The 57,671-nt window shown below is 59.3% G+C and carries 48 protein-coding genes and 1 riboswitch (1 of these 49 only partly in view); of the genes, 18 read left to right on the top strand and 30 right to left on the bottom strand.

Annotated features, from left to right (window positions below; genetic code table 11):
* Positions 1–162: 162 nt before the first annotated feature.
* Together CKV89_RS02690 and CKV89_RS02685 are read right to left on the bottom strand one after the other, a co-directional pair.
* On the bottom strand, positions 163–1,563 hold the full coding sequence (locus tag CKV89_RS02690) for a lytic transglycosylase domain-containing protein (RefSeq protein WP_051277617.1): 1,401 nt from the start codon (positions 1,561–1,563) through the stop codon (positions 163–165).
* Positions 1,564–1,876: 313 nt separating this feature from the next.
* Positions 1,877–5,011 carry a glycine--tRNA ligase gene (locus CKV89_RS02685; protein ID WP_324603351.1) on the bottom strand — a complete coding sequence of 1,045 codons (3,135 nt, stop codon included), beginning with the start codon at positions 5,009–5,011 and terminating at the stop codon, positions 1,877–1,879.
* A gap of 104 nt (positions 5,012–5,115) precedes the next feature.
* Here CKV89_RS02685 and CKV89_RS02680 point away from each other — a divergent pair, with 104 nt between their 5' ends.
* On the top strand, positions 5,116–6,081 hold the full coding sequence (locus CKV89_RS02680; protein ID WP_034401325.1) for an NAD(P)-dependent oxidoreductase: 966 nt from the start codon (positions 5,116–5,118) through the stop codon (positions 6,079–6,081).
* Between the two features lie 207 nt (positions 6,082–6,288).
* Complete coding sequence (gene def / locus CKV89_RS02675) at positions 6,289–6,939, top strand: peptide deformylase (protein WP_231935429.1); 651 nt, start codon at positions 6,289–6,291, stop codon at positions 6,937–6,939.
* Positions 6,940–7,078: 139 nt separating this feature from the next.
* On the opposite strand, the gene CKV89_RS02670 is transcribed toward def, so the two are convergent.
* The 3 genes from CKV89_RS02670 to CKV89_RS02660 form a co-directional block, all read right to left on the bottom strand.
* Positions 7,079–7,501: a diadenosine tetraphosphate hydrolase gene (locus CKV89_RS02670; protein WP_231935428.1), complete on the bottom strand. Its 423-nt coding sequence runs from the start codon at positions 7,499–7,501 to the stop codon at positions 7,079–7,081.
* 138 nt (positions 7,502–7,639) lie between these two features.
* Positions 7,640–8,554 carry a polysaccharide deacetylase family protein gene (locus CKV89_RS02665; RefSeq protein ID WP_051277616.1) on the bottom strand — a complete coding sequence of 305 codons (915 nt, stop codon included), beginning with the start codon at positions 8,552–8,554 and terminating at the stop codon, positions 7,640–7,642.
* Between the two features lie 102 nt (positions 8,555–8,656).
* Complete coding sequence (locus CKV89_RS02660; protein WP_154657670.1) at positions 8,657–9,880, bottom strand: MATE family efflux transporter; 1,224 nt, start codon at positions 9,878–9,880, stop codon at positions 8,657–8,659.
* Positions 9,881–10,260: 380 nt separating this feature from the next.
* Here CKV89_RS02660 and map point away from each other — a divergent pair, with 380 nt between their 5' ends.
* From map to CKV89_RS02630, 6 genes are all read left to right on the top strand, one after another.
* Positions 10,261–11,040 carry a type I methionyl aminopeptidase gene (map, locus tag CKV89_RS02655; protein WP_028327496.1) on the top strand — a complete coding sequence of 260 codons (780 nt, stop codon included), beginning with the start codon at positions 10,261–10,263 and terminating at the stop codon, positions 11,038–11,040.
* Between the two features lie 281 nt (positions 11,041–11,321).
* Positions 11,322–11,708, top strand: a complete 387-nt coding sequence (locus tag CKV89_RS02650; protein ID WP_028327495.1) for a hypothetical protein — start codon at positions 11,322–11,324, stop codon at positions 11,706–11,708.
* Positions 11,708–12,118, top strand: a complete 411-nt coding sequence (locus tag CKV89_RS02645; RefSeq protein ID WP_028327494.1) for a hypothetical protein — start codon at positions 11,708–11,710, stop codon at positions 12,116–12,118. Before CKV89_RS02650 ends, CKV89_RS02645 begins: the two co-directional genes overlap by 1 nt.
* 51 nt (positions 12,119–12,169) lie before the next feature.
* Positions 12,170–13,564, top strand: coding sequence for a UTP--glucose-1-phosphate uridylyltransferase (locus CKV89_RS02640; RefSeq protein WP_231935427.1), 1,395 nt, complete (start codon positions 12,170–12,172; stop codon positions 13,562–13,564).
* Positions 13,561–14,235 carry a SanA/YdcF family protein gene (locus CKV89_RS02635; RefSeq protein WP_051277615.1) on the top strand — a complete coding sequence of 225 codons (675 nt, stop codon included), beginning with the start codon at positions 13,561–13,563 and terminating at the stop codon, positions 14,233–14,235. The genes CKV89_RS02640 and CKV89_RS02635 overlap by 4 nt, the downstream gene beginning before the upstream one ends.
* A 67-nt stretch (positions 14,236–14,302) precedes the next feature.
* On the top strand, positions 14,303–14,923 hold the full coding sequence (locus tag CKV89_RS02630; protein WP_034401363.1) for a class I SAM-dependent methyltransferase: 621 nt from the start codon (positions 14,303–14,305) through the stop codon (positions 14,921–14,923).
* A gap of 34 nt (positions 14,924–14,957) precedes the next feature.
* Here CKV89_RS02630 and CKV89_RS02625 read toward each other — a convergent pair whose 3' ends face one another.
* Positions 14,958–15,248 (bottom strand): PspC domain-containing protein, encoded by a 291-nt coding sequence (locus tag CKV89_RS02625; protein ID WP_051277614.1) that lies wholly within the window; start codon positions 15,246–15,248, stop codon positions 14,958–14,960.
* A 427-nt stretch (positions 15,249–15,675) separates the two neighbouring features.
* Here CKV89_RS02625 and CKV89_RS02620 point away from each other — a divergent pair, with 427 nt between their 5' ends.
* Together CKV89_RS02620 and CKV89_RS02615 are read left to right on the top strand one after the other, a co-directional pair.
* Positions 15,676–16,656: a hypothetical protein gene (locus CKV89_RS02620; RefSeq protein ID WP_028327491.1), complete on the top strand. Its 981-nt coding sequence runs from the start codon at positions 15,676–15,678 to the stop codon at positions 16,654–16,656.
* Between the two features lie 423 nt (positions 16,657–17,079).
* Positions 17,080–18,276, top strand: a complete 1,197-nt coding sequence (locus tag CKV89_RS02615; protein ID WP_028327490.1) for a TerC family protein — start codon at positions 17,080–17,082, stop codon at positions 18,274–18,276.
* A gap of 94 nt (positions 18,277–18,370) precedes the next feature.
* Here the strand turns inward: CKV89_RS02615 and CKV89_RS02610 are convergent, their stop codons facing one another.
* Positions 18,371–19,459, bottom strand: a complete 1,089-nt coding sequence (locus CKV89_RS02610) for a hemolysin family protein (protein ID WP_051277613.1) — start codon at positions 19,457–19,459, stop codon at positions 18,371–18,373.
* On the bottom strand, positions 19,456–20,886 hold the full coding sequence (locus CKV89_RS02605) for a hemolysin family protein (RefSeq protein ID WP_051277612.1): 1,431 nt from the start codon (positions 20,884–20,886) through the stop codon (positions 19,456–19,458). Before CKV89_RS02605 ends, CKV89_RS02610 begins: the two co-directional genes overlap by 4 nt.
* 287 nt (positions 20,887–21,173) lie before the next feature.
* On the opposite strand from CKV89_RS02605, the gene CKV89_RS02600 reads away from it, so the two are divergent.
* Positions 21,174–22,277: a glycoside hydrolase family 26 protein gene (locus tag CKV89_RS02600; RefSeq protein ID WP_154657669.1), complete on the top strand. Its 1,104-nt coding sequence runs from the start codon at positions 21,174–21,176 to the stop codon at positions 22,275–22,277.
* Between the two features lie 88 nt (positions 22,278–22,365).
* Here CKV89_RS02600 and metB read toward each other — a convergent pair whose 3' ends face one another.
* From metB to CKV89_RS12595, 9 genes are all read right to left on the bottom strand, one after another.
* Positions 22,366–23,550 (bottom strand): cystathionine gamma-synthase, encoded by a 1,185-nt coding sequence (gene metB / locus CKV89_RS02595; RefSeq protein WP_231935426.1) that lies wholly within the window; start codon positions 23,548–23,550, stop codon positions 22,366–22,368.
* 52 nt (positions 23,551–23,602) lie between these two features.
* Positions 23,603–23,717, bottom strand: a riboswitch (SAM riboswitch).
* A gap of 35 nt (positions 23,718–23,752) precedes the next feature.
* Positions 23,753–24,100, bottom strand: coding sequence for a hypothetical protein (locus CKV89_RS02590; RefSeq protein ID WP_028327488.1), 348 nt, complete (start codon positions 24,098–24,100; stop codon positions 23,753–23,755).
* A 221-nt stretch (positions 24,101–24,321) separates the two neighbouring features.
* Entirely contained in the window at positions 24,322–26,055 is a 1,734-nt protein-coding gene (gene argS / locus CKV89_RS02585) for an arginine--tRNA ligase (RefSeq protein WP_028327487.1), read from the bottom strand.
* A gap of 48 nt (positions 26,056–26,103) precedes the next feature.
* A complete protein-coding gene (locus tag CKV89_RS02580) occupies positions 26,104–26,727 on the bottom strand; it encodes an L-threonylcarbamoyladenylate synthase (protein ID WP_028327486.1) in 624 nt (207 codons plus the stop codon).
* 62 nt (positions 26,728–26,789) lie between these two features.
* Entirely contained in the window at positions 26,790–28,265 is a 1,476-nt protein-coding gene (locus tag CKV89_RS02575) for a glucose-6-phosphate dehydrogenase (protein WP_084441182.1), read from the bottom strand.
* Positions 28,266–28,452: 187 nt separating this feature from the next.
* Complete coding sequence (locus CKV89_RS02570) at positions 28,453–30,096, bottom strand: amidohydrolase (RefSeq protein WP_028327484.1); 1,644 nt, start codon at positions 30,094–30,096, stop codon at positions 28,453–28,455.
* A 116-nt stretch (positions 30,097–30,212) separates the two neighbouring features.
* Positions 30,213–31,748 carry a plasmid pRiA4b ORF-3 family protein gene (locus CKV89_RS02565; protein ID WP_154657668.1) on the bottom strand — a complete coding sequence of 512 codons (1,536 nt, stop codon included), beginning with the start codon at positions 31,746–31,748 and terminating at the stop codon, positions 30,213–30,215.
* 172 nt (positions 31,749–31,920) lie between these two features.
* Positions 31,921–32,184 (bottom strand): GlsB/YeaQ/YmgE family stress response membrane protein, encoded by a 264-nt coding sequence (locus CKV89_RS02560; protein ID WP_028327482.1) that lies wholly within the window; start codon positions 32,182–32,184, stop codon positions 31,921–31,923.
* Positions 32,185–32,401: 217 nt separating this feature from the next.
* The gene (locus CKV89_RS12595) at positions 32,402–32,935 is read right to left on the bottom strand and encodes a hypothetical protein (protein WP_324603350.1); all 534 of its coding nucleotides are present in this window, start codon (positions 32,933–32,935) and stop codon (positions 32,402–32,404) included.
* Between CKV89_RS12595 and aroD the strand changes: the two genes are divergently transcribed.
* Positions 32,934–33,743, top strand: a complete 810-nt coding sequence (gene aroD, locus CKV89_RS02550) for a type I 3-dehydroquinate dehydratase (RefSeq protein WP_051277610.1) — start codon at positions 32,934–32,936, stop codon at positions 33,741–33,743. The two genes, CKV89_RS12595 and aroD, sit on opposite strands and share 2 nt — an antisense overlap.
* Here aroD and CKV89_RS02545 read toward each other — a convergent pair whose 3' ends face one another.
* Complete coding sequence (locus CKV89_RS02545; protein ID WP_051277609.1) at positions 33,744–34,256, bottom strand: MarR family winged helix-turn-helix transcriptional regulator; 513 nt, start codon at positions 34,254–34,256, stop codon at positions 33,744–33,746.
* Between the two features lie 525 nt (positions 34,257–34,781).
* On the opposite strand from CKV89_RS02545, the gene CKV89_RS02540 reads away from it, so the two are divergent.
* Positions 34,782–35,966, top strand: coding sequence for a glycerophosphoryl diester phosphodiesterase membrane domain-containing protein (locus tag CKV89_RS02540; protein ID WP_028327480.1), 1,185 nt, complete (start codon positions 34,782–34,784; stop codon positions 35,964–35,966).
* A gap of 53 nt (positions 35,967–36,019) precedes the next feature.
* On the opposite strand, the gene cobA is transcribed toward CKV89_RS02540, so the two are convergent.
* From cobA to CKV89_RS11655, 5 genes are all read right to left on the bottom strand, one after another.
* The gene (gene cobA / locus CKV89_RS02535) at positions 36,020–37,015 is read right to left on the bottom strand and encodes a uroporphyrinogen-III C-methyltransferase (RefSeq protein WP_157728073.1); all 996 of its coding nucleotides are present in this window, start codon (positions 37,013–37,015) and stop codon (positions 36,020–36,022) included.
* Between the two features lie 152 nt (positions 37,016–37,167).
* Positions 37,168–39,921 (bottom strand): alpha-amylase family glycosyl hydrolase, encoded by a 2,754-nt coding sequence (locus CKV89_RS02530; protein ID WP_051277608.1) that lies wholly within the window; start codon positions 39,919–39,921, stop codon positions 37,168–37,170.
* A 232-nt stretch (positions 39,922–40,153) separates the two neighbouring features.
* Positions 40,154–40,609, bottom strand: coding sequence for a GatB/YqeY domain-containing protein (locus CKV89_RS02525; protein WP_034401324.1), 456 nt, complete (start codon positions 40,607–40,609; stop codon positions 40,154–40,156).
* A gap of 32 nt (positions 40,610–40,641) precedes the next feature.
* The gene (locus CKV89_RS02520) at positions 40,642–41,616 is read right to left on the bottom strand and encodes an alpha/beta fold hydrolase (RefSeq protein ID WP_157728072.1); all 975 of its coding nucleotides are present in this window, start codon (positions 41,614–41,616) and stop codon (positions 40,642–40,644) included.
* A gap of 40 nt (positions 41,617–41,656) precedes the next feature.
* Positions 41,657–42,634, bottom strand: a complete 978-nt coding sequence (locus CKV89_RS11655) for an endonuclease/exonuclease/phosphatase family protein (protein ID WP_154657667.1) — start codon at positions 42,632–42,634, stop codon at positions 41,657–41,659.
* Between the two features lie 212 nt (positions 42,635–42,846).
* On the opposite strand from CKV89_RS11655, the gene CKV89_RS02500 reads away from it, so the two are divergent.
* Positions 42,847–43,941, top strand: a complete 1,095-nt coding sequence (locus CKV89_RS02500; RefSeq protein ID WP_028327472.1) for a hypothetical protein — start codon at positions 42,847–42,849, stop codon at positions 43,939–43,941.
* Between the two features lie 74 nt (positions 43,942–44,015).
* On the opposite strand, the gene CKV89_RS02495 is transcribed toward CKV89_RS02500, so the two are convergent.
* Positions 44,016–44,468, bottom strand: coding sequence for a pyrimidine dimer DNA glycosylase/endonuclease V (locus tag CKV89_RS02495; protein WP_084441175.1), 453 nt, complete (start codon positions 44,466–44,468; stop codon positions 44,016–44,018).
* A gap of 166 nt (positions 44,469–44,634) precedes the next feature.
* Between CKV89_RS02495 and CKV89_RS02490 the strand changes: the two genes are divergently transcribed.
* A complete protein-coding gene (locus tag CKV89_RS02490; RefSeq protein ID WP_157728071.1) occupies positions 44,635–45,597 on the top strand; it encodes a CPBP family intramembrane glutamic endopeptidase in 963 nt (320 codons plus the stop codon).
* A gap of 155 nt (positions 45,598–45,752) precedes the next feature.
* Here CKV89_RS02490 and CKV89_RS02485 read toward each other — a convergent pair whose 3' ends face one another.
* Complete coding sequence (locus tag CKV89_RS02485; RefSeq protein WP_084441172.1) at positions 45,753–47,441, bottom strand: alpha/beta hydrolase; 1,689 nt, start codon at positions 47,439–47,441, stop codon at positions 45,753–45,755.
* A 213-nt stretch (positions 47,442–47,654) separates the two neighbouring features.
* On the opposite strand from CKV89_RS02485, the gene CKV89_RS02480 reads away from it, so the two are divergent.
* Positions 47,655–47,840, top strand: coding sequence for a hypothetical protein (locus CKV89_RS02480; protein ID WP_028327469.1), 186 nt, complete (start codon positions 47,655–47,657; stop codon positions 47,838–47,840).
* Between the two features lie 68 nt (positions 47,841–47,908).
* Here the strand turns inward: CKV89_RS02480 and CKV89_RS02475 are convergent, their stop codons facing one another.
* From CKV89_RS02475 to CKV89_RS02465, 3 genes are all read right to left on the bottom strand, one after another.
* Positions 47,909–48,622 (bottom strand): DUF4352 domain-containing protein, encoded by a 714-nt coding sequence (locus CKV89_RS02475; protein ID WP_157728070.1) that lies wholly within the window; start codon positions 48,620–48,622, stop codon positions 47,909–47,911.
* Between the two features lie 177 nt (positions 48,623–48,799).
* The gene (gene lysX / locus CKV89_RS02470; RefSeq protein ID WP_084441242.1) at positions 48,800–52,210 is read right to left on the bottom strand and encodes a bifunctional lysylphosphatidylglycerol synthetase/lysine--tRNA ligase LysX; all 3,411 of its coding nucleotides are present in this window, start codon (positions 52,208–52,210) and stop codon (positions 48,800–48,802) included.
* A gap of 8 nt (positions 52,211–52,218) precedes the next feature.
* Positions 52,219–53,376: an alpha/beta hydrolase gene (locus CKV89_RS02465; protein WP_028327467.1), complete on the bottom strand. Its 1,158-nt coding sequence runs from the start codon at positions 53,374–53,376 to the stop codon at positions 52,219–52,221.
* A 679-nt stretch (positions 53,377–54,055) separates the two neighbouring features.
* On the opposite strand from CKV89_RS02465, the gene CKV89_RS02460 reads away from it, so the two are divergent.
* Positions 54,056–54,976: an alpha/beta fold hydrolase gene (locus CKV89_RS02460; RefSeq protein ID WP_084441168.1), complete on the top strand. Its 921-nt coding sequence runs from the start codon at positions 54,056–54,058 to the stop codon at positions 54,974–54,976.
* A gap of 73 nt (positions 54,977–55,049) precedes the next feature.
* Here CKV89_RS02460 and CKV89_RS02455 read toward each other — a convergent pair whose 3' ends face one another.
* A complete protein-coding gene (locus CKV89_RS02455) occupies positions 55,050–55,484 on the bottom strand; it encodes a DUF6918 family protein (RefSeq protein WP_034401354.1) in 435 nt (144 codons plus the stop codon).
* Between the two features lie 180 nt (positions 55,485–55,664).
* Here CKV89_RS02455 and CKV89_RS02450 point away from each other — a divergent pair, with 180 nt between their 5' ends.
* Positions 55,665–57,038 carry a YihY/virulence factor BrkB family protein gene (locus CKV89_RS02450; RefSeq protein WP_084441240.1) on the top strand — a complete coding sequence of 458 codons (1,374 nt, stop codon included), beginning with the start codon at positions 55,665–55,667 and terminating at the stop codon, positions 57,036–57,038.
* A gap of 37 nt (positions 57,039–57,075) precedes the next feature.
* On the opposite strand, the gene CKV89_RS02445 is transcribed toward CKV89_RS02450, so the two are convergent.
* Positions 57,076–57,671, bottom strand: partial view of a GNAT family N-acetyltransferase gene (locus tag CKV89_RS02445; RefSeq protein ID WP_034401322.1) — the 3' portion only. It continues 4 nt past the right edge of the window; the window shows 596 of its 600 coding nt (coding positions 5–600); its start codon lies off the right edge, out of view; it ends in the stop codon at positions 57,076–57,078.

Below are 57,671 nucleotides of genomic sequence, written 5' to 3'. Positions count from 1 at the left end.
TACCTGCAGGTGGCGGTTTGACGGAACCCTGGCCCCAGTTCGCTTGTGCGCTGGGCAAGTCAATATCGAGATTGACGGCGTGTCTTCTCGGATATTGGAATGCGCGGTGAAGGCAGCGTCGCTGCTACAAGCGTTTCTGAGGCATCCCTGAGCCTATTCAGGTCACCTTGAGGAGGGTGAGGCTGTGGGGGTTGGGAAGGGAAGTTGATCCTTCTCACAGACAGGCAGTTTCGCGTAGTCAGGTTCTGCCCAGTCGATGGTGGGTTCCCCGGGGCCAGGGGTCCACGTCGGGCTGGCAGTGGGGTTGAGACGGCAGGTTGGCAGGGGTGTGGTGGGGGTGCTGGGCGTGGTGGTGGAGGTGGGGTTGGGGCTAGTTGGTGTGGTGGAAGTGGGGGCTGGTTGGGTAGGCCTCGCCGTGGTGGGCGCGGGCGTGGTAGGTGTTGGCTTGGGCCGTGTTGTGGCTGGCGGGCGCGGTGTGGTGGGTGTGGCGGTAGGTGTGGTGGGCTTCTTGGTAGGTGTGGTGGGCTTGCTGGTGGCAGTGGGTTTGGTGCTCGTGGGAGAAGCGGTGGGGGCAGGGCGAGTTGCTGGAGCGGTGGTGCCTGCGGTTTTGCTTGGTACTGCGTGGACTTCACGCGGTGGCGTGACTGGGGCGCGGCCATCTCGATAGGCCATGGCTCCGGCGATGACGTCTTGAACGTATTGGCTTGAGTTGTTGTAGCGCAGGATGGCTTTGGCGAGGTCGGTGCTGTTGGTCATTTTTCCGCCGCCACCGCATAGGTACAGGGCAGCGCTGGCAGCAGCGTCGTCAACTTGGGAGGGGTTTGCGGTTCCGTCTGCGTTGCCATCTGTGCCGGCACCTGCGTTCCAGGTGCCGGGGATGAATTGCATGGGGCCAACTGCTCGATCGAAGAGTGTGTCGCCGTCGAGGGCACCGTGGTCGGTGTCGTTGATGCGGGCGATTCCTGGGGTTTGGCCGTCTAAGCGTGGGCCGAGAATTCGGGTTCGGGTGACTCCGTTGGCGTCGACGTCGCCGTTGGATGCGTGTCCGGATTCAACACGGCCGATTCCGGCGAGGAGCCACCAGGGCATTTTGCAGGAGGGTGCGCGTTTAGCGGCCAGGGCTTCGCCCCGTTTGTAGGCCAGGACCATGCGTGCGGGGATGGTGCCGTTCACGGGGGCAGCGGTGACTTTGCTTGCTGGGGGCACGGCTGCGGCGGAGGCGGTCTTCATCGCAGCTTGGACGAGTTGTGCTGCTTCTACGGGGGTGAGGGGACGCCCGCTGGGGGTGGTGGCCTGTGAGGTGGAGATGGCCGGGGTTGTGGCTGTCGGTGGCGTGGTGGTGGCTGCTCCGACGCTGAGCACACCAGTGGTGACGATGCCAGCTGCGGCGAGTCCTGCTACTACTCCGCTGATGTGCCCGCGGGTGAGTTTGATGATTTTGGTGTTGGGTGTGGCTGGGGTGCTGGTTTCGTTGGGGTTGTGATTGCTGGTGGTTTTGGCGTGATGTGCATCCGCGGCACGGTTCTCGTGGTTTTTCCGGTTACGTGCGAATCCGCCCAACATCAGCTGTGTCAGCCCCTCACGACTTGTCCCTGGTGGTTTTCACCATTCAACGGGGTGAGGGCGTTTGAGTCCCGCATTGTCGTATCCAACTCGCCTATAAATTGCGAGGTGTCTTTTCAAGTTGTGATGTCTGTGGCGGCTCTATGTGGTTGGCGTGGGCAAATGCAGTTTCATAGCGCGAGCTGTGTGGGTGGTGGGTTGTATTTAAGACCGGTGGCACTCGAGGGCTTGTTGAAGAAGTTTTCTTAAGAAAAAGGGTGGGGCATCCATGGACTCCATGGATGCCCCACCCTTTTTCTGGTTTATTTGCTGGTTATCCGCGTTGGGTGAGAGCGATGTCTACGGCTTTCCAGTCGATGCCTTCGGGAGCGAGGTCAAGAACGCTGGCGAGCAGTCCTAGGCGGGCTGCTTTCACTGCTGGGTCCTGGGCCATGACGAGGATGTCATCAAAGAATGTCGCCGCTGTTGTGACGAGCGTTCCTGCAGAGTGCACGAAATCCGTCAGCGAGGAGCTGGCGGGGCAGTGTCCGGCGCTCTGGAGGGATTGGACCTCGTTCGCGAGGGCTTTTTCAGCGGGTTCGTTTAGGTGGTCGTGGTCAATTCCGGCGTTTGTGCCGGCGGGGATGATGCGCACGATGCGCACCATGGTTGCGACCACGTCAGTGAACTCGTGGCTGGTGCTATCGGAGTTCATGAGCTCGGTGATCTGGTTGAGGAGTTCAGCGGCTCGTCCGGGTGCGTTCGCGGCGGGCAGGATCGCGGTGATGACCTCCGCGGGGGTGCCTTCATCGCGGAGCAGTTGGGCGTAACGACCGATTGTGAAGTCCAGCGCGGCTTGGGCGGCGCCGTCAACGGGTTCGATTCCTTGTTTGCGTAGCCGTTCCAGCGCAGCTGCTAGACCATCGGCGATGGTGATTCCGGCAAGCGGGGTACCTGCTGCCTCGCGCAGAATGCGGACCACGCCGAGTGCGGCGCGGCGTAGCCCGTAGGGGTCTGAGGAACCTGTGGGTTTGGCTCCGACAGCGAACATGGCTGACAGCAGGTCGAACCTATCCCCCAGGGCTAGCAGGCTGCCGGGAAGGGTGGCTGGTACTGGGTCCGCAGAGGTGTGTGGCTCTTCCATTTCAGCCAGGGCAGTCGCTACAGCCTCGGTTTCGCCTTTGATGCGGGCATATTCGCGGGCAACGAACCCAGCAAGTGAGCTCATTTCGACAACCATTTTGCTGGCGAGGTCGAATTTGGCGAGTGTTCCTGCGCGGGCGAGGGTGTCTCGTTCAATGTCGGTGAGTTCCAGATGTGTGCTGAGCGTAGTGGCCACGTCGGCGATGCGGCGGGCGCGCATACCTACCGAGCCGAGGCGGTTCTCGAAGGTGAGTTTTTCTAGGCCGGGGATGAATGATTCGAGAGTGTCTTCGGCTAGATCGCTGTTCCAGAAGAACAGGGCGTCTTCGTAGCGGGCACGGATGACGGATTCGTTTCCGGCGCGGACGACGTTGTCGTCGCATAGACCATTGGCGATGGTGACGAAGTGGGGTTTGAGGGTGCCGTCGGGGCCATAGACAGGCAGGTAGCGCTGGTGTTTGCGCATGACGGTGACGAGCACCTTCTCGGGTAGGTCTAGGTAGCGCTCGTCAAAGTGCCCGAGGACGCCGTGGGGGTCTTCGACGAGGTTGGTGATTTCGTCGACGAGTTCGGCGTAGGTGTCGAAGTCGATGGTTCCGCCGACTTCGGCGGCAAGGGCGGTGGCTTGTTCGATGATGGCGTCGCGGCGCGCTTGGGTGGATAGCTCGATGTGCCCGGCGCAGATGGTGCTGGTAAGTGAGTCCGCGTCGGGGATGTCGACCCATCCGACGGCAGCTCCGTCTGCGCGGCGGCCGGTGGCGGCGGTGCTTGCGGTGGTGCGTTGCAGGTAGGTGCGCCGTCCGGAGTGCACGTTAGAGACGTCGACGGGTACGACGCTCGATCCCCAGAGCGCTACAAGCCAGCGGATGGCGCGGGAGAACGATAGGTTGGGGTCGTTCCAGCGCATGTTCTTTTCAGCGCGGAGGGATTCGATGGTTTCGGTGATGATTTCGCTGGCGACCTCGAGTACACCCCGGCCAGCGATTTTCACAGCGACGGCGGCGTGGTCGTTGCCGCCGATGCTGGCTTTGATGATCTGTTCTGCGGTGACTCCTTGACCGCGCATGAAGCCTTGCAGTGCGCGGGTGGGGTTTTCCTCGGCGTCGAACGCAGCGCTCCATTTGGGGCCTTTGCGTAGTTGTTCGGCGTCGGGTTCAACGGCGGCGAGGTCGTTGATGATGGCAACGATGCGGCGGGGGGTGCCTTCAACGGTGATGTTGCCGTGGCTCAGGCGGGTGGCGGCGAGCTTTGTGGTGAGAGCTTCGCGGACGGCGTCGATGGTTTGGGGAAGAACGTGCGGTGGTAGTTCTTCGACACCGATTTCCACAGCGAGGGTTTGTGGCGTGGATGGCAGGGCTGTGGTGTCGAGGGGTTCGCGGGTGAATTCGCTACGTGGGGTTTCACGCATGAGCGGCAGACCGAGTTCTTCACGGCGTTCGATCCATAGGGCCGCAGTGTCGCGCATAAGGCGACGCATGGTGCCGAATGCTTTGGCTCGTTCGGTGGTGGAGATTGCTCCGCGGGAGTCCTGAATGTTGAAGGCATGGCTGGATTTGAGCACGTACTGGTGTGCCGGGACGGGAAGGCGCGCGTCGATCATGCGCTGGGCTTCGGCGACGTAGTGTTCGTAGAGGGCGTGGTTAGCCTGAACGTCTGCTTCATCGATGTAGTAGCGGCTCATTTCGTATTCCTGTTGGAGGAATACGTCCGCATAGGTGATGTGTTCGCCGTTGGGTTTGATGGCGTAGACGATGTCTTTGAAGTCGGTGACGCCTTGTTGGGCCATGATGATGCGTTCCATCCCGTAGGTGAGTTCTACAGGGATGGGGTCCAAGGTTTGGCCGCCTACTTGCTGGAAGTAGGTGAATTGTGTGATTTCCATTCCGTCGAGCCAGACTTCCCACCCAAGTCCCCAGGCTCCGATGGCGGGTTGGGCCCAGTTGTCTTCGACGAAGCGGACGTCGTGGGCGTCCAGGTCGATGCCGATGGCTTCGAGGCTGCCGAGGTAGAGCTCTTGGGGGTCGCCTGGTTCGGGTTTGAGGATGACTTGGTATTGGGTGTGGGTTTGGAGACGGTTGGGGTTTTCGCCGTAGCGAGAGTCGTCGGGGCGCACTGACGGTTCGACGTATGCGACGTCCCAAGGTTCGGGGCCAAGTACACGTAGAACGGTGGCGGCGTTCATCGTTCCGGCACCGACCTCGGTGTTATTTGGCTGCCATGTGAGGCAGCCTTTCTCGGTCCAGTATTCGTTGAGCTTGATGAGGGCGTCTTGCATCGTCAGCACGCTGCTCAGCCTACCGATCTCCGGGCGTGCTGCGGTGGCCACGCTGTGCGTGGTGTGCAGTTGTGTTTGTGGGCGTGTCTATTGCGCGCGGTGTGGGGTGGGGGTGAACGTGGTTGATGCAACGTTGCTGAGTGAGGGGTTCATTGATGAAGGTTTTGCTTCCTGTGGAATACACCGGTCCTGCGCCGATTTTCCCGGCTGGTTCTGGGGTGGAGGTGGTGCGGTATTCCGGATCCGGTGGGGTGCCGCCGCAGCATCGTGATGCGCAGGTGTTGGTGGTGTGGGGGCAGGGGCCGCAGGTGTTGGCCGATGCTGCGGCCAGAATGAACGATCTTCGGTTAGTGCAGGCGTTAGCGGCTGGCCCGGATGCGGTGTTGGCTGCAGAGTTTGGGGAGGATGTGACGGTTTGTACCGGTGTTGGTCTGCATGATCGTCCGGTGGCTGAGCATGCTCTTGCGCTGGTTTTGGCGTTGCTGCGGCAGTTCCCGCAAGCGTGGGTGAGCCAGGAGCGTTGTGAGTGGAATGAGGACATTGGTGGTGTGCAGACGATGCGTCGTGGAGACGGTCGGGCGACCACGCTGATTGGTGCGCGGGTGACGGTGTGGGGGTTTGGCAGCATTGGTCAGACGTTGGCGCCGGTGCTGCAGGCGTTGGGTGCGCAGGTGACGGGGGTTGCGCGTTCTGCCGGTGAGCGTGCGGGTTTTCCGGTGGTGACCTCGGATCAGTTCGCGTCAGTGTTGCCGCGTACTGATGTGTTGGTGATGGTGTTGCCGCATTCTGCCTCGACAGCGAAGGCGTTGGATGCGGGGGTGATTGATTTGTTGCCTGATACGGCGTTGGTGGTGAATGTGGGGCGCGGGTCGACGGTGGATGAGGATGCGTTGGTGGCGGCGTTGCGTCAGGGACGTTTGGGGGGTGCGGCGTTGGATGTTGCTTCGGTGGAGCCGCTGCCATCGCATTCACCGCTGTGGAGTGCGCCGAATGTGTTTATTACGCCGCATGCTGCTGGTGGGCGACCGTTGGGCGCGGATGAGTTGATTGTGCAGAACGTGATGGCGCTGCGTCAGGGGCGTCCGTTGCGGAATGTGTGCCATACGCCCAGCGGTATGTAGATCTTGCGAACTTCTAGGGGATTGGCCGGGCTTGGGCGAGTTGGTTAGAGGTGTTGTCGGCGCGGCGCTCGTGCTGGTCTTCCCGTGGGGCACGGATCGGGGACAATGGTTTACATGTGCCCCAGCTTTTCCTCTTTTGGATCGTTCAGCCGTGACCAGTCGCGTTCATCGTCGCTGGTGGGAGGTCGGGATTCTCGGCCTCGGTTCATGGGTGAGCCTGTGAATAAGCTGCCGGATCCTTTGGTGGAGGTGCGGCGAGGTAAGCGGTTGCGGATTACGGTGCGTGGGGAAAGCGTGCTGCACGAGCCTGCTGCTGACGTCACTGATTTTGGCTCTAAAGAGTTGCGCGAACTGGTCAATGACATGTTCGCGACGATGGAGTGCGCTAACGGGGTGGGGTTGGCTGCCACGCAGGTTGGTGTGGGGTTGCGGCTGTTTGTGTATGACTGCCCTGACGCGTATGAGGTGCGGCATGTGGGTCACATGTGCAACCCGACTTACACGGTGCTGGATGAGGACGAGACGGTGACAGACAAAGAGGGTTGTTTGTCTGTTCCGGGTGCGTTTGCTGAGTTGACGCGTCCTACGCGGGTGCGTGCAGATGGTTTCGACATTCGGGGTAACCCGATTCATCTGGAGGGTGTGGGGCTGTTTGCTCGCTGCCTGCAGCATGAGATCGACCATTTGAACGGCATTTTGTATGTCGATCACTTGGACGAGGATGCCTTGCAGGGCGCTCTGGCCGAAAGTGATGAGAAACGTCACGAGACGTGGCAGGAGTGGGACGAAAACGCTGAGGATCTAGGCAAGTCGACAGGTCCTGAGGTGCAGTCCGCTAACCCGCCTGCTACTGCTTGATCGTGGTGGGCCGCTGCGGGATGCCGGGGCGGCCTGTCATTTCGGACGGCAGAGTCTTGACCACCGCCGTCCTCTTTTGCCGCAGTCGGTCAGTTCAGGTCGAAGGTGGCCTTCGACTGGGCCAGCCCTGGGATCTGGTTTATCGACGCCTGGCGCATTCTTCATCGATGGCTGATTCGATCTCGGAGCGGAGATCGTTGTGCTGGGGGCCGAGCCCGCAGGTTTCGATGTCCGGGATGCCCTCCCACCAGGTCAGAGCAGCGGGCCAGCGGACGCATGGCTGAGGCTCCCAATCGAATCGTGGGGTGACGTGAGCATGCAGAAATGCGTCGGTGTTGCCCTGGATCTCAATGTTGATCCGGCGGAACTGCGGGTCGCGTCCACGCATTACCTTCTCGACGGCGCGGGCTAGGAGGGCAGCGTCGGCGAGGAATGCTTCCTGTTTGGAGACGAGAAGATCTGTGATGGAGGTGGCCTGCGGGTCATCGGTGATGAGGACGCAGTATCCAGGGAAGTGTTGCGCGTCACCGATGACGGCAAATCCCGTAGGTAAGCGCCTCATGACCGTGGGGTTCTCTCCGCGCAGGGCAGAGCCAACGCGATCGGACCGCCAGTTCTCCGCCTCGGTGTGCATGCGGTCACCCTACTGTCCTTCTAGGGGCGGCGCGCGTCTGCTGCGGAGCGCTTCGAGACCGGCGACCTAGCCGCTGTAGCGAGAGTCTTTCCCGGCGGTGGCGAATCCTTGCAGGGTCTTTGGCATGTTTTCGGCAGTGATTGTGGCGCCAGCGAGTTGGCGGCGGATGGTGTAGAGCGGCCGGGTTGGGTCAACGGGTTTGTCTTGAAGTTGGTAAGCCGCCCGATATCCGGCTTTTTTCACTAGGTCGGCGCCATCAGCGTCCCAGACTCCATAGGGGTAGGCGAGGTCGAGAACGGGTTTCCCGGTGATTTTTTCCAGTGTTTGTCTGGGGCCGAGAAGTTGTTGTTGCAGCTGGGATTGGGTGAATTGGTCGACGCGGTGGTGGTCCCAGGTGTGGGCACCGATGGTCATTCCGGCGTCGGCCATTTCTTTGATGTTGGCTTTGGTGACCCATCCGTTGTTGCCGATTACGACGGTCATGATGAAGAAGGTGCCGGTCATGCCTTTTTCTTTGAGGATGCGGAAGGCGTGTGCGTGTTGGTTGTCTTTGCCGTCATCGAAGGTGAGCATCACTGGTTTGGGTGGTAACGGTGCACCTGTCGTGATGTGTTGGTGGTACTGGTCACCAGAGATGGTGGTGTAGCCAGCGTTTTTGATGGCGTCTAGCTGTGCGGAGAACCTGTCTGGGGGAAGCACGAGGATGCTGCGTGTGTACTCGGTGTCTTCGCTGGTCCAGTCGCGAACCTGGTGGTAGCACAGGACGGGAACGATGGTTCGGGCTGCCATTTGGGCAGGTGTACCGGGGGTGTTTGTTGGGTTTTGTGTAGAAGACGAGTCGTTGTGGCCGTTTGTGCCTTGGTCTGCGGTTTTGTTGTTTGCTCCGCAGGCGCTTAGGCATGCCAGGCCAGTTACCCCTAAGGCTCCGCTGATCACTGTGCGGCGGGTGAGCGTAGGCGTGTCGTTGAGGGGGGTCTCCATCGTGAATCACCTGTTCCCGTGTCATCGTCTATACACGGGAAGGGTATGCATGCAACGTCAGCGGATACCGCAGCGACCCTATCGACGCGCCGAGCCCTGCGCTCAGGAGGCGTTGTCTTCCTTCGTTTTTTCAGCAGAAGCCTCAGAGGCGTGATCACGCTCAATCTCATGGTCATAGTGACCGTAAGCACCCCGGATGGCAGCCCAATACCAGAACGGCATGATGATGATCTCCGCGAGCGCCATCGACCAGGCCGCACCGAACGCCCCCCAAAAGTACGTTCCCGGAATGAGCATCGCCAGCAAAAGCGGGGCTTTAAGCACGTTGATGCGGAATGTGCGGCGAGCTAGCCCCATACCCAGCAGCAACGCGCCTGCCCCGGAGGTGAAGCTCGCTACAACAGAAAGGACACCCATGGGCAGGATCACTTCGCGGGTGCCATCCCAGGTTTCGTTCAAAAGGGCTAGGCCCACATCGTGCGGGATAAGCAGCAAAACAGTCACGTAGAACGCTGAAAGAAGCCCTGTCCCGATGGACAGCGCCCACATCCCGCGCATGCGGGCTTTGGGCCCCATCTCTGCGCGACGAGAGATCTCCGGCACAGCGAATGCGAGCGCAGCCTGGCCCAGAACATTGAGTGGGCCGCGCAGGGTGTCCACGCCACGGATTGATCCGGAGTCGCGGGTGCTGCCTAAAACGGGGATGAGTAGCTGCCCTAGCTGTGCTGCGCCGAGCCCGAGGACATACATACCGAAGAGGTACTTGACCAGGTCACGTTTGTCGCGGAACCAGTCGCCGGTGGCGCTGAGTCGAGGCCAGCTGCGCAGCAGCAACGCGCCAACGATGGCTGACAGAACTCCAGCTACTCCCCAGCTGAGAGTGAGGATGCCAACTTCGGTCCAGCCGAGGGCAACAAGAGCGAAGAGGAATCCGAACTGCAGGACCGCTTTGATCACGTCGATGAGGGCAGCTAAGTGGGGTTGCCCGTTGGCGAAGAACGCCATCCTGAAGTTGTCCTGCACCATGAGGGCGGGTAGGCATGGCGCCAGTGCGAGAAGTACGTGACCGACTGCCCCTCCGATACCGAGCCCGGCCAGCAGGCAGATAGCTGAGCCGAGCAGCCCCATCGCGAGAGTGGCTCCGTTGGCGCGTGCGGTGGCTTCTCGGAACTGTTCGATGCTGTCTGCACTGTGATGAATTTGCAGGGGTTGGCCGGAGGCAGACTTCGCGACTGCTACTCCGATGCCGTAGATAAGGAACCCGATGGCGAAGGCACCAAAAGATTCGTCTCCGACGTGGCGCGCCACCACGATGCTCAGGAACATGTTGGCCAGTGAGTAGACCCCCTGGTCAATCAGATTCCAGCTTGCACGCGTTGCTAGTTTGCGCACCTATACCGTCCATTCCCCCGCTGGTGAGTGGGTCTTCACCAGTGCGCTCCCCCCGCGTAGCCTGGTGATAACGACCCCATTCATACCGCCGTAAGACACAAGGATCATGTTCGGGCGGCTAGCTGCTCGCATCTCGTGAGCAGCGTATTGGAGTCTAGTGAGGCCGCCAGGCAGTGGTCTATCCCCGATGCACCCACATAGGGATATGGGGGCCTGAATGCGCCGGAATTGTCTGTCACAGCAACCGCGCACAGAGTTGGGCTGGCCGTGAGCGGGTAAGTGGGGCGTGATGAACCATAAGAAAGGGAATGTGGATGCTCGAGTACCGCACTGCTGCCGAGATCGAGGCGATGCGTCCGGCCGGTGAGTTCGTTGCCGCGACATTGGCGACGCTAGCCGCCGAAGTGCGAGTGGGAGACAACCTGCTCGACATTGATGCACGTGCACACGAACTGGTTAAAGAGCGGGGCGCGCAGAGCTGTTACTTGGACTATCACCCCAGCTTCGGTGGCTCGAAGTTCGGTCACGTGATCTGTCTGTCGGTCAACGACGCTGTCCTCCACGGGCGCCCCCGAAACCAGGTCCTCCAAGATGGAGATTTGTTGTGCTTGGACTTCGCGGTGTCTGTCGATGGCTGGGTGGCTGACTCGGCACGCTCGATCATTGTGGGGACCCCCCGCGAAGAAGACCAACGACTCATCGCCACCACCGAAGAGGCCCTCTGCCGCGCGATCGACAAAGCACGTGTGGGAAACAAACTCGGCGACATCTCCGCAGCTATCGGGGAGTACTCCCGCTCGCAGGGGTACAGCGTGAACACCCAGTTCGGGGGACATGGGGTAGGCCGAACCATGCACGGAGAACCACACGTGCCCAACGATGGCCGCCCCGGCCGCGGATTGAAACTGCGACCCGGCCTGGTCATCGCGATCGAACCGTGGCTAATGGCCACAACCCACGAGATCTACACCGACCCAGAAGACACCTGGACCCTGCGAAGCAAAGACGGCTCACGCGGTGCCCACTCTGAACACACCGTCGCCATCACAGAAGAAGGCCCGATCGTGCTGACAGCACGACCCGATGGCGTCTAATCACCCCGTAACACGTGTGAGGCCCGGCCAACTCGGTTCCCCCACCGAGCTAAGCCGGGCCGTCACGATCCCTCCCAGTAGAACCAGTGACGCGATCCCCCTTACGTCACTGACTCGCATCAACACGAACGACTTCGCTTCCCCGTAGCCGCGCCCGCGCTGACACTCTCTACATCGGCACCGCCACCGAAGTGTTACACCCGTCCAAGAAAAAATTTCACTAATTTTCGGACGTACAGTGGGGGCTACCCCGCCCGTCCACACGCAGGAGCCGCGCCGCAATGATCGCAGCCCTCGAAGCCATCTCCATCATCACCGCCTGCTTGGCTGGCCTAACCCTCCTGCTGGCTATTCCACCTGCCATTCCCCGCCCTATCGGCCTGGCAGTAACCGCTATCTGCACCCTCGTGGTCCTTGCTGGTGTCATCGTCGACATCATCGCCCTCATAACTGGCGAAGCCCACCACATCCCAAGCATCGCAACGCACATCAGCTACCTCATCAGCACCCCTTTGATCGTTCCCGCTGGCTTCGCCCTCACCTACAAAAAGCTCGACCGCTGGGGACTAGCGATCATCGGCGTTGCCACCCTCATCGCCACCTTCATGCTCATCCGCCAAGTCCAAACCCTCGGAATCCCATTCGGCTACCTCAACGTGAGTCACTGATGAACACCACCGACACGACCTCCGGCCCTGGACGCCTCTTCACCCTCATCTATGGCGTCTTCGCCGTTGGCGCCACCTCACGCGCCGTCTACCAGCTAGCGACCAACGCCGCCCAAGCACCCTTGGCCTACACTCTCTCGGCCCTGTCAGCCACCATCTACGTCATCGCGCTGGTGCTTCTCCTGCGCTGGGGACACCCAGGCTCCCGCGCCGCGCTGCGCACCATATGCCTCATCGAGCTAGCGGGCGTGCTCATCATCGGCACCCTGAGCATCCTCCAGCCCCAGCTCTTTCCCCGCGCCACCGTCTGGTCTTACTACGGCATCGGATACCTACTCCTACCCCTCATCCTGCCCGTCCTTGTGCTGCGTTGGCTGCGCCGCACCGCTCCCCCACGCAACACACCCTGACCCACCAGCAGACCCCCGCCCAAACCACTCATCCACACCTAAGATCGGGCCATGACAGCGATCACGCCTCCCGGACTACAGCACGCACGCCAAAAAATGCAGGACGCCGGAGCTAGCCCCGCAGCGATCGCCACATTCGAGTCCTACTACCATCAACTCGCTTCCGGCAGCACCGGACTCATCCCCGAAGAGAGCATCACCCCTATCCGGGAACTGCCCACCCTCGCCGAAAGAAGCAGCGACCCCGAAGCCGACGCCGCCGCCCTGAAAAAAACCGTCATCATCAAACTCAACGGCGGCCTAGGCACCTCCATGGGCCTAGACAAAGCCAAAACACTGCTGCCTGTGCGCGAGGGCATGAACTTCCTCGACATCATCGTCGACCAAATCACCAAAGCCCGCGCAACCTACGCAGCCCCCCTCCCCCTGCTGTTCATGAACAGCTTCAACACCCAAACCGACACCCTCCAAGCCCTGAAAAAATACCCTCACCTAGCCGTCGAAGACCTACCTATTGACTTCCTGCAATCCCAAGAACCCAAGCTCCACGCCAACACCCTTGAACCAGTCAGCTGGCCCACCGACCCCGCCCTCGAATGGTGCCCACCTGGCCACGGCGACCTCTACCCCTCGCTGCTAGACACCGGCATCCTCGAACAACTCATCGAAGCCGGATACGAATACGCCAACGTCTCCAACGCAGACAACCTCGGAGCCGCACCCAATGCCCAACTAGCGGGCTGGTTCGCCTCCACCGGATCAGCCTTTGCCATGGAAGTGTGCAAACGCACCCCAATGGACCGCAAAGGCGGCCACCTCGCCCAACGACTCAGCGACAACCGGCTCGTCCTACGCGAAGTCGCCCAAACCCTGCCCGAAGACCTCGATGACTTCCAAGACATCACCAAGCACGCCTACTTCAACACCAACACCCTCTGGCTCCACCTGCCTGCACTTCTGCGCACCCTCCAACACAAAAACGGCGCCATCGGCCTGCCTATGATCACCAACCGAAAAACGGTCGACCCCAAAGACGCCACCACCACCCCCGTCATCCAAATCGAATCTGCCATGGGCGCAGCCATCGAAATCTTCGACGACGCCACCGCCATCGAAGTCCCCCGATCCCGTTTCCTTCCAGTCAAAACCACCAACGAGCTCCTGCTCATCCGTTCCGACGTCTACCACCGAGACGCACACGGACACCTGGTCATGACCGCCAACACCGCCCCCACCATCACCCTAGACCCCAACCACTACAAGAAAATCGCCGACTTCGAAGCACGCTTCCCCGCCGGACCGCCTTCCCTACGCCAGGCAGAATCCCTCACCATTGAAGGTGACTGGACATTCGAAAACGACATCGTCATCACCGGAACAACCACCCTGACCGCCACAGAACACGACGGAGCTAGAACCGTTCCTGCCGGAACGCATTTGCCATGAAAAACACCACACTGCCAAAACCCCTCGTCTACACCCTGCTCACCACTGGCGTCACGCTCGGAGGCATCAGCCTCGCCATGGCCGGATCCAGCTTGTGGATCTATCGAGCCTCCCAATGGCGTGTTTTCTCCACCCACCAACTCGGCATCACAACCGACCGCCCCACCAACGAGGGCCTACACCCAGCCACCGTCATGGTTCTCGGCGCCCAGGCCTATCCCGAAGGACGCCCCAGCCCGTTCCTGGCTGCCCGCCTCGATGTTGCTCTACAACTGTGGAACGCCAACCTCGCCGAACGCATCCTCGTCACCGGCGACGGCAACTCCGGGGGCCTAGGCGAAACCACCACCATGGCCAACTACCTACGCGAACACGGAATCCCCGCAGACAAAATCGACCACGACCCCATCGGCATCAACACCTATGCCTCCATGCGTAACGCCGCTGAGGCCGGCATCACCCAGATGTACGTCGTCTCACAACGCTTCCACCTACCTCGCGCTGTAGCCCTAGCCCGCGCCGCCGGCATTGACGCCATCGGCATCGCCGACGACACCACCAACACCTCAGCTGAATGGGCCGAAGGCGAAATCCGTGAACTCTTCGCCGGAATCAAAGCCGCCACGCGCACCCTGACCGACCTCACCATGGGACAGATACACCGCCGATAACCACCCAACACATCCACGTAGGGTGCAACGCAGCAACCAATCACCACCCCTACCAAAAGAGGCCTCCATGACCGCGCCCACCAACGACTACGAACCCAGCGCCTGGGACAACATCATCGCCCAGAACCCCAACCACTCCATCTGGTACCGCGACCGTTGGCGCACCATGAGCGCCAACGGTGAAGACATCTTCGGCGAAGCCCGACTCATCGACGCCATGGCCACCCGTGGCTGCCGAATCCTGGACGCCGGATGTGGCAGCGGACGCGTCGGAGGCTACCTCGCCCAACAAGGGCACACCGTAGTGGGCGTCGACGGCGACCCTGTCCTCATCGAGGCAGCACGCCAGGATTACCCCCAAGCCACCTGGATCACCGAAAACCTCGCAGCCCTCGACCTGCCCGCACATGAGATCACCGACCCATTCGACCTGATCGTGTGCGCTGGCAACGTCATGACCTTCCTGGCCCCCAGCACTCGCCAACGCGTACTCACCCGCTTGGCAGCACACCTGACACCCGCTGGACGAGCGGTCATCGGATTCGGCGCAGGACGCGGATACGAATTCGACGAATTCTTCCACGACGCAGCCCAAGCAGGACTGACTCCATCCCTGAACCTGGCCACCTGGGATCTCCAACCGTACGAAAACGGAAACTTCCTCGTGGCAGTACTACGCCGCTCCTAAAACACCAACACCCCTACCCCACCCAACGCACAGGTCAACGGCGAGGTGGCACATAGTCCTGGGGACTGTAGCCAATAACCGGCATCGAATCCCGGCCCGCCACGCCAGGACGCCAGTCCTGGCGTGGCATACAAACCCACATAATCGGATACAGAACTGCTGGGCTTCCTGGCACCACCACCATGCCCGCAAACACCAACACCCGCATCAATTTCACGTCCATACCGAACTTGCCAGCCAGGCCAGCACACACTCCACCCAACCAGCCACGGTCCGTGTCGCGGACCAAACCCATCTTGTATAGCGACCTACGCACACTTTGCACAGCAGACTCCTTCAGCAAGAACACAACCCACGCGAGGCCACAGCCACGCCCACACCCCCATCATGCCCCGTTCCTCACCAGGAGCGAAGCTTTCCGACACCAGAAAAACCAACCCATCACAGACAACTCATTTACCCGATCTTGACCACCAAGGAAGCCACGCCTCAGCCCCGTGGGACACACGACGAGTAGGCTCACTCACAGAGTGACCGCAACTATCGTTCCAGCGGCCGCGACCCAACCCAGGTCGCGAACAAACCACTGGTCTAACGAGATTGCTGTTAGCTTCGCCCATCGTCGAAGTGCTCGAGGTCCAGACAACGGGCCGCAGCGGTAGCAACACCGGAATAGGGGACCGGTTCACACGGGCGTGACGTTCCAGCGAAGCCCACCCTGCCCATGTCCGCTGCTGCCCCGCGAGGTCATCGTGCGTATACGCAATCCTCTCATCGCGACTGCCGACGCCGAATGCCTCATCAGACTCGCGCGCCTGCACGTCCTGATGCGAGACGCCTACCGCTCCGACCCCGCCATCACCCAACTGAAGCTCGAAGGCCTGGACGCACTACGCCTCGACGCCGTCAGCACCCTCAGCAAACTCGAACGCAGCAACCGATACGACAACCACTACCCCACCACCGGAACCGAACGGCCACCCACCGGCCCCACAAGCAGCACCGCACTGCCCGGAACCACAGGCGTACGGCTGGCAGAACGCCTACGCACCGCCTTGAACGTCCTCGCTGAACACGAATCCGCCACACTCCGCCGCCGCGTACTGCTTGACCTCCTCTTCTCCATCGACGTCCCCCAACACCACCACTGGGCCCGCCGAAGCGAACTACTCATCTCAGACATAGCCGGACTCCTAGACCTCAACATCTCCAGCACCGACCTGACCCGCCTCGTCCGCTCCCACCGAAATATCCAACGCACCTTGTGGCAAACCACCCGACACAGCGGAATCGAAGCAACCCCCCGCACCCAAGGCGACCCCCACGAAGCCCTCGCCGAAGCAATGTCCAACGCCATGTGCGTGCGCTACGAATCCGGACTCATCGCCGCCATTGCCCTCATGCGCTCCCACGAAAACCGCGGCCCCCTATCCATCGCCGGAGGGGCACTCTTCGACAGCCTCGAGTCAGGACCCCAACCAAGCATCGACAAATACATCGGCACCGCAGTAGCACGCACCAGCCTCACCGCACTCGTCCACCACCTCGCAACCTGCGAAATCGTCGCCACCGACGACCTCGACGTACGCCACGCACTCCCAACCCTGCTACGCGGCCTACGCGCCGACATGCTCGCAGCACAAGCCCGAGACGACACCGAAAGCCGCGCCCTAGCCGCCGCAGCACGCATCGTGCAAGAAGCCCGAAACCGCCTCGAAGGAACACCCCGATAAACCCCGCACAAGCAGCCAACGCCTGCTGAGCTGCACCACCAGCCAACTGAAGGCGACCCGCACTAAAGGTTGGCTCGCACCATCTTCAACGCCGCACAAACTCCCGTGTAGGCTCAAGTCACATCCCTGTTCGCGAAGATGAGTTCGAGAACGACCGACGCCCTGCCCGGGGTACCGGCACGTAACGAACTCTGGTGTTTGCGTGGACCGGGTCCGCGGAATCGCCACACGGATCACCGACATGCGACGACGTTCTCGCTCGTCCCGGTGTCGGCAGCACTACGGGGGCCACAGGCCCAGAGGGCCGGACCAGCTCCGTCCCCTGCTGCTTCGGCGAGGGTGTCCCCCGACGACACCCCACAGATCGCCCCCCCGTGTGCTTCCTTCGTGGCTTACCGACCCAGACTCGAGAGAGGGCAGCAAGTGGATATCCCCGCCATCGTGTGGGAGGGAACGATCGCTCTGATCGTCGCGCTCCTGGCGTATGACTTCTTCTTCCATATCCGGAAGGCACACATACCGACACTCAAAGAAGCCGCGATCTGGTCGGCCCTCTATGTGGGCATCGCCATCGCATTCGGAGCAGCGGTATGGGGAATCGGCGGCGCCGAAATGGGCGGGGAATGGTTCGCCGGATACATCACCGAGAAAGCGTTGAGCGTCGACAACCTCTTCGTCTTCCTCATCATCATGAGCAGCTTCAAGGTGCCCAGGGCAGACCAACAAAAAGTTCTGCTCTTCGGCATCGTCTTCGCGCTCTTGGCCCGCAGCGCATTCATCTTCGTCGGCGCCGCAGCCATCAACGCCTTCGCTGCCGTGTTCTACATCTTCGGCGCCATCCTCATCTGGACCGCATTCGGCATGGTTAAAAGCGAACTCAGCGGTGAAGAAGAAGACCCCGCCGAAGAAGCCGACAACATCATCGTCCGCATCGCACGTAAAACGTTCCACACCACCGATTACTACGACGGCGACCGCATGACCACGATGGTGGACGGAAAACGCCACCTCACCCCCATGCTGCTGGTCATGGTCGCCATCGGTGGCACAGACCTACTCTTCGCTTTGGACTCAATCCCGGCGATCTTCGGCCTGACCCAAAACGTCTTCAACGTTTTCACAGCAACCGCCTTCTCTCTCATGGGCCTGCGCCAGCTTTACTTCCTCATCGATGGGCTCCTGGACCGACTCATCTACCTCAGCTGGGGCCTTTCCACGATCCTGTTCTTCATCGGGGTCAAGCTGATCTTGCACGCCATGCACGAGAACAACCTGCCCTGGATCAACAATGGCGAACCCATCCACGTACCCGAGGTAGGCATCGGCCTATCCCTAAGCGTCATCATCGGTGTTCTAGCGATCACGGTTATCGCTTCCCTCCTGTCCCCCAAAGGCAAAGCGGTCTCCTTGATCAACAACACCAACCGCCACGCCATGACCTACATCGACCTAGACAACGACGTCGACGCCGAATACCGCGAAGAGACCTACCAGAAAATGCTCGTCGAAGAGCGCAGCCTGCGCAGCATCGATGACCGCTTTAAACACCTGGTAGAAGAGCACAAAGAGCTCGAAAAACACCTCGCCGAGGCGCACGCCCTCCACGCCAAGCACGGCTAATTCGGAGGTCAATCCACGCAACAACGTCAGGGGCTTGGTCATAACGCATCATTTGTTATGACCAAGCCCCTGACGTTGTTTGTCGTAAAACTATTTACACATTCTGTTGCGGCGCACGCCCCGCCGATGCAGCCTCAGGCACCGCAATCGCCTCTCGCACATCACCAACCAGCTCTTCCAACACGTCCTCCAACGCAATGACCGCGCCCTGAGAACCCGCCGGAACCCCCTCCTCCCCGGTCAGCACCGCCAAATGCACTTGACTACGCTGCATACGCCTGACTACCTCGCGCAACCCCATGTCCGCTGGAATCGAGGGCAACGGACTCAGGTACCGCGGCACTGCTGGCTGCGAGGCGTCCGGGGCGCCCAATACATCTTTGACGTGCACGTAACCGATGTACATGCCCTTGCCTCCCACCACCGGGAAGCGACTGAATCCTGTCTGGGCAGCTAACTGCTCCAGCTCTAAAATCGACACCGAATCCGGAACTGTCCTCAACGAGTCAGCAGGCAATGCCACATCCGAAGCCACGCCCGTTTCGAAGTCAAGGGCATGCGCCAACAGCGCCGTCTCATCTTCATCCAGAACACCTTCGCGCCCTGACTCTTCAATGAAAGACCGCACCTGATCCCGATCGAAAGCCGCCGTCACCTCATTCTTAGGCTCTACCCGCATTAGTTTCAGCGCCACATTCGCCGTCGCATTCATCAACCACAAAAACGGTTGAGCGAGGAAGTCAAAAAAGTACATGAACGGCCCCAGCACCAACGAGGCCCTCAAAGGCCCCGCCAATGCAATGTTCTTAGGGACCATCTCTGCCAACACCATGTGCAGGTAGATAACGATGACCAAAGACAACACCAACGCTGCCGGTCCTACCAGCCACGCTGGCGCACCCATGAACGCAAACGGAGCCGCCATGAGGTGATGCAATGCAGGTTCACCTACTGCACCAATTGCCAACGACGAGGCTGTAATACCCAACTGGGTACCAGCAATAGCGACGTTGACGTCTTTAACCACCTTCATGGTGATTCGCGCCGACCATTTACCTTCGTGCACTAATGGCTCTAGCTGGTCACGGCGAACTGAAACCAGTGCAAACTCTGCAGCCACAAAGATCGCGTTAAACACGAGAAACACCAGCATGATCGCCAGCGCGGCACCTTCGTTCATCATGCACCACCCTCAACGTCGTTAGCTGTGTTCTGGGATTCCACAGACGAATCGCCATGACCAAGCTCAGATACGCGCGGATCTTCGTCGAAGCGGTGCACGATCATCCGATCCACGCGATGGCCATCCAGGCTCACCACCGTCAATCTGATCCATGCAGGTACGGCTCGTTCTTTGTCATTAAGACGTTGTGGGTCTTTCACTTCAAGAACGGTCTGGTCTCCTGGCTCTGGGATCCGATCCAGCTGCTCCACTACCAACCCAGCCATTGTGTCGGTGTCTTCACCCTCGGGGATTTCTAGGCCAATAATTGCCGAGGCTTCGTCTGGTCTGAGCAAACCAGAAATCATCCATCCGCCGTCATTGGTGCGCCGATATCTGCGCACATATTGGTCGTGTTCGTCTCGGATCTCGCCAACGATTTCTTCGACGAGATCTTCCAAGGTCACCAGACCTGCGGTACCGCCATATTCATCAATCACGACTGCTGCTTGCAGCCCAGGCTCACGCAACTCACGCATGAGCGGATCCAACGTCATCGTTTCGGCAACTACGTACGGCGCAACCATAAACTCTTCGACGCGACGCTGCGCGCGCATCTGGATGGGTACTCCCAATGTGGCTTTGTAGTGAACGATTCCCACAATGTCATCGACGTCATCACCTTGGACGGGGAATCTGGAGTGTCCTGATTCGATAACAAGGGCGATCAACTCTTCCACTGTGGTTTCTCGTTCCACGAAGTTCACACGCGGACGCGGAACCATCACTTCAGCGGCTGTGCGGTCACCGAATTCAATTGACCGCGCCACCAGCTCTGCGGTGGCTTTATCGAGTGTGCCTTCTTCCCCTGAATACTGCACCAGTGCGGTCAATTCTGCGGGGCTACGCGCTTGATCTAATTCGCTTGCCGGTTCCATACCTAACGCGCGCACCACTCGTTCGGCGGCTCGATCAAAAAAACGAACCAACCAACCAAACAAACGCATGTACCAAGCCTGTGGATAAGCAACCAAACGGGCTACTCGGTTTGGTTCAGCTATCGCCCAACTTTTAGGAACTAGTTCCCCGAAAGCCATCTGAGCAAAGGTCGCAATGATGAAAGCTCCGGATACGGATACAGCCATCGACACAGAGGCAGGAAGGGCTGTTGCATTCAGGGCAGCAGCCAGAAGCTGCCCCACAGAAGGCTCAGCCACATATCCAGTAATCAGGCTGCAGGCGGTGATACCTAACTGAGCTCCCGACAACTGTTCGGACAACTTACCCAGACCGCGCTCGACTTGTTGCGCCGTCGGATCTCCTTCAGCCGCAGCTTTTTGCACTCGAGATCGGTCAACGGTGATGTATGAAAACTCCACCGCAACGAACAATGCATTCGCAGCAATCAACAAAATCAAAATACCGAGGAGGAACCATGCAGAGGTCATCGGCCACCCTCACCGTGGTGAACACCTACGGTTGATATCGGTGAAAGAAGAACGACCGGACGTAGGGTCGCCGGGCTGTTCGCGAGGCGACCCTTTGATTGTCGGGATATGTCCATGACAACTCATCGTAGAGCCCTTGACCCAGCAGAGATGCCTCGCACTTGCCCGTATCTCAACAGAAGTCATCTCTGTGTTCTGTATATATCCAGATTCCCCCGGTATCGTCGAAAAGGACAAGGGTCGGAGCGGGGGGCTCCACTACGTCACAGCACACACCCGGGGGTCTCATGACAGCTACATCGTGCGTCGTTAAATACCGCAGCCGCTGGGTACGCGTAACAGCTACTATCGCAACGCTTCTCGCAACGTTAATTGCAGTCTCTTCGTGTTCCTCTTCTGGAATTCCTGACGATATCGATAGATCACCCAATAAGAACTATCGATACACCCCCAGGCCCAGCGGGCTTCTCTGGGACAGCGGCGTATTTGGGCATGATCCGAAAATCACTGGCGCGTTTGAAAAAATGCGAGGACACAAACTAGATGTGTTGGGCGTGTCCCCTACCCGCGGAAGCTGGGAGGAGCATCTCAGCGACTGGTGGCTCACCGAGAAAACCATTCCTGCCGGTTTCTCCGGAACACTCAACATCTCTGTTCAACTCTTCCCTAAAGACGGGACGTTAGAAAAGGCCGCCCAAGGCGCATACAACGAAGATTTCAAACGACTAGGTGCTTTGATCACCACGAAGTATCCCAATGCATATGTCCGTCCTGGCTGGGAATTCAACATCGTGAATTGGCCTTGGAAAGCAACACCATCCAATGTCGGCACCTTTAAAACAGCTTTTCGGCAGGCCTCAACCTCGCTTAAATCCGGCGGGCCTGACCTTCGGATCGTCTGGAACCCCAATGAAGGTCGCGGAAATTCACTCCCCGATGCAACAACTGCCTGGCCTGGAGACGACGTCGTAGACATCGTCGGTATCGACGCCTACGACTGGTCCCCGCCGTACGACCAGAAAGGGTGGAAAGAACACAAGACACGTCCGCAAGGGTGGGACTACTGGGGCACATTTGCCCGCACGCACGGCAAAAAGTTCGCTCTTCCCGAGTGGGGTGTCATACGGGGATCAGAGGAATCCGGCGGAGATAACCCTCAATACATTCATTACGCATACGGGTGGATGTACGCCAATCGCGACATCATGGCTTTCGATACATACTTCGAAGAGCCCGATGACTACTGCAAATGTGCTCTCTCTATTAACCCTGAGGCGCAAGGGGCCTACCTGGCGTGGATGCCACAACTTACATACCACGCACCGGGGTCAGCAACCGCAGCGACCGCCGCCTTACCTGCTGCTTTATCACCGAGGCGAGAATTTTTATAGTGACTTCGAAGATGAATTTGCCACTCACGTGACGGCAAGATGCGTTCGATGTTCCTGTGCCGCCACGTGAGCTGGTGTGCTGCTGACCTCAGGCCCGATGGGCACGATCGAGTGCCATGGTGATATCTGTCAGCAGGTCCTGGGTGTCTTCGATCCCAACAGCCAGGCGCAGCATTGCTTCGGTGATTCCTGCGGCTTGGCGTGCCTGTTCGGTCATGGTTGCGTGGCTCATGGTGGTGGGATGTTCGATGAGGGACTCGGTTCCGCCAAGCGATTCGGCGAAAGTGAACAGTTGGAGGCCGTCTAAGAAGGCTTTGACTGCGGTGAGGCCACCGCACAAATCAAAGCTGACGATGGCGCCGAAACCGTCTTGTTGGCGGGATGCTAGATCGTGTCCAGGGTGGTCGGGCAGGCCTGGGTAGTAGACACGTTCCACTGCGGGGTGAGCTTGGAGTGCTTCGGCGATTGCTTGGGCGTTTGTGCGGTGTGCAGCAATACGGGGACCGATGCTGCGTAGTCCGCGCATGATCATGTGGCTGTCGTAGGCGCTGCCGGAGGTTCCGAGGTTATTGGCCCAGAAGCGTAGGTTGTCTGCGCCTTGTTGGGTGGAAGCGATGATGGCTCCCCCGATAACGTCGCTGTGTCCGTTGATGTACTTGGTGGTGGAGTGCATGACGTAGTCAGCACCCAGGCTCAGGGGTCGCTGTTGCAGTGGTGTGAGAAAGGTGTTGTCAGCGACGACGACAGCACCTGCTTCATGGGCTGCTGCGGCGACGGCAGCGATATCTGTGATGCGCATGGTGGGGTTAGAAGGGGTTTCGATCCACACAAGTGCAGTTGGGTGGGCCTGGAGAGCAGCGCGCACTGCGTTGATGTCAGTGAAGTCGACGGTGGTACACGTGAAGTGGCCGCGTTCGGCAAGAGATTCGAAGAGTCGCCATGTTCCGCCGTAACAATCAGCGGGGACGAGAATGTGGTCCTCGCTGTTGGTCAGCATGAATAAAAGGGTGGTGATGGCGCCCATTCCCGAAGAAGTGGTGACACCGCCTACGCCTTCTTCCAGGGTGGCCAAGGCTCGGATGAGAATGTCGCGGGTGGGGTTGGTGTCGCGACTGTAATCGTGGATTCGTTTGGTGTTGAAGTCTTCGAATGTGTATGTGGTGCTGAGGTATAGGGGTGGGATAACGGCGCCGTGGTTGGGGTCTTCGGCGATACCGGTGCGGATGGCGCGGGTGATCGGTGAGATGTCGTGCATGTGCGTGCGGCCTCTCATGGATGTGGTCTGCGCGTAGGAGGCCACATCCATGTCCGCGTTTGTGCGGTTGAGTCCATCTGTCGGCTTTCGGGTGAAGGCCGCAGGATGTGGCACCGTGCGCGCAGGGGTTTGGCGTGGTTGCCCCGGCATCATCGGTCCAGTCCCTCAGCCGGTCGTGATGGATTCGCATCCAGGCTAACAGGCGATTTTTGGTGGTAGGTCACGCTTCCCAGTAGGGGGTGCGGGTGGGGAGGGTGAAATCGTGGAGCCAGTGTGAGTGGGCGTAGTCGATGGCTGCTTGGTGGCGCAGTGTGGTGAAGAGGTTGGGTTCGTTTTCGTAGAGGGGGCGGCCGTTTTCGAACGCGGTGTGGGCGGCGATGGGGTCATCCCAGTTGAGAGCGATGATGTCGAGTCGTTCGGTGGGCAGGATGGCGAGGAAGGCTGTGACAACGCGGAGGTGATCGATGTTTGAGTGGGCGGGCAGGTAGGCCAGGTCGAGTCGGGGGGCGTCAGTGGTGCTGGTCACACAGGTGCCGTGGAGCATGAGTAGGGCGATTTCATGCTCCACGCATAAATCCCTAAGAGTGCTTGTGAGCTGCGGGTTTTGCAGCTGATGCATGGTTTGGGTCACCGTCGCCATACTGCAGGGTATGTGGGGGCGGTGCGTTGTCTCTAGCGTTTTGGGGTCGGTGGGATAAGGCGCACATTTCGCCGGGTTTTATTGTCCCGGCGGGTGGAGTTATGGCCAGGGGCGGGCGGGGCCAGGGAGCCGCTGCCCGCCCCTGGGGGTCACATGCGTTCGGGTGCGCGGATGCCCAGGAGGTCTAGGCCGGTGATGAGTACCTCGAGGGTTACTTTGCACAGGGCTAGGCGGGATGCGCGGATGTCTTCGTCCTCAGCGCCCAGGACGGGGCAGTTTTCGTAGAAGGCGCTGAAGAGTTGGGCCAGGTCGAACAGGTAGGCCGCGAGCCGGTGGGGTTCGCATAGATCCCCGACTGCGGCGACGGTGCTACCGAATTCGAGCAGGTGTAGCGCTAGGGCGCGTTCGTGGGATTGTTGTAGGCCGATGGTGTCTGCCACGGCGATTCCGGCTTCGTCAGCGGAGCGGAAGATGGAGCGCAGACGGGTAGCGGCGTATTGCAGGTAGGGCCCGGTGTTGCCGGTGAGGTTGAGCATGCGGTCGAGGTCGAATACGTACTCGGAGTCGTGGGCGACGGAGAGGTCTGCGTATTTGACGGCGCCGATGCCGATTTGCCGGGCGATTTCCGCGCGTTCTTCTTCGGGAAGTTCGGGACGGGCGGAGTCGATGTGGCGTTTAGCTTTGGCAACGGATTCGTTGAGAAGGTCCATGAGGCGCTGAGGGGCCCCAGAGCGGGTGCGCAGGATCTTGCGATCTTCGCCGAGCACGTTACCGATCTTAATGTGGGTGGCTTCGACATCTTCGGGCAGCCAGCCAGCTTTAGCGGCGGTGGCGAACATCATGTTGAGATGGAGTGCTTGGGGTGCGCCGATGACGTAGAGGATTCTGCTGGCTTTGAGGTCGCGGACGCGGTGGCGAATGGTGGCTAGGTCGGTGGTTGCGTAGCCGTATCCGCCGTCGGATTTGCGGATGATTAGTGGTACGGGTTTTCCTTCGCGGCCGGTGAATTCTTCGAGGAAGACGCACAGGGCGCCGTCGTCAACGACTGCGATGCCGCTGGTTTCGAGTTGGTGGCAGACGTCAGGTAGTTCGTCGTTGTAGGTGGATTCACCGGCGAGGTCATCGTCGGTGAGAGTGACATCCAGGGCGGTGTAGATGCGGTTGAAGTAGGCCTTGGATAGTTCGATGAGGTTTTCCCACAGCTCGAGGGTCTGGGGGTCTCCGGCTTGCAGTTTGACGACGCGACTGCGCGAGCGGGTGGCGAATTCAGCGTTGCCGTCGAATTTGGCGCGGGCGGCTTGGTAGAAGGCATTGGGGTTGTTCTTGAGCAGTGCTGCTTCTTCGGATTCGAGACCGACTTCGAGCAGGTGCTCAATGAGCATGCCGAAGGGTGTTCCCCAGTCGCCAATGTGGTTTTGGCGGATGACGTTATGCCCAAGTTTTTCCAGGGTGCGGGCAAGGCAGTCACCGACGACGGTGGTGCGTAGGTGCCCGACGTGCATTTCTTTGGCGACGTTGGGGGCGGAGTAGTCGATCGGGATGTTGGTGGATTCTTGGGCGGGAATGCCAAGGCGTTCGTCGTGGGCGAGTTCGGTGACGAGGGTGGCGAGCCATTCGTCGGAGAAGGTCAGGTTGATGAATCCGGGGCCGCTGACTTCGATGTTGCTTGTTTCGTTAGCCAGGTCGAGGTTGGCGACGATGGCTTCGGCGACGTCGCGGGGCTTCTTACCTGCTTTTTTGGCTAGTGCGAGAGCGGCGTTGATTTGGATGTCAGCGTATTGGCTTGGTCGGAGTACGGGGTCTGCACCTGCATATTCGTCGCCGAGGGCAGCTGAGATCGCGGCGGAGACCTTAGGGGTGATGACATCCAGGGGCGTACTCATGGAGCAAGTCTAGGCCTGTCGTGGTGACTATTGCGGCTGAGGGTTTACTTACATGTCGAAAAGGGCGGTGTCTCCGGCTCCACGGCGCAAGATTTCGGGGATGTCGCTGGTGAGATCGATAACGGTGGTGGGTTCGATGCCAGCGTCGTCGGCGTCAATAACAGCGTCGACGAGGTGGTCGAGTTCTTCTTTGACCATCCAGCCGTTGATCATAGGGCTGGTTTCGTTGGGAAGTATGAGGGTGCTGGTGAGCAGGGGCTCGCCTAGTTCGGTAAGTAGTGCCTGGACGACTTTGTGGTCGCTGATGCGTACGCCAACGGTTTTGCGTTTGGGGTCCAGAAGTTTGCGCGGTACTTCGCTAGTGCCTTTGAGGATGAAGGTGTAGGGGCCGGGGGTGGCAGCTTTGACGAGACGGAATTGGCTATTAGAGAGCATGACGAGTTGCCCTAGCTGGGCGAAGTCGCTGCACATGAGCGAATATTGGTGCTCTTTGCCGAGTTTGCGGATGTCGCTGATGCGTTGTTTTCCGGTGGCGTTTCCGATGGCTGAGCCGAGTGCGTATCCGGATTCGGTGGGGTAGGCGATGATTCCGCCCTCGCGCAGGATGGTTACTGCTTGGGTGATGAGGCGGGGTTGGGGGTCGATGGGGTGGATGTCGAGGTAGCGGGCCATGATGGAAGGCTAAATGACGAGGGCCGGCGGCCGGTTAAGGCTCGTCGGCCCTCGTGGTGCTGTTAGGCGAAGGTGTCCCATTCGTCGGGTCCGTGGGTGCCTGCGGAGTATTCATGCATGGGGACTTCGTTGTTGCGCCAGGCTTCGACGACGGGGGTGAGGATGCGCCACATTTCTTCAGCGGTGTCGCCGCGGACGGATAGGAGTTGGTCGCCGTCCATGATGTGGCCAAGGATTTCGCCGTAGGGGCGGATGGCGCTTTCACCAAGGACTGCGGTCATGCGGCTGCGTTCGAGTTTGAATTTGTCGCCGGAGCCGTTGGTGGCGATGTCGAGCTGGAGTTCTTCTGGGGAGAGAGAAATAGTGAGGGTGTTAGCGCCGGGGGCGGGGCCGAATCCGGTGGGTAGGTGTCCGACGGGTTTGAAATGCAGGACGATTCGGCGGTCGTTTTTTCCTAGGGCTTTGCCGCTGCGCAGGCGGAAGGGCACTCCTGCCCAGCGTTCGTTGTTGATGCGGACGGTGACCTCGGCGAGGGTTTCGGTCATGTTGTCGGGGTTGACGCCTTTTTCGTCGACGTAGGCGGGCACTTTCTTGCCTTCGACGACGCCGGCGGAGTAGCGAGCGCGGCGGGAGGATTGGGCTGGGTCTTCGTTCCAGAGGGATACGCAGCGTAGGAGGTGGGTTTGCAGGTCGCGTAGTTCGAGGGCCTCGATGCGAGAGAGGTCTTCCATGGCAGTCAGGGCCAGCATGAGCAGGAGGTGGGATTGGATCATGTCGATGAGGGCGCCGGCGTGGTCGTAGTAGGCGGCACGGCCTTCAAGGGCGAGGGATTCGTCGAAGATGATGTCGACGGATTCGATGTGTGCGCAGTTCCAGAGGGGTTCGAAGACGCGGTTGGCGAATCGGAATCCGAGAAGGTTGAGCACTCCGGAGCGGCCGAGGAAGTGGTCTACTCGGTAGATCTGGGATTCGTCGGCGAAGCTGTGTAGGAGTTCGTTGAGTTCGCGTGCGGTTTGTAGGTCATTGCCGAAGGGTTTTTCGAGGCCGAGGCGAATGTTGGGGCCGATGCCGATGGTGGCGAGCACTTCCAGGACTTTGTGCGTGATGCGTGGGGGTAGCGCGAAGTAGATGATGGCGGGTTCGTTGCCTAGTTCGGCGATGAGGTCGCGGACTGCTGCGGAGCTGAGTAGGTCAACTTTGGTGTAGCTGGATCGTTCGGCCAGGCGGGAGGCGCCGCGTTGTCCGCAGCCTCCTTCAGCGAGGGCTTGCAGGACACGTAGGCGCCATTCTTCGTCGGAGAGGTCGTCAGCGGCGGCGCCGAGGATGCGGACCCGTCGTTCGGGATCGGCGAGGAGGAGAGTTCCCAGTCCAGGTAGGAGGAGGCGCCGGGTCAGATCGCCGGAGGCTCCGAGGATGAGGAGGTTGACGCGGGGGCTTCGGCCGCCTTCAGAGGAGAGGCGTTGGGCGTCCCTGGGGGTCAGGACGCTGTCGGTGCCTGCTTCATGGATGCTTCGGTGTGGTGTGGCGGACTGAGGCATGGCACCTTCCCTGGGTTGTGTTCATGGGTGAGGTGCGTGCACCTCATCGGGGTTCCCTGGTGCCCAATCGGTTTGTCGGTGGCGCGGCTGAATATTGCGGCTGAATATTCATGGTTGCTGGGGTGTGACTGGCAGGTGGGGCGTATGCATCGACTGGTGGTTATGCGTACTGGTGGTGGTCTGTGTTTTAGGTGTCGCGGCGGTAGACACGTTCACCGTCGATCCAGGTGGAGGCGACGCGGACTTGGCCGAGTTCTTTGGCTGGGGTGGTGAAGACGTCGCGGTCGAGAATGACGAAGTTGGCAAAGGCGCCTTGAGCGATGCGTCCTAGGCCGGTGTGGGGTGCCACGCGCACTGCTCGTGAGGTGTACATGAGGATGGCTTGGGGGATGGTGAGGGCGTTGGCGAATCCCAGAGTGGTGCCGTTGCTGGCGGTACGATCCACGGCGGCTTGGATGGAGGTGAAGACGTTGTCTGCATCCATCCAAGTGGTGGCGGGGCTGTCGGAGGATAGGCATGAGGCGTGGAAGGAGCGGTAGACGCGTTGTAGGGGGTAGGCGTCGACGAGGGCGCGGGTGCTGAGGTTGGCGCTGTAGACGTCCATTTCGGCGAAGTCGAAGATTGAGTGAGTGACGATGCCGAAGTTCATGCGGGAGCGGAGCATGAGCTGTTGTAGTGGTTCGGGCAGGATGCTGGCGTGTTCCACTTGGACGCTGGGTACGTCGGTCATCCAGGGGTCCATGTCGCCGACGACGTCGATGAGGAATTCGAGTGCGGCATCGCCCATGGCGTGTGCGGCCAGTTGGACTCGGTTGTCGCGTGCCCATTCGGCGGCGGCGCGGAGTTCTTTTGCGTTGATTGTGCGGCGGCCGAATTGGTCGAAGGTGCCGCGGTAGGGGCGGGCCATCCAGGCGGTTGCGTTGGAGATGGCTCCGTCAACGAAGACTTTAGTGCCAGCGATTTTGATGCGGCCGAATCTGTCGTCGTCGGTGAGGACGCGGGGGTTGCCTGCGGCGATCTCATCGGACAGGACGGTCCAGGGCAGGTAGATGTTGACGTGTTGGGCGAATCCGGCTTGTTGTGCTTCGCGGAGGATGTCGAGTATGTCGGTAGCTGCGACGGCAGCTAGGTCATCGCCTACGCCGACGATGCCGTGGCGGGTGAGGTGGTCTCCTACGGCGAGTAGTTCGCGGATGAGGTGGTCACGTCCCATGGGTGGGATGGCTGAGGCTACGGCTTCTACGGCGCGGAATTCGGTCAGGATTCCGTTGGGTTCGCCGTTGCTGTGCCGTTCGAAGCGGGCGCCTTCGGGGTCGGGGGTGTCTCGGGTGATGCCTGCCATCCGTAGTGCTACGGAGTTACAGGAGGCGGTGTGTAGGTCTGAGCGTCGAACGAATACGGGCCGGTCGCGGCTGACGAGGTCGAGGTCTTTGCGGGTGAGTTGGCGACGCTCTGTTAGGTACATTTCGTCGTAGCCCCAGCCGAGGATCCACTCGTTTTCTGGGGCCAGGTCTGCGTGATAGCGCAGGCGTTTGATGATGTCCGGGATGGTGCGCACCAGGGGCGGCATCAGTGAGGGGCCTGCGGCGAGGGTGGCGACGAGTACTGGATGCTGGTGCACGTCGAGGAATCCGGGGACGACGGTGGCGCCTTCGAGGTCGACGGTGGGGACGTCGCGGACTGCTTCGGGGATGTCTGCCGGTTCGGTGTATTCGCGGTATGGTCCGCCCACCCATGAGAAGCGTCCTCCGTCGATACGGAAGGCGCTAGCGAAGTCATCCTCACCACGGCCCGTGAACACCTTGGCGTTGATGAAGAGCCTTCCTGGCATGCAACTCACTCCTCACAGACCATGCTCACCCCGTCTTACTTTTACAGGACATGCACCTCGACAGTATGTGACCGTTCACCGTGGGTGGGTGTGTGGAACACGCGAACTATGCGTTGTCACCACATGCGTAATGCTGAGCGCGCTAGCAAGGAAACGCTTTCGGCAAGATCGGGGGCGGGGAATGTGCCGGGGAATGCTTCTGGCATTCGTCCAGCTATGCCGTTTCCTCCGGAGAGGATCGCAATGACGGACCATGTCTGGGCGCCCCAGAACGCGACAGTGGGGTCGTGGAGGTCTCCTTCGCGTGGATCCCACCCGAGGCCGTGTACGACATCCAGGCATAGCCGCGCGATGCGGGCTGCGTGATGGGTGTAGGGGTCGTGGGCGGTAGGGTCGGCTAGCAGGGCGGGGCTTACCACTCCTGATGCTGCGGTAAGTAGTGCCAAAACACCTGCTGCACGGGCATGTTCGGATCCACCTAGGGGAAGTCTGCGGGCGATGATTTCTGCTAGGTCGCGGGGAGTGTCCAGGCAGGGCAGTTCTGGGTGGATGTAGGCGTGATCGTCCACGATGTGTATGAGGCGTAGTCCAACTGCGGCGTCAAGCAGTTCGGCGTCGAGGTCGGTGATTGAGGGGCCGCGGCGGGTTGTGTCGGCTCCTAGGGTCCACCCGTGGGGGTCGCCGCATTGACGTAGGAGTTGAGCGAATGGCTCAACCATGAGGGCGCAGGTCTGTTCATCGAGGTAGGTAGGTAGTTCGGTGGGGTTGCTGTCCACGGTCCATATATGTGAGATGTCGGTCACACCTGTTTGAGTGGCCAGGACGTGCTCGTGGATCAGGGATGAAGTATCTAGCCGCGATGCTCCGATGAGGTGGCGTAGGGCCTGCCATCCGTGACTGTCGACGATGCCTGCTATGTCAGTTACGGCAGGGTCGAGGCATTCCAGCATTGGTGTTGGTGGAGGTTGTTCTAGTAGGTCTACGTCTTGGATGCGCCGTGTTGCTTTTTCTTCTTCGAACCGGTCATGGTTTCCGTCGATGAGGCGGGCGCGGGGTTGGCCGGGAAAGCCCCGTTGAATTGTCTCGACGGTGATGGTGTGTTGCTGTCTATGTGCCAGGCCGTAGCTGTATTGCAGAGTTGCCCCTACGGCGGGTAAGACGTCTGCGACCTGGGTGTGGGATTCCTCGTAGTGGTCGCGGTGATTGTTCTGCTGGGGTGGCTGGATAGTTCGGGTGTGGCTCAGCTGTTCTAGCTCTGTCAGGGGGATAAGTGAGGCTTGTTGAGGGTCTGGGGCGTGAGGGAAGGCGAACTGGTGTTGCCGTGCACCGTCCCATCCCATCGCTGCGCAGAGAACTTCGTGTAGCTGGTCCAGGTGTATGGAGGCGTCTATCTCGATTCGGCGCCATATCGAGGGGTAGGAATTTTCTAGCTGCACGTGCAGTGTCATGCGCGTGATGCGGGGCACGCTCCACGCCAGTCGGTCGTCTGTGGGTGCGGTGACGTTTGCTGTCACGACTTCGGGCAGCTCGGTAGAGCTCGAGGTCTGCTCACTCGAGTTAGTGGTGTCAAGCCGATTGGCCTGACCGTCACGACCCCCGCGCGGAAACTGGAAGACGTTTCCGTTGAAGGACTGAAACTTGCCCTTGGTCACACCGGAACCCTAGGCCTATGCCAGACAGTATTCACATTGGTGGGGCAGGGATGTGGATTGATTTCAGGGTTTCTGCTCAACCTTTTTTGGGTTTTATAAACCCGCGTAGATGGCTGCTTTTCGGTAGTTTCACCCAAAGGAACCATCTACGCAGGTTCAGTAAGAGAGTTTTTCAGCGGCGCCCTGTAACCATCTTCACGATCCACAAGAGAATGACGGCACCAAGCAGAGCTGTCAGGAAGCTAAAAATAAGCCCGCCGCCAGCTACATTGACACCAAACAAATTCAAAACAAATCCGCCGATAAGACCACCAATGACGCCAACCACAATGTTGGCCACCAACCCCATCTGCGCATCTGTACCCATGATTTTGCTGCCAATCCACCCAGCGAGGCCGCCAATAACAATCCAGCCGATCCATCCAAGCGTAAGCATCAGTTCACCTTTCGTGCGGTTCTGAAATCAGAAACGCCCGCGGTAACCGGGCACGTTGAAGGGGCCGCTAGAACCATTATTGGTAACTCACAGCCACAGCAAAAACGGCCACCACGGAAGTATCTATGTGGACACTAGGTGAGCTAATCAACAACCCACTCCACCCTCAAGGATGAAAACACCTAACAATGAGGGATTTTCAGGACTTTAAGAAATTTCACGAACGGTGATGTTTCACGCGGCAGCGCTCAGCGCGACTGTCGGATAGTGCACACGCTGCTCCCGCAGCGACCGCAGTCACCGCGAACACAGACGGCCAAGCCCCGATCTTCTTCGCCAACGGATGCGACAAACCAAAAGCGCCCATGTACACCGCACCCAGTGCACCGGCAACACCCGGACCAGCCACCTTTACCCAGCTACGCCCGGCATATAGCCCCGCCGCCGCCAAAACCACACCCCCCAAGGGACGTACCCCTGTCTGCTGGGCTGTAGCAAATCCCCCGATCAGCCCGCACGCAGTCACCAATGCCGTATTCACCGACTCTGGATCACGCAAAACAGTTTTCTTCTGCTCCGCCGCCGCACGAGAACGGTGACGACCTTGGCGCTTAACGTTGCCAGTGATGAGTACGTGATCATTGCTCGAAGACATGGTCATGCCTGGCATCGTATGAGCCAGCACAGGATTCAGCATGAGGAACATGCGCATGTCGGTAACTGACCCCCGCGCCTGGCAGGAGCCAATCATGGACACCACACCTTCCCCCACCGTCCGCGCTGCTGGACCGATTGGTGCTGGCCGCACCACCGTCATCACCCCCCTAGTTGGCTCTGACATCGACACGCTCCGTGAAGAAATCACCCGTGCCGCAGCAACCGAAACCGACATGCTCGAGTGGCGCGCCGATCAGTTCCGCCATGCACGCTCCGTCAAGGCATACGCAGACACCCTCCACCAGCTCACCGAGCACATCGCCTCAACTGGCCATGACCTGCCCTGCTGCTTCACCTACCGCACCATCAGAGAAGGAGGAAACGGATCAGCCACCGAAACCGACTACCTCCACCTCATCGAGACCATCGCAGGTGCTGGCGCTGACTTCATCGATATCGAATACCGACACCCGGTAGGCCCCACCGCTATCCACGTCGCTCAGGCCGAAGGTGCCCTCGTCATCGCATCCGCGCACGACTTCACCGCAACTCCTGAGGTGAGCGCCATGGTGTCTTTGCTTGCCGATATGGAAAACGCTGGCGCCGACATCGCCAAACTTGCTGTCACAGCGACCACCTCGCTGGATCTGGCGCATCTTTTCACTGCTACTAGCCTGCGCCACCAAGAAGCCCATATCCCCCTGATCACGATCGCCATGGGCTCCCTCGGCGCCGCCAGCCGACTTGTTGGCGCAGCATTCGGGAGCGCGGCCACCTTCGCACGGGTGGCCGCGTCCTCTGCTCCCGGTCAGCTCGCCGTCGACGACGTCGTCACAGTTCTCCATCTCTTGGAGAGAGCCGCCCCGACCCGTGACGACAACGACGACTCAACTGAACACTAGTTAGGCAGCGTCACAGCCATCACGCACTGGCGCTACACGAGCTTCCATCACATCTGCCAGCCGGGAGATCGAGCGCGCCAACTCTCCTCGATCCTCCACACTCCAGGTGGACAGCAAATCGGCTAGGAAGCCAATCCCCTGCTCATGCACATTGGCCAAAGCGGCCTTACCTTTCACCGTCAAAGTGACGTTGATCGAACGGCGATCGCGCGGTGAAGCAACCCGCTTGACCAAACCCGCCGCAACAAGCCGCTTCAACTGCATTGTGATTGTTGACTTATCCACGTCCTGCCAGCTGGCAAGATCCGTGGGCCGCACATTCTCGTGCTCATGGATGAATCCCAGCAGCCACACATCCGTGTTTGACAAAGCAGGCCGCATGCCCGCGCAGCGGCTACGCCGCGTGCTCTCCCTGGACATGGCGCGAAGAATACGAATCAACGCGTCGTCGACAGTCCTTTCTACGGGCTGTTCTTCAGACCGGACCTGCTCTTCTAGCCGGGTTCTTGTCACTCCGGCACCTCCCTTCGACCGGATACGAACTCACGTTCCCCCCGGATTCACTTTCTTCCACATTCAATGGGGTGTAGCGCGTCACTGATCGACGTGCTTAACGGTCAGCAACCCCGGAACATTACCGCCATGACCTCAACACGTCGGAGGCACCGTTCAGGTGACCACCCACCCCCTCCCGTAGTAAGCCATCTACTACGGGACAGGATCGCCTAGGCTCCACGCCCCTCAGCGAGGGCTTTGCAGGTCATTGACCCGGCATAAAGCACAAAAGCTCGCCCCTCCCCCGACATCTGACACATCCCGAAGGTGGGTGGCCCCGGCGAGCCTGCCTCATCCTTGCGCACGCTTTGTAAACGACCGACCACATGTGGGGCCTCCCACGCACTTACGTATGTAATAACTGGAGGTTCACCTCGAAACCATTGGGGGATAAAGAAACCCCACCTAAGCTCACCCTGCCCCCAACAACTCCTCCTCTCCCCCCCACACCTCAAACTCACCCCGGTCACCTACGGTGGAGCCATGGAACCCCTCACACCACCCCCAACCCGCCTACTACCGCCTTCCCCGCTCAAGGCCACCACAGCCTTCACGAAAGCTTTCGCGCTCTTCGGCAAACGCCCCGGGCTATTCATCGGTATCTCGCTGCTATCGCAAGCTGCGCTCTTGATCATCGGCGCGGCCACCGTCCTCGCGGTCGCTTTCATCGCTCTAATTACCGCAGCAGGAAACTTCGACAGCCTCGGAAGAGTGTCCATCTCCTCCGGGAAGCTCGCCGCAGGAGGCCTAGCCGCTGCGGTCGTTCTCCTCGTTTCAGCATTCCTCTATCTAGCCGTCACCGTGAAGATCAACGGCATGCTGTACGTGCTGGCCATCGAAACTGAAGCCACTCGCCGCCCCACATACCGCGACCTTTCCCGTAGCACCAAAGGGCTCTTCCGACGCGCTCTGCCCACCATCGTGTTCATGACTGCGGCGATTGTGCTCTCGATCGTGCTCTCTGTCGCCATCTTGTTCGGCATCGGCGTGAGCGGCGTGGAAGGCCCCACCGCCGGGATTGCTCTCTTCATCGCCGCCATAGCGATATTCGTCATCGTGACCTACGTTGCTGTCCGCTGGTGCTTCTACCTAGCAACCCTGGCCCTAGAAACCGGCAAGGGGCTCAACCCGCTGCGCCGTTCTTGGCACCTAACCAAAGGTGCTTTCTGGCGCGTCTTTGGACGTCTGGTCCTGTTCAACATCGCCGTAGGAATCGTCTGGTTCATCGTGACAGCCGCGCTAGGCATGGCATTCGGCGCCCCCATGGAAGAAACCTTCGGGAACAATCCCGCAACCTCAAGTGGCGCAGTCACCGCAAATATTTTGAGCGCACTGCTCAACATCCTTTTTGCACCGCTCATGGCGTGCTTCATGTCAATCCTCTACCTGGATGAGCGCCGCCGCCGCAACGAAGAAGACCCCACCCCCACAGCGCACGTCATTGACGCTCCCTGGCAAGCCGAAACAGCCCAGTGGGGCCAGCCACAAGGCCAACGCTACGGGGCCACCACAACTGAACCTGCGGCTGAAACACCCCAGCGATACGGCCAGCAACCCCCCACCGAAGAGCCCCGATACGGGCAACGCGTCGAAACAAACAACGAAACCTCACCACGCCCCGACGAGGACAAAAACGCCGGGAACACCCCACCTTCAGCAGGTAACTAACTAGCTCCATATGGATGGGCGGGGGCCTCACGAATGTGAGGCACCCCGCCCACTCATGACACAACCTCATCAACCCCGCCCTGCAACAGGCTCACATCCGCAACACCACCAATAACAATGACTGCCGGAGCAGCCGGAGACTCCCGCTCAACAAACGCCTCCGCTTGCCCCACCACACCCCGCACTACCCGCTCCTCATCAGTGAACCCACGCTCCATCACCGCAAACGGAGTATCCGGATCCATCCCTGCCGCCACCAAAGCAGCCATCGAACGAACCATCGTCGCCACCCCCATCAACACCACAATGGTCCCGCCCGCCTGCACCAATCCACGACTCTGCTCCTCAGTGAACGGTTCATGCCCACTGACCACCGTGAACGCACGCGCAACACCTCGGTGCGTCACCGGAATCCCCACCGACTCTGGCACCGCCACCGCCGAAGTGATCCCCGGCAACACCCGCACTTCAATGCCCGCTGCCACCGCCGCAGCGACCTCTTCACCACCCCTGCCGAACACAAATGGATCTCCGCCTTTGAGGCGCACCACGTAGTCACCTGCCTGAGCAGCCTGAACCATACGGGCCTCAATCTCACGCTGGGGAACCCGGTGAGCGCCAGGAAGCTTACCGACATCAACAATGCGAGCTGCTGGCGCTAAGCGGGCGATCGTGGCGTGATCGTCATAGGTGGCGAGCCTGTCCGTGAAAACAACATCAGCGTTGAACAGTTCACGACGCACAGCAACGCTCTGCTGATCATGATGCCCCGGACCTGCGCCGACAAGAACGATCTGCCCCCCGCTATCCGGCACATCAAGACACACCGTGACCCGTCCAACACGCAACGCGGCAACTGCCTGAGCCCATTTAGCGGCGCCACCAGTGACGTCAACGAGAACACTGCCGCCGACAGGAACGGCAGCAGGATCGTCAACAACGATTGTCTCTGCCGCCAACGGCGCGAAACGTTTTACCGCCCAGTTCGCTTCGCGTTCTGGGCCGATCACCACAACAGTGGCGGTCTGCAGGTCGATGTCGATGTGCACGCAGCGAAGGTAACACCGACCCAGGCTGTTGGTGCAGGCCGGACGCGGCCCAGCCTGCACCAACAGCCCTGCTATGTCACAAAAATCACCACAAATAGTGCAACGCAGCAACCACCTAGACTGCTAAGAAACCGCAGATAGCGGTGACTTCTCTACTCCTGCTGCTCTACCAATTCAGACTCTTCAGCAGGCTCCCCTTCAGCAGATTCAGCCTCGTCCGCAGGCTCAGGGGGTGTCTGACGAGCCACCGCAATCGACCACGGAGCCATCCGATACCGGTCACCATCGAGATAGTCACGCGGCACCCGATCAGCATCCACCCCCGCTGCTGAACCAATCGCCTCTTGAACGTCCATTCCCTGAGCTTCAGCCTCAGCGATCGCTTCACGCACCTGATCGGCATATGCCTGCCCACGGATCGCAGTCGCCAGTGAACCGAACACGTTGTAAAACCGTTCTGCCCACGGCGCCGTATCGATGAGGCGCTCCCACCGACCACCAGGACCTGCCGCCTCCTCGACCAGCTCTGTCTCCTCAGCGCAAGGATCTTCCAGGCTCGGGAAAGTGAACTCGACCTCGTGATCCTCCATGTTGATCAACAGGACAAAATCACCGTCGGGGCTTTGCGCTGTCCCCAACCGCACCTGCAACGCGCGATCACCAGGCTGCGTCCATCGCCGCCCCGAAGGATCACGGAACAGATACTGCACCTCATCTTCACCGGCATAGGCTCCCCAGTACCGTTGCCGCAGCTCTGGAGAGGCATGCCGAATCCACGTGAGCGCTCGCGTGAAAACGAGAATGGGATTGACGGTTTCTCGACAATCCGCCACCCCAAACACGTCGTAGTACATGCCACCGTTTTCCGGGTCATCTGGATCTACCGGAAGCTGCATCGGCGCATTCGAACCAGCCTGCGCCCAGTTGTTCCACATACCGACCGAATTCAGATTCCACGGGTTGTTATTTCCGTTCTGGCCCCGCCCATACTCGTCACCACCCACAATCATGGGAACACCGCGAGAAAACATCAGGATTGCGAGGAAATTCCGCAACCGCGTGCGCCGCAGTGCCTGATCACCACCGGAATCCCACGACTCGTTGTCATCACTGCCACCGTCAGAAGGCCCAAACGGCCACGTCAAGGTCTCATTTGTTTTTCCGTTGTACGAGACCAAGTCCATCATCGTGAAGCCGTCATGAGCAGTAACGAAATTGATCGACTTTCCCGGATCTTTCTCGTTGTAGAAATGCTCGTAATCGCCATTCATCATGTCGATGAACGAATCCGTGTTCGCATCACCCTTTGTGAAACGTCGCACCGCATCACGGAAACGGCCATTCCATTCAGACCACCCCGGTGGGAAGTTACCGACCTCGTAACCCCACAAGTCCCATGCTTCGGCAATAACTTCTGCTCCAGCCAGTTCACCCAGCCTGGCAATACCGATCAACACCGGATGCTGATCAAAAAACCGTCGTTGCTCTTCCCAATCGTCGCGCTCTGCCTCATCTGGTTTACGCCCCAACACCGGCGCTAGATCAAAGCGGAACCCATCCACTCCCATGTCATGCAGCCAGTACGCCAGCGAATCTAACGTCACCGCCGCTGTACATGAGCTGGAGAAATTCATCTGGTTCGATACACCTGTGGCCCCATCAACCAGCCGGTTTTCCGCCGTCAATACGTAATACTCCGAGGTGGAGAAGCCGCCTAGGGACGTGAACGAGACCGTATCCAGATCCCCTTCCCAGTGCCCTCCTTCACCAGAGTGGTTGTAAACCACATCCACGTACACCTCGATACCGACGTCGTGGAACGCGGCCACCATCTCTTTAAACTCTCGCGTAGGCCCACCCAACGAACGGTCATGGGCGTACGCCCGATTCGGCGCAAAATAAGCCAAAGTTGTATAGCCCCAATAATTCTCTCGGGGATCTTCTGGCCCCACCGGCGCATTACGCGACGTAGATTCCTGCACTGGCAAAAACTCGATCGTGGTTACACCCAGCGCCCGCAAATACGGAGCCATATACGCAGCACCGGCATACGTGCCCCGCAGCTCATCAGGGACTCCAACAACCTCACCAAAACCAGCCACATCAGCCAACAACTCCGGCAACCGCACCGAACTTGGATGCGCCGTAAATCCCTGCAGATGCGTCTCATAAATAATCGCGTCCGAAATATGCGTGAATGGCCGCGCCCCCGTAGACGTGCCATCGAGAACAATCACGCCCTTAGGGGCCCACCTACCCGAATCAAGCTCCCGCCGTGCACGCCCATCCACTTCCACCCCACCAGTTGCAAACACATCCACGCACCCACCGTGCTCATGAATCAAATCCGATGCCAGATTGTGCGTGATTTCTCGGGCATAGGGATCAAAAAGCACCTTGTTCGGATTGAAGCGGTCCCCCACCTCATCAACATCCGCCATAAACCCCGCCGCTGAACCACCCCGACACCACTGCGGATCAACCACCCAGTTCGGGCCCCAACAACGGAACCCATACAACGTGCCATGCCCCGGGCCTTGCACCCGCGCACGCCACACACCGTCTTCACCTCGAGCCATATCAAACTCAGCTGCCGCATCCACTCCAACAGCCTCAGCGTAAAACTCCAGCAATACCCGCTCTGCACGCGGCGCATACACAGCGAACGTGCACCCCACCCGCTCTTCGGCCGGAACATCCTCACAAAACCCGCGATCACCACGCTCCACCCGCACCGGCGGCACTGATCCGGACAAGATCTCCTCAGCAGTCACCACCAACCGGCCTGCTTCATGAGCCCCTAACGGCCACGACGCCTGCGCCCACGTCTGCGGCGCACACGCCTCAAACGTCTCTACCGCGATACCGCCACCCACCGAACTCGTTTCATCGCACTGCTCCGACATGAAGTGGCTCCTCCACTGCGCTCAAGCATGTACGTGAACCACCTATCGGCCACGTACAGACACATAGACAGGTCGGAGGAACCCTATGCGGATACAGCACCATGCACGAACTCGACGCACGCAACCGGGCCCCGCCAAAAGCCCTCTGCCCCAGCCACACACGCAAACACAACCAATCAACCAGCCGGTGAGAACGGCGCCCACCACCTCACGCCGCCCCCACCGAAAACCATCAACCCATCAAACGCGCCTTAACCAAAGCCGAAACCCGACCACCATCAGCACGCCCAGCAACCACCGCGGTCGCCACCTTCATCACCTGACCCATTTGCTTCATGCCAGTCGCCCCGACCTGCGCCACTGCCTCATCCACAATTTGCGCCAACTCGGCATCCTCCAGCTGTGCTGGCAAATACTTCTCCAGCACCGCCAACTCAGCACTTTCCCGATCAGCCAGCTCCGGACGACCAGCCTCGGAGTACGCCACCACCGACTCCTTACGCGACTTCGCCTCCTTCGCCAGCACCTTAAGCACCTCATCATCACTCAACGAACGCGCTTCCTTACCAGCAACTTCGGCATTCGAAATCGCCGTCATCACCATCCGCAGCGTCGCCGTGACCACCTCATCACGAGCCTTCATCGCCGCGTTCAAATCAGAGTGCAACTGCTCTTTCAAAGAAGTCATGCTCCTAATTCTCCCACCACCTCACCTGAGCATCACTGTCCCCCACCGACATCCCCCACTGGCCAATGCGTCCCCAACCAACGCTCAAGCACCACCCAAGCAGCACAACCAGGCCCACCATTGAGCACTTCATGACGCTCACCAGGCAACACCACACACTCCACCTGCGCACCCAACCCGCCCCGCACCCGTGCAGCAGCCTGACGCACCCCCACACCCATACCTCCCACCGGATCATCTACCCCAGACAAAAACAACACCGGCACCTGCAGATACTGCCCACCACACCGATTCACTCGACCAACAGCTCTGACCAGATCACGCCACAAACCCAACGACGAAGCATGCCCGGCCAACGGATCCGCCTCATAGGCATCCACCACCTGCGGCCGCACGCTCAACCAATCACTGCCCGTTCGCGTACGCCCACACTGAGCGTTATACCCACCGAACACCAGCCGATCCATCAAGCCACACGGCCGCGCCCACCCCCATATCGAGGCCAACCCGCCCAACAAAACATCAGTCATCAGCACCGGCACCGCAAGTGGCCCGCCAGAACCCACAAACACGAACCCATCAACCCGCACATCCGCCGCTGCGTGACGCATAGCTACCTCACGCACCACGAAAGACCCCATGCTGTGCCCTACCACCACCAACGGAACCCCCGGGAATTCTTCTGCAACCGCCCTCAACCGCGCCTGCACATCACCCACCAACGCATCCCACCCACCTTCCACATGCCCTAAATGACCAGAGCCGCCGACCGAGCGACCGTGCCCTCGCTGATCATGCGCACACACCGCCCACCCCAACCCCACCAAAAACTCCGCCACACCTGCATACCGCCCCGCATGCTCGGCCATCCCGTGCACCAGGTACACCACCCCACGCACCTGCCCGCGCGGGCGCCACACATACCCACCTAATAGCACCCCATCTGCACCTTCAACCTGCCCCTTCCACGCTTGCAGACCAGAACCCTCACCGCACACAGAACTCATTGCCCCATCCTGTGCCACCCACCTCCCTGTGCCACCCACCTCACTTCCGCACCAACTGCGCCCACACCGCCGCATGATCACTCACCTTTGAAGGCAACACTCCAGCAGCAGCCACCCCGAACCCCCGCGCCACCACATGATCAATCTGGACGAACGGCGGAAAAAACCACCCCATCGGCCACGTCCGAGTCCAGGGAATCCCACCCGAGGGAGCCTCCACCATCCCGTTCAACAACCTTCTGAACACCGGATGCGAGCGCGAAGCATTGAAATCCCCCGCAAGCACCAATCGCTGCTCACCACCGTATCGACGCACCCAATCCACCAACCCCACCTGATCGCGATACCACCTATTGACCGGATCAAGCCGCGGTGACCACGGATGCACCCCCCGAAACAACGTCCCATCAGCCAGCCGCACCGCTGGCATATCGAACTCCTCCACCTCACCAGAGCCCACATCCACTACCTCGTTACACCGCATCCGGGAGCTGATATCCACACACGACATCGGCTCCCGCGTTGCCACCACTGTCGAAGAAGATCCCCCCACCGTGCCCGTCGCATACGGCAAAAACTCTCCCAAACCTGCCTTCAACAAGCCCTGCCAATTCGCAGGCGACTCCTCCACCAAAACCAACACATCCGGGCGTAACGCCTTCACCTGCTCCACCGTCGTGGCAGGCACCTCGATCCCGAAATATGTATTCACTGACAACACCGTCAACATGTCTTTCGGACGCTGCCCCACCGGCACAGGATCTGACGACTGCCGGTCAAGCACCTCCCCCAACATCGGAGCGAACAACACCACCGCCACCACCCCCATCACCAGTGCCTGACGCCAAGAAAGAAGCAGCAACAGCAACGCCACCAAGACCGTCACCAAGGCCCCCACCGGCGCCAACGCCTGCACCAACGGCACAAAACTCCACTGCGGCCCATCCATCAACGACACGCACGCCACCACCACCCCCATAGCAACAATTACCCAGCCACAACCACGCACCCACTTCATCAACGGAAAAACCCCCTAAAAACAACGCCGTCACACGAAACAACCTGACCACCCGTCCAATTGAAGAATCACTGAGCAAACCGTTGCCGAATGGCAACCCAAACGGCGCCGAGCCAACTGCACAACACGCCCCACCACGCGACAGAATAAGAGGGACGGCACACGCACCACCGAAAACAACACAGCCAATACGGCAGGGGGTATCGAAACCGATGCGCGACGGTTCGACCACAGCAGCAATAAACGCACAGCAAGAGACCGCTCCTCCACCAACTCTCACACGACAACTCGGCGCCCACCTCATCATCGGTTTCGCAGTCATCGGCCTCACCACAGTCCTGTCCACCAGCCTTGGCGATAACCCGCTCTCCCTGGCCCCCACCGCCCTCCTCATCGCCTGGGCCGTCACCCGCCTGCCCCACAACACCTGGACCGCCCTGCCTGCCCCGCGCGCTACCGCAACCACCGCAACAACCGCCGTCGGTCTTGCCCTCATTTGGGCAGCCGCCCTCGGAGCCCACGCCACTAGCTGGACCAACACCACCGGCATCACCGCTGCTCTCATCGCATGGCTGACACTTATCGCTGCGAACTTCACCACCCTGGCCCGCGCACACATGCTGCTCGCAGCTACCACAATCATCACCGTCGCCGGGATCAGCGCAGCCCTGTCTACCCCACAAGGCCTCGCCGACATCACCACTCAAATCACCACCGGCCTGACATCACCAGCATTCACCCCCGCGCTGCTGGTCGCCGGACTGGTCACAATCGCCACCACCACCTACACACTCACCCGCGATATCGACCTGCTCTGGCACCGTTCTGACATGCGCTCGCTTGCTGCCACATTCGCTGGCGCAGCCACCATCTCTCTAGGCACGGTTGTTTTGGTCTCCACCCGACAAACCACATGGGCTGGCCAAGACAGCGGCCTTCAATTCACTATCGCCGCTCTCATCGCTTTGTTCTGCCCTGGCATCGCTCTATTTGTGATCGGTGCGCTGACAACACGAGGCGGAAACCTCAAACCCACCGGTGCGATCCCTCTCATCTTCGGCCTGGGTCTTATCGCCGTAGGCGGCTGGACAGGCTTCACCGCTAACGGGCTCGGCGCTATCCCCGCTCTTTTGCTCATTGTCTTGGCCACCACTTTCGGGGTCACCGCCGGTATCGCTTTTGCCGCAGCAGTAGTCCGCGATGGCCACCACTTGCGTGCACGCTTCAACGAAAGCCGTGAACGCGCCGAAGCACGTGCTACTCAAACCGTTCGACGTATCGCTTCAGCTGTGCACGCCACATCCTGAACCAATCCACGTCACCAAAGGTGTGGCCTGAACGCACATGTGCGTTCAGGCCACACCTGCATAAACCCCAGAAACTAAATAATTTCCCACGGCTCAATATCTCCGGAAATAACTACAAAAGCGCTGTGCGCTGGTGGAACACCAACAACTGCGTCCAAACACGGCAGCCACTGCGGGGCACGAACCACTACTTTCGACCGCAAATGCGAAAGCTCATATTCAAGCTGCCCCGACGTCACTGGAAACTCAGCAGAACGCGCCACCGACATGCGCGCATCAGCAACATCAACGATCCGAGACCGATCAAAGCGATACCCACGAATATCAGCCTCATCGGCCAAACCATGCAGATACACCGCCACGCTGGCCACCGGATCAGCAAGAGACTTAAACCGTTCCAGCTGAAGATGATTGCGGTACCCCTTAGTCAAACCCCGCAACACTTTCTGTGCCAACAAAGTTTCCCGCCACCCCGCCACCAATGCAGCTCGATCCAATAACGACGGATGCAAACTCCAAATGCGCATGCCGCACACCTTAAACACCCCCAGAAAGCCCCAACGCCAAGCTTCCCCCCCCCCACACTCACCCAGCTACACAGCCACCGTTGAGAGCGCAATCACACCCCGTACCGTTACGCCGACGCCGAAAGAGCAGTGCAACCATGAACTTCGCTCAGCCACACTGGTGCACATGTCGCTCATCGCCAAGCTCACTTCGCGCTTCACTCAGCGCGCCCCACAAAGCCAACCTCCCCAAGATGCCTCCTCACCTGGCACCCCCTACCCGCACATCCTGCGACGCGCCACAACCCGCTGGTGGAAAGCCCCCGCAGCGATAGCAACGACTATCGGCGGTGCTGTTCTGGCCATTGCAGCGATGCGCCTTTCTCTGCCTCTGCTTGGTGGCGGCGTCGACAGCAACAACCCCACCCCTAGCCCCGCCGCATCAGCAGCGCTCAACCTCGCCCTGGCCTCACTCATCCCGATATCCATCGGCGCAGTTGCTCTCGTCTACCGTGTATCCGGTGGTTATTTGCACTCCATTACTGGCCGTGTCCGCTGGAAATGGCTAGCAACAGCAGTAGCCGCAACGCTACCGATCTGGTTGCTGGGAAATCTGGCTCAAGTCATCCTTTCAGGCGAGTCGTCGTTCGCTTTTTCACAAGGGTGGTTCTTTCACCTTGCTATTGCTCTCCTGCTCACGCCGCTGCAAGCGGCTGGAGAGGAATACATTGTTCGCGGTCTGCTCTTAACCACAATTGCTAGCTGGTTCCGTGATGTGAAAGTCGGATTCTGCGTTGCTGGCGCAATCTCCACAATTGTTTTCACTGCCCTGCACACCTCAGCCCACCCATGGATCGTGCTGAACCTCGCCGGTATGTCACTGATGTCGCTCTACCTGGTGTGGCGCACCGGCGGCCTAGAGGCCTCCATCGCTATCCACGTAGCCAATAACCTCACGTTAGGGGTAATCGCTGTCTTCACAGCATCCGTTGGTGAAGGACAAATCACCGAAACCAGTGAAATCAGTCTCGCCGCATCCCTATACAGTCTCGCTTTGGTCGGGATCGGAATCTTCGTACTTAACCGTCTATTTTCTCGAGAGGGGCTGTCTTCTACCACGCAAAACCAGCCCGAACCGGTAGAAAGGTAAACGTAGAGGCCTGAAAGAAGTCGCCATCGCCAACCGCCTGACTCTTACAGTCCTCCCAGCGTCTCTTACAAAATTCGCTATCCGTTTATAGTTCTGCCCAAGACGTAAGGGTGGCGAGTCCGGGACTTCCCGGGCTCGCCACCCTTACATATTGATCAGTCCAGTGGAGTGAACAGACGGTGATCTGGGCGGCACGTCATATCCTTTGATGGAAGTTTTCCACTCAAGAAATAGTCATTCCGTGCCTTTTCCGCGCATTCACTTGAATCAACGACTCCATGCCCCCATGTCGGCACAGTGATCAAGCGACTGTTCTTCACCAGTGAACGCACGGCTTTAGCGCCTGAGTACGGGGTTGCTGGATCCTCCAGCGTGCTCATCACCAGCATTCCACCAGCGGGAGAGCTGGTGTAGGGGCCTTTGTAGGCGTTGGCGCCTTTGAACTTCCACCCTGAGCAGATCGAAGAATTCCACGTCCACAGCGGCCCGAATCCCGGCGCAGCCTGTTCCGCGATTTTCGCTGCTGCTGGCCATGATTCAAAAGTAGAAGGGTTGTTTGTCTCTGAGCATAGGACGCCCTCGAATCCAAAAGGCACGTCTAGGCTTTCCTCTTTACCTGAGTCTGAGATCGGAGCAGGCGGATCATAAGAGATCAAGTCGCGCTTCATTCGCCGCTCATGGTCCAGAAGTTTCCCGTAGTACTTAACTGACTTTTCTGAAGCTTTCTGAGCAGTTTTCCCTGCCGCTTGCGAGGAGGTGTCTTTCACCTTCTCCACATCAGCGCGCAGTGAGGAGATAAAAGCCAAAAGATCAGGGATGGCTTCTGTTCCGTACAACATTGACGTACTTGTGGCGAACAAATCTTGATAAGTGAAAGTTTTTGAACCGAACGGCCCTTCAAGGATCACTGACTTTCCACGAAGCCGTGACGTTAGGTAATTCCAGTCATTACGGATCGTGTCGCTCTGTTCACAGTCAGAACCGACTCGCTCACACTCAGAGATGGCCGATTTCATTGCCTGATGCGCACCGACACCACTACGAATCCTGGTAGTCGAGGGCACCTTTGAAGCAACTTCAGAATCGCCTGTTGACCACTGAACTGGGTCCAGAACTCCATCGATCACCATGGTGCGGACACGGTTCGGGAACATTGCCGCATAGGTGTTCCCCAGCTGGGTGCCGTACGAAATACCGTAATAGTTAATGACTTTTTGCCCCAGGACTTCTCGAACTCGATCCATATCCCGAGCCACATCGGCAGTAGTCATGTAGGGAAGAATGCGAGTTTTGCTGTCTTCGCATGCCTTCCGCTTCTTCTCGTCGTGCGCTTTTCTTTTTGCGATTTGTTCTGGAGAAATCGGGTATGGTTCACCTTCTTCAGCGATGTCATTCGCTTTCATCTTGCACAAGGCAAGGTCCGAACCACCGATTCCTCGTGGATCCACTCCCACGATGTCGAAGTTTTTACGGATGTCTCGCCCCATCTTGGAGGAAAACATTCCCACTGCCGAGACAGCAGAGCCTCCCGGACCACCGGGATTCACAAACAAAACACCCAATTTGTGTTTTTGATCGTCAGCAGGTCGACGACTAATCGCGAGGTCGATGGTTCCTTTTTTCTCATCTTTGTAGTCAAGGGGAACTGCTAGCTCGCCACACTGCATGCCTGTATTGCAGCGCTTCCACGCAATTTTGCCAGCTTCACCAGCAGGTGTTTCCGTTGACGGCTTCGTTGTTTCCAACGCTTGCGCAGGTACCGACGCCGCTGACATACCACCACTGACTAGCAGTAATGCAGCACCGGACGCAGCCGAAATGCTGCGGAGTTTTCCACCACGCATGGAGGTTCGTCCTTCCGCTCATAGACGGACAGCCGCCTGGACCACCGTCTTGAATACATACACACATCAGTGAACACAGGCGTAGGACTCAAATCCGTTAAGGCACAGCCGTTTTAGCTGTCTATCGCAGAATTTACTTTTTGCCACCCCACATACCCGCTCGAACCTGCACCGCAAAGACCGATAAGAACAACACCAACCTAAGGCGGCCTCATGCAGCACAGTCACAACCAATCGCCCCCACGCCCCACCCCCACCACGCCTGGCACTACCTCAGAAAAAACCCACGACATCGAAACAGCCATAGCAAACGCAAATAAAGACGTTGCCGTCACCGCAGAAGGAATCGGCAATATCTTGCGAGCATTCATGGCCGAAGACAACAAACGACAGCACTGACGGACCAACTCAGAACACGACGAAATCTGCACTAGATGGCAGCACAGATTATCCGCATAGCCCCGCTTTTACCTCAGCGGAACTTTGGCGCCCGCTCCTGAATGGCCACCCCGCAACGTGAGAACTGCAGGAGTTGAACCTGCAGGAATATCAAACGCAATCTGCGCAGTAGTAGTGCTGTTAGGTGCAATACCGGAGATGTACGCGTCATCCCAGCCACTTAGTGAAGGCACCACGGCCGCGTCATGAACAGCGTTGTTCGCTGTTGTCAGACGTTGTCCAGCAACGTCGATGGTGTTGGATCCTGTGCCCTTATTCGTAATGTCAACAGTGACAAGCACCCACGTTCCACGGGCTTTCTCAGCAGCAACAGTCTCCCCAATTGTTGATCCAGGAAGCGCAATGGACCGGATCGTGAAAGTCATATCGCCGTCTTTGAATGGTTTGCCAATAGATGCAGAGGCAATCGTCGGTGTCACTTTTACCGGCGGCGGGGCGGCTGGTCCCGGAATCGAACTCATCAAAGAAATAGCAGCCACGGCAGCCAGGCCACCAGCAAAAAGCGGAGCGACATAACGCTTACGCAGGTACCACGGCGGTAACGCTGCCCTCCGCGCAGCTTCAGCCCGAACAGCAGAAGCGATCTCCTCGGCAGTCTGTTTCTGTTTTTTTTGTGCGCGTGAGGCCTGGGGGGCCGCTGCTCGACGACGCGCACCGCCGGTTAGCGTGTCAGCAGCGGCAGGGCCAGGAGCATTCGGACGTTGGCGAGTGGACGAAGACATTGACACTCCAGGGCGGGAGGGGCGGCGCGAATTGACGCTCCTTCGTTGCATCGGTGTGTTTTCGTCCTTGATAAGTGGTTTTGCCCGCTGCATACTTTCCCGTTATCACACCGCAACGCCACACAGGGCGTTGCGGTGTGATGGATTACCTCACAGACAGAACTACTTCTGTGTCTGCTATTTCTGACGCGGACGCACAAACGGGAAACTGAGTACCTCGCGAATGTTGGACTCGGTGAGCATCATGACCAGCCGGTCCAGTCCGATACCAAGACCACCTGCTGGGGGCATTCCCACTTCAAGAGCTGCCAGGAAGTCTTCGTCAACCTCCATGGCCTCCACGTTACCGGCAGCCGCTTTCAAGGACTGCTCGGTAAGACGGCGGCGCTGTTCGATTGGGTCGTTGAGTTCGGAGTAGGCCGTTCCAAGTTCAGCGCCCCGGATGACAAGGTCCCAACGCTCAACCAGGCCCGGAATTGACCGGTGTGGCCCAGTCAGCGGAGAGGTTTCAACAGGGAAGTCAACATAGAACGTGGGATATACCGTCTCGCCCTCGACGAGCTCTGCGTACAACTCCTCAAGAACTGCCCCAGGACCCATGTCATTGGCTACGGCGACCTCATGCTTACGCGCTAGTGCAAGCAAAGTTTCTAGGTCGGTAGTGTGTGAGACTCGCTGACCAACCTTTTCGGAAACAGCATCGGCAACAGAAATGACTGGCCAGTCCCCAGAAATATCAACCGGGATAACGGTGGGGTTGCCGTTTTCATCTTCAGGGCCCATTGGCAGCGGAATAACTTCAGCCCCATGCACAGCACGCGCAGCAGCTTGGATCACTCGTTGAGTAAGCAACCGCATTCCGTTGTAGTCCGAGAAGGGACGGTAGGCCTCCAGAACGGTGAATTCTGGGTTGTGTGTTAAATCAGCGCCTTCATTACGGAAGTTACGGCCAATTTCGAACACGGGCCCCATATCGCCTGCAAGGAGACGCTTGAGTGCAAGCTCTGGGGCGATACGCATGACCAGGTCAGTTCCGTAAGCGTTGGAGAACGTGCGGAATGGTCGAGCAGTAGCGCCACCATTTGTGCTTTGCAGCATAGGCGTCTCGACTTCCAGGTATCCCTCTTCGAGCAGGACGGAGCGGACTGCTCCGATGGCCCGTGAGCGGGCACGCAATTTAGCTGCGGCTTGTGGGTGAACAAGCAGGTCCATGGTGCGTGCGCGGGCTCGCTGACCAGGGTCTGTCAAACCACCGTAAGGAACAGGGTGTAGCGCCTTGGCAGCGATGTCCCAGGAGCTGACGATGATCGAGGAGGTGCCGTTGCGGGAGGTCCCCATGTGACCTTGGAAGGAGAGCAGGTCTCCGGTATCGATATTGCGACCAAACAGCTCGATCTGGTCAGCTCCGAGGGTGTCACGTTCGAGGATGGCTTGAGCCTGGACTCCGTTATCGATGAGGGTCACGAAGATGACTCCTCCGTGGCGACGGACACTGCGTACACGCGCGTGCACGTGCACCTGAGTGCCGGTAGCAGGAGTCTGCGCGTTGAGCGTGGCCAAGGCTTCTCCGCCGGGGCGACCAACCGTATAAGGGTTACGTCCTGCGGCGCAGAGTGCATCGAGGTGACGCATGCGGTGACGGGTGGAGTTGCTGCGCCGTGGTTCAACAGCCGCGACCTCGAAAGTGATTCGTTCAACTTCGCTGGCTCGTTCGAGTTCGAAGGGGGTGAGCTGGTTGCCGACGCTGGTGTTCCGTCCTGGCAGCGGTAGGAATCCTTCGGCGGCGCCGATGGCCAGAGCCACGGCGGGTAGTGCTGCGGCACCTTCGAAGCAGACATACCTAGGCACCCACTCAGGCCGGTACCGGTCGTTGTTGCGGTAGAGGCTTTCGATCTGGGTGAAGCGGTCAACAAGGCCCAGCAGCCCAGATCCTGCCCGAGTAAAGGGAGAGGCACCGAGCTCGTCTGCGTCCGCGAAAACTGATCGGGCGACAGCGAAGTTCAAAGAAACGTGGACAAGGCCGAGGGATTCGGCGCGGTCCATGAGTTCGGCGACCATGAGTTCGGTAACGCCGTTGGGTGCCTCGGGCGAACGACGCATGACGTCCAGTGACAGTCCGGTTCGTCCCCATGGGACCAGGGAGAGCATGCCAACGGGTTTGCCGTCTTTGGTGTGAGCCATGACAAGCACACAGCGTCCATCGGCAGGGTCTCCGAGGCGTTCGAGAGCCATAGAGAAGCCACGTTCAGGGCCACCGATGCGCCAGGAGTCGGCGAGATGGATCATTTCGGCCATCTCGGCCTCAGTGAGATCGCTGTGGCGGCGGATGGTGACGGTCAGTCCGGCTCGGCGGGCGCGAGTAACGGCCTGCCGTACGGAGGTCATGGAGGTGGAGTCAAGAGTGAAGCGGTCAGGGTGAAGGATGGCTTCGTCACCGAGGGGGACGATGCCGAACCCTCGGGCAGCGAAGAAGCGACCTGCTTCTGCCCCAACGCTAGTGACAGCGGGAATCCAGCCGTATTCACGGCAGGAGTCGAGCCAGTTGTCCACGGCGGACTTCCACGATGTGTGTTCACCGATGGGGTCACCAGAGGCCAGCGCAACAGATCCGACGACGCGGTAAGCCAGGACGGCTTTCTGGTCATCGGAGAAGGAGTAAGAACGGTCGCGGCGGGTAGCGAAGTAACCCAGGGAGTCAGCTTGGCCGTGCTGAGCAAGGAGTTCACGGACCGCGACCTCGCTCATGCCAGTCCAGTTCTGCGGTGATCCAGAGGAGCGCAAGAAGGCCCAGATAGCCAGAACGAAAGTCGCCGAGAGGCAAATCTCTAGAAGAACAGGTACACCGTGGCCGACAGTGTGCAGCACGTGTCGGTCTGCGACCCCGGCAACGCCCAGTGAGTTACGCACAACAGCGCCGAAGGCGCGGAGCACGGAGCGTTCCTCGGCGGTGGCTTCCATGATGGCGAAAGCGATACCGACGGAAATAAGCGAACCGCCGATGGCGATGAGTGAGGCGCGGATGAAAGATCCGCGCTGAACACGAGCCGGGAATGCTGGACGGACCCACCACAGAATCACAGGGACTGTCAGACCGAAGATGATCGCGAGGCTGTCCACGAGGATGAGGCGCTCTGGTGATACCCGGATCGCTTCGGTGGGTGGAGAGAAGGTTCCGACGAGGACAGATGCAAGCCGTTGAGCTGACCAGAGGAAACCGAGGATCTGGAACGACGCAACGATGTACAAAGCCATGCGTTTGCGTCGGAGAAGCCCACCGACAAGCAGAGCAAGCACCAGGATGGAGACGAGGCTGGTGGTTGCAGGGATGTTGATGGTGCCGTAGACGATACGCAGGGCGAATCCGCTGAGTCGTCCTCCGACGAAGTAGAACACCACTGTGAGCGCCAAGGTGGTGGCAAATACCGCGATGAGAACGCGGGCAGCGTTTTCTTGCGCGGGGGTGGCCTGGGCTCGTAGGCGGCGTCGGATGTTGTGTTTTTGTGTTTCTTCGGGTGTTAGCTGGGCCGCAGTGTTGTCTTCCGGAGGCGCTGGGGACTCCGTGGTCGGGGTTTTACGGGTGGTGCTCATGGAGTCGGTCATTTCTTGAATGCCGGGGAGTGCTCAGCGAGCCATTCCAGAGATGCAGGCACGTGTGGTGTCCACACCGAGGTGTTGTGGCCGCCTTGGGAGAGTTTTGTTTCGGTGAAAGACGAGGGGGGACGAACGGCTTTGGCGAATTCGGCTGTGCCAGCGAGGGCGAGGTTGTCTCCTGCGCCGTAGAGCGTCCATAGGGCAACGGGGGGTGCGCTCTTTTTCTCGACGTTGATGAGGTCGTAGCGCTTCCATTGTTCGCTGCCGGGTTTGAAGGGCACGAAAGGCTGGTCGAACAGGGGTGCCCAGTAGCCACCCAGAGAGATGCCGGTAGCGAAGATGTCGGGGTGGAGCATCGAGACCATGCTGGCGCAGTACCCGCCAGCAGAAAGGCCGTAGGCGGAGAAGGAGTCACGGCCGGGTGTAACGCGGAAGGTGTTGTATGCCCATGCTGGGATGTCTTCGCTGACCCAGGTTTCGACGTTGCCACCGGCGGCGGAGTTAACGCACTCGTTGTCTTTACCACCGACGGCCCAGTGCGGGACCAGCACAATGGAGGGCTTCATCTTTCCTTGTGCAACCAGCTCGGTGATGGTTTTGTCGATCTGAACTACGTTGAAGTAGGCGTACGGTGCGGGTTTGATGCCGTGGAAAGCTTCAATGACGGGGAAAGTCGCGTTGGGGTCTTCGAAGTATTCCTTGGGAAACCAGACTGTGACTTTGCTGGTGACTCCGCTGCGTTGTCCTGCAACGGTGAAGTCTTGAAATCCTGCGCCGGAGTTAGTTTTGGTGGGCCGAGGAGAAAGGTTCACTGCTGGCCTGTTGCGGGCCCCGGTGATGAGGGGGCTGGAGGAGTGGTTATTTCCCAGGGCCTGGGTGGCTGAGGCGCCGGTGGAGCTGCTGTTGGAGGTGGCGCTGCCGGGAAAGAAGTCAGCGATGGTGGAGTACCAGCCGTATTCGGCGTTGATCGGTGCAGCGAGAGCGAGCGCAGCCAGGACGGTCACGACAACGAGGGAGATAACTCGAAGAATGACGCGAACGATGGTGTTGCGTGCCAGGGCCCCCCATTTAACGATCAAGGCGATGAATGCGACTATCGCGATGATCCGGATTACCCAGACCGCGGTGTCGCTGACGAGCGACACATTCATGAGCGAGTTCATGGACTCTCCTTGCTGATGGCCCCGCAGATCGCGTTGCAACGAGTATTCATGGTAGATCGGCAGTCTGCGACATAAGTTGTGGGTTTAGCCTTACATCTCGCCGAATCGTGAGCATCTTGTGAAGCGCCTCGATCCATTGTGGCCGGTGGTTGTGGCGGGGGCTGGTCCCTGTGGTCTTAGCCAGGGTTGGGGTTGTTTTGGTGAGCTTCTGGATTTAACGGGTAGATGTGTCTGTGTGTGGTATTGGATGCAGATAGATATGTGCTTTTACGTGGGTGTTTACAGGCGGCATTGACGAGGCGAGTTTGCTTACAGATTGAGGGATCTCACGCTATGGGAGGTGGCTTCGCCGTTTGCGAACACGTACTGTTTGGGAGTTTTGCGGTGATGCTCAGAATCAGTAGCTGTATTCGTTGGAGTGAACGACACAGTTTCTGCATGTTCATGGCCAGGTATGCGATTAAAAAAATCAGGCTTTGCCGCAGTTACAAGAGTCCATCACTGAGCGGGTTTCACATGCCTCTAGGAAGGTTCTTGATCCGCTGGAAGAAAAGCACAGTCATAGTGCCTTCAAAATTGTTACCCGTCCGTTACCGTGAGTGCGGTCACATCTGGAAAAGAACGCTGCTGCCTTCCGTGAAAAAGTCCAGGCATCACCAACCGACTGCTTGAGGACAGGATGCTTCCGTTACACAAGTTAATTCGCGTCACTTCTGGCCACATAGCCGTGCGCGACTTCGGAGGCGATCGTGGCGTAGACCAACCAACCATCCTTCTTATCCACAATGTCTGCGACAACGCACGAGCATGGGATCACATCGCCCCAGCTCTGACCAGCTACGGACGTGTCCTAGCCCTAGACCTACGCGGACACGGACAAAGCACTGCCCCTTTACGAGAAACAGCAGATTTCGCAATGGACCTGCACGGCATCGCCAACGCCACCGGAACCGCATCTTTCGTACTCGTAGGGCACTTATGGGGCGGTGACATCGCCCTATGGGCGGCTCGGCTCGCACCCGAAATAGTCAGCGCTGCCTGTCTCATCGACGCCCCGATCTCACTACCTCCCGCCCCTTATGCCGAACTACTCGCCTTCATTAATGACCCCTTCGTGCTGTCTTCCATCGCACAACGGCTGCGACTAGACACCTACGGGCATGGCACGGCCTCCCTCAACCAGTTCGTCAACGCAGCCGCTACCGCACTCCAAAAAGACTGGATGTCGCCCACTGATCTGCGTGAAGAAGCGCTCGCCCAAGTACGACACAGCATCCGTTCTGGCCCAGAAGGCCTATGGTTCCGCACCCCCACCCGCGAAACCCTCTACACCTACAGCCATTGCGCCTGCAAAGGCGAAGACATCAGCGCCAGCGGCATGGACGCCCTAACAATCCCTGTCTGGCTGCTGCATCCTTACAACGGCCGTTTCTACAACGGCTACACCCATTTCCGCAGCATCGAAAACAAACGACCCACCTGGCAAGCTCGCGTCATTCAAGGCGGATCCAACGGCAATGACCTGCGCGCCACCCCACTGACCCAGGCCATCTGTCGTTTTCTTGACTCACTGCCCCACGGCCACGCTCTGGCTCAATAGCCCCGCCGGGCACAGCAAACGGCTGAGCCCTGCCACAGCAGAACTCAGCCATTCACCTTGTTCACCAGTTAATTCAGGCGGCGTGCTTTTCAATCACACGCCCGATAGCAGGCAGAGCTTCAACAACATGAGACTTGGCCTTGGGCCGCACCGTGTTGTAGATCTTCGCCACCGCAGCGTTATTCGGACGAGCAGCCCTCTCATCCGTCACGGAGAGCAGAGCGTCGGCAGCTTCATCCGAACGCGACAACAAGTAGTCGCCAAAGGGCACAGCGCCTTTCTCCTGCCACAGCGGATCCAACTTCTCCGCAGCATCCGGCAGCATCCTGTCCACAGCCGTACGCACCAAATCCGGGCTCATCTTCTGCACAGCCTTGAAGGCCGTCTTAAACGCCATACCGGAGATACCGGACTTACCCGTGACTTCCTGCTCAATCGTGGAAACCACCTCGGCCACGACCTGGTCACGTCGAGACGAGTCACAGAGCACGTCGGAAAGTGCAGCCATCAAAACACCCTTTCGGAACGGGGATATTTCTGTCACAGAAACATCCAAAACACCCCTGCTAACGCAAGGGCCAAGGATCTTGACCTTATCCGCGCTCACAGCGTGGATGCCCCACGAAAGAACGCCACACACCCTGTCCCTGACCGGTCCCCCACGACTTGCTGACATACCGTGAACACCATGGCCGCAGCGAAGAGCACAGATGTGGACGAATCCGCCACATCACTCCCCCAAACCCCTGAAAAACCCTCCCCAATAAAAAAACTCATCGACTTCGTCATGAACTCACGGGCCATGCGGTCCATGAACCGGTACAACGCAGCAAAAGGGGCGATGCTCGCCGGTGGAATCGCCTACTCCGCCCTGTTCTCCATCGTCTCAGCCCTCACCATCGCCTGGACCTTTTTCATGGCCACCCTGGGCAACGACGCCGACCTCCGCCGCCAAGTAATTCGTGCCGTCAACCAAGTACTTCCCAACATCCTCAAAGATGGCTCTGGCGCAGGGCTCATCGATCCAGACTCGCTGATCATGGACAGCGCCCTTAACCCCACCTCGATCATTGCTGCGGTGGTCTTGCTGTGGTCAGCTGTCAACATCATGACCTGCATCCGCACCTGTGTGCAGGCCATGTTCGGTATCGCCACTCCCGCCGAAAACATCGCCCTGCAAAAAGCCCGCGATCTCTTCGGGTTCATTGGCATGTCTTTTGGGATCGTGCTCTCTGCGCTCCTGGGCACCGCCGCAGGCACGATGGGCAAGACTTTCGCTGCTCTCATCGGACTCGACGGTGTACCCCTCATCGCCACTGCCGCCCGCCTAGGTGGTTTACTCGTCGCTTCGGCAGTGGCAGCATGCACGTTCGCTTGCCTGTTTATCGTCACCGCGCATGTTCACGCCACCCGCAAAGACCTCTGGATGGGATCCATCATCGGTGGGGTCGTTGTCCAGATCGTCGTAACCCTGGGCACCTCCCTTGTATCTTCTGTCGGTAAAAACCCGCTCTTGGCATCTGCGGCATCCATCGCCACGCTGCTGCTTTTTGTGAACCTGCTTGCGCGTGTGCTGCTTATGGTCGCGGCTTTCACAGCCAACCCACCTAACCCGGTACTTCCGGAAACTCCTGAAGAAGTCCACTACCACGAGCATCCCAACCACGTCACTCTTTCCGTGCCCCGCACCTTGGACTGGCGGTACCAGAAAGCCACCGGCCAGATCGACGTCGACCCTGACCTGAGCCCTGGCGTCAATCTACGTGGCGAGGCAGCCACCGGAACTGCCCGAATGCCTTACGACTCTCGCCCAGATGGCACCGCCATCCCGGCCGAACCAATGAGTGCGGAAAAACGAGCCTCCCTCGTTTCGCGGGTCATCAAGCTCGAAGAGCGCGTTGTCGCCCAGCGTGCTCGCCTGGGGCAACGTCCCCGTATCGAAATCGCTGAGAAAGATTACTGGGGCCGTCGCCTCATCATTGAAAAGCGCTGCGACGGCGATCGGGACGCAGCATCAGCACAGACTTATCGCTCTGTCTCTTCAGAAGGCAGCCAGTCCTGAAAGTTCCACGATTAAAGGTGGGCACCGGCGAGTGAGGTCATTGCTGCTGGTGTTTGTGCCGGTCACGCCATTCCTCGGCCAGTAACGCGTACATCATCGTGTCCCGCCAGGTACCGTCACGGTGCAAACTTTCAGCGATGTAGTGGCCCTCACGCCGCATGCCTATCCGCTCCATGAGACGCCAGGATGCTTCGTTCTCCGCGAAGCATCCTGCTTCTACTCGACGTACACCTACTCCATCGAAAGCGATTGCAAGCAGTTCAGTAACTGCCTCTAATCCGTAGCCTTTTCCATGCTCTTGCGGAATGATGAACCAGCCCAGCTCAGCGCGGCTTTGACGGGCTTGTTCGACGATTTCTCGTTGCCCCCACGCATCTTTGACGTGACATCTCATTTCGCCGATGACACGCGAGCCAGCACCAGAGTCGTTCTCAAGGATGAGCGTGTTCTCCAGGCCAAGGCGAAATGCCTGCTGGAAGGCTTGGCGGTTATCGGGCTGGGAGGTCATCCAGCGCCCAACCTGCGGCATGGATCGCTGGGCAAAACTGGTGTCTGCATCAGCCATGGTGGCAGGCCGAATGGTTAAGCGTTGGGTGCGGCGAGGCCAGTCCAATTCGCTGAAGCGGCGCGCGT

The organism is Dermatophilus congolensis, from assembly GCF_900187045.1.
Classification (GTDB): Bacteria; Actinomycetota; Actinomycetes; order Actinomycetales; family Dermatophilaceae; genus Dermatophilus; species Dermatophilus congolensis.
Note: the sequence above shows the minus strand (reverse complement) of the source record. Positions and strands in the feature narration are given on the sequence as shown.

Bases quoted from the DNA above. Each gene is read 5' to 3' on its own strand.
- CKV89_RS02690 (WP_051277617.1), bottom strand. From the start codon at position 1,563: ATGTTGGGCGGATTCGCACGTAACCGGAAAAACCACGAGAACCGTGCC.
- CKV89_RS02680 (WP_034401325.1), top strand. From the start codon at position 5,116: ATGAAGGTTTTGCTTCCTGTGGAATACACCGGTCCTGCGCCGATTTTC.
- def (WP_231935429.1), top strand. From the start codon at position 6,289: ATGGGTGAGCCTGTGAATAAGCTGCCGGATCCTTTGGTGGAGGTGCGG.
- CKV89_RS02670 (WP_231935428.1), bottom strand. From the start codon at position 7,501: ATGAGGCGCTTACCTACGGGATTTGCCGTCATCGGTGACGCGCAACAC.
- CKV89_RS02665 (WP_051277616.1), bottom strand. From the start codon at position 8,554: ATGGAGACCCCCCTCAACGACACGCCTACGCTCACCCGCCGCACAGTG.
- CKV89_RS02660 (WP_154657670.1), bottom strand. From the start codon at position 9,880: ATGTTCCTGAGCATCGTGGTGGCGCGCCACGTCGGAGACGAATCTTTT.
- map (WP_028327496.1), top strand. From the start codon at position 10,261: ATGCTCGAGTACCGCACTGCTGCCGAGATCGAGGCGATGCGTCCGGCC.
- CKV89_RS02650 (WP_028327495.1), top strand. From the start codon at position 11,322: ATGATCGCAGCCCTCGAAGCCATCTCCATCATCACCGCCTGCTTGGCT.
- CKV89_RS02645 (WP_028327494.1), top strand. From the start codon at position 11,708: ATGAACACCACCGACACGACCTCCGGCCCTGGACGCCTCTTCACCCTC.
- CKV89_RS02640 (WP_231935427.1), top strand. From the start codon at position 12,170: ATGACAGCGATCACGCCTCCCGGACTACAGCACGCACGCCAAAAAATG.
- CKV89_RS02635 (WP_051277615.1), top strand. From the start codon at position 13,561: ATGAAAAACACCACACTGCCAAAACCCCTCGTCTACACCCTGCTCACC.
- CKV89_RS02630 (WP_034401363.1), top strand. From the start codon at position 14,303: ATGACCGCGCCCACCAACGACTACGAACCCAGCGCCTGGGACAACATC.
- CKV89_RS02610 (WP_051277613.1), bottom strand. From the start codon at position 19,459: ATGATGAACGAAGGTGCCGCGCTGGCGATCATGCTGGTGTTTCTCGTG.
- CKV89_RS02605 (WP_051277612.1), bottom strand. From the start codon at position 20,886: ATGACCTCTGCATGGTTCCTCCTCGGTATTTTGATTTTGTTGATTGCT.
- CKV89_RS02600 (WP_154657669.1), top strand. From the start codon at position 21,174: ATGACAGCTACATCGTGCGTCGTTAAATACCGCAGCCGCTGGGTACGC.
- metB (WP_231935426.1), bottom strand. From the start codon at position 23,550: ATGAGAGGCCGCACGCACATGCACGACATCTCACCGATCACCCGCGCC.
- argS (WP_028327487.1), bottom strand. From the start codon at position 26,055: ATGAGTACGCCCCTGGATGTCATCACCCCTAAGGTCTCCGCCGCGATC.
- CKV89_RS02580 (WP_028327486.1), bottom strand. From the start codon at position 26,727: ATGGCCCGCTACCTCGACATCCACCCCATCGACCCCCAACCCCGCCTC.
- CKV89_RS02575 (WP_084441182.1), bottom strand. From the start codon at position 28,265: ATGCCTCAGTCCGCCACACCACACCGAAGCATCCATGAAGCAGGCACC.
- CKV89_RS02570 (WP_028327484.1), bottom strand. From the start codon at position 30,096: ATGCCAGGAAGGCTCTTCATCAACGCCAAGGTGTTCACGGGCCGTGGT.
- CKV89_RS02560 (WP_028327482.1), bottom strand. From the start codon at position 32,184: ATGCTTACGCTTGGATGGATCGGCTGGATTGTTATTGGCGGCCTCGCT.
- aroD (WP_051277610.1), top strand. From the start codon at position 32,934: ATGGACACCACACCTTCCCCCACCGTCCGCGCTGCTGGACCGATTGGT.
- CKV89_RS12595 (WP_324603350.1), bottom strand. From the start codon at position 32,935: ATGATTGGCTCCTGCCAGGCGCGGGGGTCAGTTACCGACATGCGCATG.
- CKV89_RS02540 (WP_028327480.1), top strand. From the start codon at position 34,782: ATGGAACCCCTCACACCACCCCCAACCCGCCTACTACCGCCTTCCCCG.
- CKV89_RS02530 (WP_051277608.1), bottom strand. From the start codon at position 39,921: ATGTCGGAGCAGTGCGATGAAACGAGTTCGGTGGGTGGCGGTATCGCG.
- CKV89_RS02525 (WP_034401324.1), bottom strand. From the start codon at position 40,609: ATGACTTCTTTGAAAGAGCAGTTGCACTCTGATTTGAACGCGGCGATG.
- CKV89_RS02520 (WP_157728072.1), bottom strand. From the start codon at position 41,616: ATGAGTTCTGTGTGCGGTGAGGGTTCTGGTCTGCAAGCGTGGAAGGGG.
- CKV89_RS11655 (WP_154657667.1), bottom strand. From the start codon at position 42,634: ATGAAGTGGGTGCGTGGTTGTGGCTGGGTAATTGTTGCTATGGGGGTG.
- CKV89_RS02500 (WP_028327472.1), top strand. From the start codon at position 42,847: ATGCGCGACGGTTCGACCACAGCAGCAATAAACGCACAGCAAGAGACC.
- CKV89_RS02495 (WP_084441175.1), bottom strand. From the start codon at position 44,468: ATGCGCATTTGGAGTTTGCATCCGTCGTTATTGGATCGAGCTGCATTG.
- CKV89_RS02490 (WP_157728071.1), top strand. From the start codon at position 44,635: ATGTCGCTCATCGCCAAGCTCACTTCGCGCTTCACTCAGCGCGCCCCA.
- CKV89_RS02485 (WP_084441172.1), bottom strand. From the start codon at position 47,441: ATGCGTGGTGGAAAACTCCGCAGCATTTCGGCTGCGTCCGGTGCTGCA.
- CKV89_RS02480 (WP_028327469.1), top strand. From the start codon at position 47,655: ATGCAGCACAGTCACAACCAATCGCCCCCACGCCCCACCCCCACCACG.
- CKV89_RS02475 (WP_157728070.1), bottom strand. From the start codon at position 48,622: ATGTCTTCGTCCACTCGCCAACGTCCGAATGCTCCTGGCCCTGCCGCT.
- lysX (WP_084441242.1), bottom strand. From the start codon at position 52,210: ATGAGCACCACCCGTAAAACCCCGACCACGGAGTCCCCAGCGCCTCCG.
- CKV89_RS02465 (WP_028327467.1), bottom strand. From the start codon at position 53,376: ATGAACTCGCTCATGAATGTGTCGCTCGTCAGCGACACCGCGGTCTGG.
- CKV89_RS02460 (WP_084441168.1), top strand. From the start codon at position 54,056: ATGCTTCCGTTACACAAGTTAATTCGCGTCACTTCTGGCCACATAGCC.
- CKV89_RS02455 (WP_034401354.1), bottom strand. From the start codon at position 55,484: ATGGCTGCACTTTCCGACGTGCTCTGTGACTCGTCTCGACGTGACCAG.
- CKV89_RS02450 (WP_084441240.1), top strand. From the start codon at position 55,665: ATGGCCGCAGCGAAGAGCACAGATGTGGACGAATCCGCCACATCACTC.